Below are 46919 nucleotides of genomic sequence, written 5' to 3'. Positions count from 1 at the left end.
TCTTCTTTCTTCTTCGACCAGCCCGACGAAAAAGAAGAAAGAAGACCCTCACCCAAACCCTCTCCCGCTAGCGGGAGAGGGCTAAGAAGTATTTCCCCCCTTCCCTACCGCCCCGGCATGAAAGATGAAGCGTGCCATGCGCTTCTTCTCCGACAACGCCGCCCCGGCCTGCCCCGCGGTGATCGATGCGATCACTGCCGCCAATATCCTCGACACCGCCTATGACGGCGACCGCTGGTCGAAACAGCTCAACGGGCGCTTTTCCGACCTGTTCGGCACCCAAGTCGAGGTGCTGTGGACACCATCGGGCACGTCGGCCAATTGCCTGGCACTGGCGGCGCTGTGCCAGCCGCACGGCGCGGTGATCTGCCACCGTGAGGCGCACATCAACAATGACGAAGCGGGAGCGCCGGGCTTCTACCTCCACGGCGCCAAATTGCTGCTCGCCGAGGGGCCGGGCGCGAAAGTGACCCCGGATGCGGTGGCGGGCGTGCTCGCCGGCATCCGCAACGACGTGCATCAGGTCCAGGCGCATGCGCTGTCGATCACCAACGCGACCGAATATGGCCTGAGCTACGCGCCCGACGAGGTCGCGGCGCTGGGCGACCTGGCCAAGGCGCGCGGGCTCGGCTTCCACATGGACGGCGCGCGCTTCGCCAATGCGGTGGTGCATGCGGGCGCCGATCTCGCCGATCTAACCTGGCGCGCCGGAGTCGATGCGCTGAGCTTCGGCTTCATCAAGAATGGCGGGATGACCGCCGACGCGTTAGTGCTCTTCAAGCCCGAACTGGCCGCGGCCAGCCATTATCGCCGCAAGCGCGCGGGGTTGCTCGCATCGAAGGGGCGCTATCTGGCGGCGCAGATCCTGGCAATGCTCGACAATGACGTGTGGCTCAGGAATGCTCGTGCCGCCAATGCCGGCGCGGCGCTGTTGGCGCGCGCGGCGGGCGACCGGCTGGTCTATCCGGTCGAGGCGAACGAGGTATTCCTGCGCGCGACGCCGGCGGAAGCGGCGAGTTTACGTGCCTTGGGCTTCGACTTCTACGATTGGGCGCCGGGCGAGGTACGGCTGGTCACCTGCTGGGACCAGGCCGAGGACGCGATCCGGCCGCTGGCGGATGCGATTGCGGCGCTTGGATAAATTCCCTCTCCCGCTTGCGGGAGAGGGCTAAAAAGCGGTCGTCCATAGGTTCACCTTGTCACCGTACAAGCAGAAGCCGGGTTGTTGCGCCCACGCACCGCGGTAGAGCGGAATCGTGCTCCAGCCGCCCCAAGCCAAGCCCCGCTCGACCACGCTCAGCGTGCTGGTGCCGTTCGGCATCGTCACCCTGATCTGGGGATCGACCTGGCTGGTGATCCGCGGTCAATTGGGCGTGGTGCCGCCGAGCTGGTCGGTGACCTATCGCTTCCTGATCGCCGGCATCTGCATGGTCGGCTGGGCGCTGTGGAAGCGCGAGAGCTGGCGACTGGGGGCGCGTGGATACGGCTTCGCGATATTGCTCGGGCTCTTCCAGTTCTGCGGCAATTTCAATTTCGTCTATCGCGCCGAACAACATGTCACCTCGGGCCTGGTGTCGGTCGTGTTCGCGATGCTGCTGATTCCTAATGCGCTGTTCGGCCGCGTCTTCCTCGGCCAGAAGCTCGGCCGCCAGTTGATGGTCGGATCGGCGATCGCGATGGCCGGCGTCATCCTGCTGTTCGTGCGCGAAGCGCGAGTCGATCCGCATGGGCCTGGCCAGGTGCTGGCCGGCATAGGGTTCACTTTGTGCGCGATCCTCTGTGCCTCGACCGCCAACGTCATGCAGGCGACGCCGACCGCGGCGCGCTATCCGATGGGCACCACCGTCGCGATTGCGATGCTCGCGGGCGCGGCGATCGACGCGATATTCGCTTATGCAACCACCGGCGCCCCGGTGATCGAGCATCGCGCTATCTATTGGGTCGGCACGCTCTATCTCGGCGTCTTTGCCTCGGCGCTCGCTTTCCCGCTCTATTTCGGGGTGATTCGCGCGATCGGCCCGGCCAAGGCGGCCTATTCGAGCGTGATCGTGCCGGTGATCGCGATGATGCTGTCGACCCTGTTCGAGGGCTATCGCTGGTCCGGCCTGGCGATCGGCGGCGCGGCGCTGGCCGCATTCGGGCTGGTGATCGCCCTCAGGGCCAGAAGGCCCAATCGCTAAACCAGAGCGCGCAGGCCCAACCGATAGTCGGCATAGACCGGCCGCCAGCCCAGCACGCGCTTCGCTTTCAGGTTCGATACCCGCCGGTTCTCGGCGTGGAAAGCGCGCGCTTCGGGCGTTAGCGCGTCGAGCGGGACGACCGCTGGCGGATCGATGCCGAGCAAATTCGCGGCGAACTCGATCACCGCGTCCTGGCTCTCCGGCATGTCGTCGGACAGATTATAGGCACCAGGCGGTGCGTCGAACCCCGCGATCACGCCGGCGGCGAGATCGTCGACATGGATGCGGCTGAACACTTGCCCAGCGATCCCGGTCCGGTGCGCCCGTCCGCTGCGCACGCGATCGAGCGGTGAACGGCCGGGGCCGTAGATCCCAGGCAGGCGGAAGACACGCGCGCCAAGCGACAGCCAATCGGCGTCGGCGCGGTTACGCGCTTGTCGCCGCCCCACGATCGGCGCGCCTTCGTCGACCCAGGCCCCTCCGGCATCGCCATAGACGCCGGTCGAGGAGAGATAGCCGAGCCACTTGCCGCCATCCGCCAGCGCCGCGCCGTAGCGCGCGAGGACGGGATCGACCTCGTCGGGCGGCACCGAGGACAGGATATGTGTCGCGCGATCGATCGCCGATATCACCCCCTCACGATCGTCGAAATCGAGACTGCCGGCGCTGCCGGTCGCGGCAATCTCCCACCCGTCCAAACCGGCGGCGATGACGGTCGCCGCATAGCCCAGCCCGAAGATCAGGAGGTTATTTCGCACCGTAACCGCCGAAATACGTCCCGAAATAGTCGCCCTTGTTCCAGCGCGGCCGCTCGTCGTTATCGGCGATTTCGCGCGCGATCGTGTAATTGACCGTCACGAAGCGCACCCCTTGCGCCCAGTCGAGCAGCTGCGAGAGGTCGTCCGACGGTTGGTGATAATGATTGGCCATGAAGTCGTCCCAGGCCGCCTTGCCCGCGCCCTTCTCGCCCGGCCACAGGAAGACCGAGGGAATGCCTTTTTGCACGAAGCGGAAATGGTCGGAGCGCACGAAAATGCCTTGCTCCGGCATCGGGTCGGGCGACATCGACACGCCGACCGATCCCGCCGCGCGCTCGACGATCGGGCCCAGCGTCGAGCGCTGCGCCCCGAACACCACCATGTCCTCGAACGGATAGGTGATCAGTGGCATGTCGAGATTGACGTCCGCGACGATCGACTTGAGCGGCACGGTCGGATTGTTGGCGAAATAGTCGGAGCCGATCAGCCCCTTTTCCTCGGCAGTCACCGCCAGGAACATGATCGTTCGCCGCGGCGGCTTGCCCGACGAGACGAACCGCTTCGCCTCCTCGATCAGGCTGGCGATGCCGATGGCATTGTCCTCGGCACCGTTGTTGATCGTGTCGCCGGTCTTGTCCGGGGCACCGACGCCGATATGATCGAGATGCGCCGACAGGATGACGACGTCATCTTTCAGCTTGGGGTCGCTCCCCGGGAGGAGGCCGATCACGTTCGACGACGGCATCGGCCGCGTCTCGGTCCTGATCGCGACCGACAAAATGCCGTTGAGCGCGACCGGCTTGAACGCAGCGTCATCACTATCCGCTGCCTTGCCTATCTGATCCCAGCCGATCCTGGCGCCGGCGAACATCTTCGCCGCGATCCCCGGCGACAGCGTTCCCAGCATCGGCACGCCGTCCGCCCCGCCGGTGGCCTTGCCGTTCGACCAGGTCACCCGCTCACGATCCCAGGTCCGTGCCAGTGCCGCGACCGGAAAATTGCCGCGCGCGCCACGCGGGCTTTGGATCTGAACCGCGCCGATCGCACCATGCTCGGCGGCGATACGCGCCTTGGTCGCCGGGCTCGAGAAGAAGGCTCTTTCTTCGCCCTCATATCTGCTCGGCGCGCCGGCGACGAAGGCGACGATCTTTCCCTTCACGTCGGCGCCGCGATAATCGTCGCGTTGGTAATCGGGCGCGACGATACCATAGCCAACGAAGACGATTGACGCATGCAGGCTGGTTTCCGGCTTGGCGGGGTTGGACGAGGGCGCGAAATCCTGCCCGAAGACGAGTGTCTGTGGTTGCCCGCCAGGCGGCGTCCAGACGAAATTGCCCTTGTCGGCGAGCTTGACGCCGATCAGCGGCACTTTCTGCAGGTAGCCGCCATCATCGCCTCCCGGCCGCAACCCGGCGGCATAGAATTGCGCCGCGACATATTGCGCGGCAATGTCGAATTCCGGGCTGCCCGCCTCCCGCCCGCGCATCGCATCGGACGCGAGGAACATGACATGGGCTTTCATCGCGGCCTGATCGGCAGGAAGCGGCGCATTGACCCGCTCGTTGATCGAGCGCGGGCTTTCCTTTTGAGAGGCGGACGGCGCCGAGGGTGCCTTGCCAGTCTGCGCAAGCGCGGTGCCGGCGACGAGCGTCAATGCGGCCGCGCCGATCAGTCTCAACATGGCTTTCCTCTTGGCTGTCTCTGTTGTGGCGCGTAGCACGCGGAGAACGGTTGGCAATCGCATCCGGTGCGAATGATACAGCCATGAAGCAGGACCGCACGAAAACACATGATCGACGTTCAATCCGCCCTAGCCGACCCGATTGTCACACGCCGCGAGGATTACAGCGCGCCCGATTGGCTGGTCCCGGATATCGCGCTCGATTTCGATCTCGATCCGGCAACGACGCGAATCAAGGCGGCGCTCGACGTGACGCGCAACGGCGATCACGATCGCCCGCTCCGGCTCGACGGCGACGGCCAAGTGCCGCTATCGGTCAGCGTCGACGGCAATCTGCACAATGACTGGCGGATGGAGGGGTCGGACCTGGTCATCGACCTTCCCGCCGGCAAGCACCGCATCGAGACCGAGGTCGAAGTCCATCCCGACCGCAATACTCAATTGATGGGACTCTACGCGTCCGGCGGCAATCTGTGCACGCAATGCGAGGCGGAAGGGTTTCGCCGCATCACCTTCTTCCCCGATCGACCCGACGTGCTCGCGCGCTATTCGGTCAGGATGACGGCGGACAAGAAGCGCTTCCCGATCCTGCTCGCCAATGGCGACCCGATCGCGTCGGGCGATCTCGATGACGGCCGCCATTGGGCCGAATGGCGCGATCCTTATCCCAAGCCGAGCTATCTGTTCGCGATGGTCGCGGGCAACCTTGCCGCTAATCGCGCGACCTTCACCACCATGTCGGGGCGCAAGGTAGAGCTCGGCATCTGGGTGCGCGAACGCGATCTGGCCAAGACCGAGCATGCGCTCGACGCGCTGCAACTGGCGATGGCGTGGGACGAGAAAGTCTATGGCCGCGAATATGATCTCGACGTGTTCAACATTGTCGCGGTCGACGATTTCAATTTCGGCGCGATGGAGAATAAAGGGCTGAACATCTTCAACAGCCGCTACATCCTGGCCGATCCCGACACCGCAACCGATTACGATTACGACGCGATCGCCGCGGTTGTGGCGCACGAATATTTCCACAATTGGTCGGGCAATCGCGTGACCTGCCGCGACTGGTTCCAGCTCAGCCTGAAGGAAGGCTTCACCGTCTTCCGCGACCAGAGCTTCTCGGCCGATCAGGGATCGGCGGCGGTCAAAAGGATCGAAGATGTGCGCGGCCTGCGCGCCAGCCAGTTCCCCGAGGATAACGGCCCGCTGGCACATCCGGTACGGCCCGAAAGCTATATCGAAATCTCCAACTTCTACACCGCGACGATCTACAACAAGGGCGCCGAGCTGATCCGGATGATGGCGACGATCCTAGGCAAGGATCGCTTCCGCCGTGCTACCGACCTCTATTTCGACCGTTTCGATGGGACCGCCGCGACCTGCGAGGATTTCGTCCGCTGCATGGAAGAAGGCGGCGAGATCGACCTGACCCAGTTCCGTCTGTGGTATTCGCAGGCCGGGACGCCGCGCGTCTCCGCGGCGCTCGATCACGATGCAGAGTCCGGCCGCGCAACCTTGCGCCTCGCGCAGCGCACGCCGCCGACGCCCGGCCAATCTGTCAAAGAGCCCATGGTCTTGCCGCTCAAGCTCAAGCTGTTCGGCAGCGCGAGCGGTGCGGCGCTGGGCGAGGAGCAGCTCCATCTGCTCGACCAGCCGAGCAGCGAGATGGTGTTCGAGGGGGTGAGCGAGGCGCCGGTGCTGTCGATCAACCGCGGCTTTTCCGCGCCCGTCATCATCGAAAGCGACCGCTCGGCGCAGGATCTCGCTTTTCTCTCGGCGCATGACGACGATCCGTTCGCGCGTTACGAAGCGATGCAACAGCTGATGCTCGATACGCTGGTGACCGCGACCCAGCTCGGCCGCGCCGATCACGGCCCGGTGATCGAGGCGGTGCGCCGCACGCTGGAGGATGGAGCGCTCGATCACGCCTTTGTCGCCGAAGCCGTACTGCTACCGTCGGACAGCTTCATCGGCGATCAGCTCGACCGGGTCGATCCCGAGGCGGTGTTCCGCGCCCGCGAGGCGCTGCGCCGCGACCTCGGCAAGACGCTCGCGGCGCTGTGGCGTCAAGCCTATGCCAATAGCTCGACCGGCGCGCCGTTCGTCTATTCGCCGGCGGCCAAGGCCGACCGCCGGATGCGCACCGTCGCGCTCGGCTATATCGCTGCCTCGGGTGCCGACGATGCCGCCGATCTTGCGTTCGCGCAGTTCGAGACGGCGGATAACATGACCGACCGCCAGGGCGCGCTGACGGCGCTGGCGAACGGCACGTCGGACAAACGGATCGCTGCGCTCGACATCTTCTACAATCGCTATTCGACCGACGCGCTGGTGCTCGACAAATGGTTCCAGACCCAGGCGCTGTCGTCGCGCGACGATACGCCGGCGACGGTCGATGACCTCGCGCGGCACCCCGACTTCACGCTCGCAAATCCCAACCGCGCCCGATCGCTGGTCGGGGCGTTCAGCGTCAACCAGCGCGCGTTCCACGCCGCTGGCGGCGCGGGCTATCGCTTCCTGGCGGACAATCTGATCGCGCTCGACCGGCTCAATCCGCAAACGGCCGCGAAACTGCTGCCGCCGCTCGGCCGCTGGCGGCGGTTCGACGAGACGCGGGCGGCGCTGATGAAGGCGGAACTCGAGCGCATTCTCGCGACGCCCGGCCTGTCGAAGGATCTGTTCGAGCAGGCGTCGAAGAGTTTGGAGGGGTAGCGCCAAATAAACCCTCTCCCCTTGTGGGAGAGGGATACGAAGACTTGGGGCCGTCAGGCCCCTAGTCGAAGTTGGGTGAGGGGAAGCGGTCGCGCAGCGATCGCGCGGAGCTTCGCTCCGCTTCCCCTCACCAAGCTACGCTAGCGAGCAAGCTCGCAAGCTTCGCTATCCTCTCCCACAAGGGGAGAGGAGTGATGGCTAAACCAGCCCACGCATCTCCAGTGCGTTCAACATCGCCGCGCCGGTCATCGTATTGTCGAAGATCGTCCAGCTCTCCACACCGGCGTCAGTCGCCGCCTGCGCATGCCGCGCGACCATCTTCGCGTCATAAGCCGAGCGATACATTTCTGGCGATCCGTGCAGCCGGGTATACCGCAACCGCGCCCAGCCGCCGGGCTCCCCTGCCCCCGCAACCGGCGCGGGATTGGCGGCGACACGCACCACACGATATCGGACGAGCAGGGTATTCGCCTCTGCCGTGAACCAGCTTTGGTGGCGCGGCTCGCACACCAGATCGTTCGCCGTGCGATCGCGCAGCAACGCGAAGAAATCCCCTGCGATCGAAGCGTCGAAGGCGAGGCTGGGCGGTAACTGGATCAGGATCGGGCCGCGTTTCGCTCCCAATCCGTCGGTCTCTTCGAGAAATCTGTCCGACAGCGCCGCGACGCCAACAAGCCGCGCCTCGTGCGTGACCGCCTTGGGCAGCTTCACCGCGAAAGCGAAACCGTCGGGCACGCTCGCCGCCCAGCGTTCATAGGTCACGCGCCGGTGCGGACGATAGAAGCTCGAATTGATCTCGACCGCGTTGAGCATAGCGGCGTAGCGTGCGAGCTGACTTCCGTCCGCGGGAAAGGCATCCGCCGCGACACGCGGGATCGACCAGCCGGCGGTGCCGATCCGGATCGTCAGAACAGCCTGCCGCCATTGGGCACCGGCTCGCTCGGCGCGATCAGCACGACCTTGCCGTCGACGTCGGGAAAACCGAGCGTCAGCACTTCGGAGCGCATCGGCCCGATCTGGCGTGGCGGGAAATTGACCACGGCGGCGACCTGGCGCCCGATCAGATCCTCCAGCGTGTAATGTTCGGTGATCTGCGCCGACGAGCGCTTGGTGCCGATTGGATCGCCGAAATCGATCGACAGCTTGAACGCCGGTTTGCGCGCTTCGGGGAAGGGCTCGGCGGCAATGATCGTGCCGACGCGGATATCGACCTTGAGGAAATCGTCAAAGGCGATTGTCTCGGCGGCCGGCGCGGCGCTGTCGTGAGTTACGTGCATCAGAAATTCACGTCATGATAATGCGGCGAGGCCGGGATGCCCTCCATCCGCTCGCTCAGCAGCGGGCGGAAACTCGGGCGGCTCTTCATGCCGCCATACCAGCGCGCGGTCTGTTCGTGGTTCTTCCAGTCGATTCCGCCGAGATAATCGGCGACCGAAATCTGTGCCGCCGCCGCCAGATCGGCGAGGCTGAGCGTCGCACCGCCCATCCAATTATGCCGATCGAGCAAATAGTCGGTGTAATCGAGATATTCGACCGCCGACTTCATCGCCTCGCGCAGCACGCGCGCGTCGGGGCTCGCCTTGGTGACGATCCGCTTGAGCATGCGCTCGCCCAACAACCGCTCGGTCACGTCGCGGAAGAAGAAGGTGTCAAACCAGGTCGCCAGCCGGCGGATCTCGGCGCGCTGGATTGCGGTGCCGTTGATCATCTGCGCCTTGTCGACCGTCTCCTCGAAATATTCGCAGATGACCAGCGAATCGATCAGCCGGATGTCACGCTGGGCATCGGTGATCACTGGCGTCTGCCCCGCCGGGTTCATGTCGATGAACTCGTCGCGCCGCTCCCACGGATTTTCGCGCACCAAGGTATAACCGACCCCCTTTTCCCCCAGCAGCAGCCGGACCTTGCGCGAGAAGGGACAGAGCGGGAATTGGAGGAGTTGCCACATTCCTTGCTGTTAGAAGCTGGCGGCGAGCGGGGGAAGATGGCTTTGGCAGACTATTCGTCGATGACCGGCTCGAGACGGTCGCCATCACCGGGAGTCCGCCCCAAGCGACCCTGGCGTCTGGATTCTATCCTGATCGACTGGAACGCGCAGCCGCGCTCCATGCGGAAACGTCTGGCCGATGCACCCCTCAGTGCGATTCGGTCGTTCCCAACACCCGGCGAATGCGCTCGGTCGTCGCCTTGAGCTCATCCGACATCGCCACTGCGGCGCCCGCGGTCCGGCCAGCCGCGACTACCGTCTGCCTGGCGGTGCGGTGGATCTCGTTGCGGTAATCGGGGTTCCGCCGCGCCGCCATGCTGTCGAGCGTGTCGTTGGGGCGAATGCTCGAATCGGGCGCGATCGCCGCCATCGGCCCGACGCGCGTCTCCATCACCGCGTCGGTCAGCGCGTCGATCAATCCGACGACGCCATTCTGCACCATCGGGTTGTTGAGCGCATTGGCGGCAGCGCGCGCGTTCATCTGCGGCGCCGGCCCGGGCGGTGGCGCATCGCGATCTTGCGCGAGCGCCGGTGTCGCGGCGAAAGCGAGGACGGGAAGCAGCATATAGTTACGCATGGCACAGCATCCGAGAAACGATCGGTGAGTCGCCTTATAGCACCGATCGTGTCCCCAACGCTACTCCGCGGCCTGTAGTTCCTCGCTGTCGTCGAGCGGGTGCGGCGACCGCTCGAGCATTTCCTTGGGAATGACTTGCCAGAACTTGGTGCGCGCGCGATCCCAATCGTCGAGAATCCCTTGCGACCAATTGCTGTCGGTCGCCGCGGCATGCGCGCGGACCAGGTTCTTGAGCACCGCTTCCCAATGCGCCGACGCCAGCCGTTGCCAGACGATCGAGTCGCCATTGGCGCGCCGATCGAAGCTGGCACCGGAATCATAGACGAACGCCATCCCGCCGGTCATGCCCGCGCCGAAATTGGCCCCGACCGCGCCGAGCACGACAGCGATGCCGCCGGTCATATATTCGCAGCCATTGGCGCCACAGCCCTCGACGACGACAGTCGCGCCCGAATTGCGCACCGCGAAGCGCTCGCCGGCCTGCCCCGCGGCGAACAACCGCCCGCTGGTCGCGCCATAGAGCACGGTATTGCCGATGATCGTATTCTCCTGGCTCGCCAGCGGCGACGAAACGACCGGGCGGACGACGATCGTGCCCCCCGACAGACCCTTGCCGACATAATCATTGGCGTCGCCGAACACTTCCAGCGTGATGCCCTTGCACAGGAACGCGCCCAGGCTCTGCCCGGCCGAGCCGCGCAACCGCACGGTGACGTGGCCGTCGGCGAGCTTGTCCATGCCGAAGGTGCGGGTAATCTCGCTCGACAGGCGCGTGCCGACGGCGCGGTGCGTGTTGCGGACCGAATAGGTCAGCTGCATCTTCTCGCCGCGCGAGAAGACATGCGCCGCATCCTTGATCATCTGCGCGTCGAGGCTGTCGGGCACTTCGTTGCGCCACGTCTGCAGGCTGAACCGGCGCTGGTCCTCGTCGGCATCGACCTTGGCCAGGATCGGGTTGAGGTCGAGGTCGTCGAGATGCTCGGCGCCGCGGCTGACCTGACGCAGCAATTCCGTGCGGCCGATGATTTCGTCGAGGCTGCGCACGCCGAGCCGCGCCAAGATGTCGCGCACTTCCTCGGCGATGAAGGTCATCAGGTTGATGACCTTTTCCGGGCTGCCGGTGAACTTGTCGCGCAGCTTGGCATCCTGGGTGCAGACGCCGACCGGGCACGTGTTGGAATGGCATTGCCGCACCATGATACAGCCCATCGCGACCAGGCTGAGCGTACCGATGCCGAATTCCTCGGCGCCCAGGATCGCGGCGATGACGATGTCGCGTCCGGTCTTGAGCCCCCCATCGGTGCGCAGCTTCACCCGGCCACGCAAGCCGTTGAGCGTCAGCGTCTGGTTGACTTCCGACAGCCCCATTTCCCACGGCGTGCCGGCATATTTAATCGAGGTCTGCGGCGAAGCGCCAGTGCCGCCGACATGGCCGGAGACCAGGATGACGTCGGCATGCGCCTTGGCGACGCCCGCCGCGACCGTGCCGATCCCGGCCGAGCTGACCAGTTTCACGCACACCCTGGCGCGCGGATTGATTTGCTTCAAATCGTAGATCAGCTGCGCCAGATCCTCGATCGAATAGATGTCGTGATGTGGCGGCGGGCTGATCAACGTCACGCCGGGCGTGGCGTGACGCAATTTGGCGATGAACTCGGTGACCTTGAAGCCGGGCAACTGCCCGCCCTCGCCCGGCTTGGCGCCCTGCGCGACCTTGATCTCGATCTCGTCGCAAGCGTTGAGATATTCGGCCGTCACGCCGAACCGGCCCGAGGCGATCTGCTTGACTCCCGAATTGGCGTTGTCGCCATTTTCATAGGGCTGGTAGCGGAGCTTGTCCTCGCCGCCCTCACCCGACACCGCCTTGGCGCCGATCCGGTTCATCGCGATCGCCAGCGTCTCATGCGCTTCGGGCGATAGCGCGCCCAGGCTCATGCCCGGGGTGACGAAGCGCTTGCGGATCTCGGTGATCGGCTCGACCTGGTCGACCGCGATCCCCTCGTCGGGGAAATTGAACTGGAGCAGGTCGCGCAGATAGACCGGCGGCAGGTCCGCGACCCCGCGCGAGAATTTCTGGTAAGTCGAATAGCTGTCGGTCCCCACCGCGGTCTGCAGCAAGTGCATTAGCTGCGCCGAATAAGCGTGCGTCTCGCCGCCATAGCGCTGGCGGTAGAAGCCGCCGATCGGCAAGGTCACGACGGCCCCGCCACTGGCAAAGCTGTCGAACGCCGCTTGATGGCGCAGTTCGGCGTTGAGGTGGAGCGAGGCATAGCCTTCGCCGGAAATCTTGGCCGGCATGCCGGGAAACAGGTCGGCGACCAGGCTGCGCGACAACCCGACGGCTTCGAAATTATAGCCGCCGCGATAGCTGGAGATCACGGCGATCCCCATCTTCGACATGATCTTGAGCAGCCCTTCGTCGACTGCCTTGCGGTGATTGGCCAGGCATTTCTCGAGGCTGAGATCGTCGGCAAACAGCCCGCGCGCATGGCGATCGGCGATCGCCGCTTCGGACAGATAGGCATAAACCGTAGTCGCGCCGACCCCGATCAGCACCGCATAATAATGCGTGTCGAGGCATTCGGCGGTCTCGATATTTACCGAGCAATAGGAGCGCAGGCCGCGCCGTACGAGGTGCGTGTGCACCGCCGCCGCCGCCAGCACGCCGGCGATCGCGACCTTGTCGGGGTCGATGTTGCGGTCGGACAGGAAGATTTCGCTCTTGCCCTCGCGCACCGCTTGCTCCGCCTGGTTGCGGATGCGCTGGATCGCGGTCCTGAGCGCATCGGGCCCGCCGCCCGACGGGAACGTGCAGTCGATCTCGGCGGTCTGGCTGCCGAAATGCGCTTTGAGCTTGGCCCATTCCAAACCGGTCAGCACCGGGCTTTCCAGCACCAGCACGCGATCCTGCCGGACCCCGGTGTCGAGGATATTGGCGAGATTGCCGAAGCGCGTCTTGAGCGACATGACGTGGCGTTCGCGCAAACTGTCGATCGGCGGGTTGGTGACCTGCGAGAAATTCTGGCGGAAGAACTGGCTGATCAGCCGCGGTTTGTCCGAAATGACCGCGAGCGGCGTGTCGTCGCCCATCGATCCGATCGCTTCCTTGGCACTCTCGACCATCGGCGACAGGATCAGCTCCATGTCCTCGAGCGTCTGGCCGGCGGCGACTTGACGGCGCAGCAGCTCGGCACGGTCGAAGCGCGTGACCGTTTCGCCTTTCGGCGCCTTGAGTTCCTCGATTGTCACGAAGTCGCCGATCATTTTGCCATAATCATGCTCGTCGGCGATGCGGTCCTTGACCTCGCGATCGTGGAGCAGGCGGCCTTCGTCGAGGTCGACCGCGATCATCTGGCCCGGCCCGAGACGGCCCTTTTCCACGATCATCGTCTCGGGCACGACGACCATGCCGGCTTCCGACCCGACGATCAGCAGCCCGTCCGAGGTCTGGGTATAGCGCAGCGGCCTGAGCGCGTTGCGGTCCATGCCGGCGACCGCCCAGCGGCCATCGGTCATCGCTAGTGCGGCGGGGCCATCCCACGGCTCCATCACCGAGCCGAGATATTTGAACATGTCGAGATGCTTCTTCGGCATCTCGCCCTTCGGCCCCCACGCCTCGGGCACCAGCATCAATTTGGCGGTCGGCGCGTCCCGGCCCGAGCGGCAGATCGCCTCGAACACCGCATCGAGCGCGGCGGTGTCCGATGCGCCCGCCGGGATCACCGGCTTGATGTCTTCCGATGCTTCACCGAACGCGTTCGCCGCCATCTTGATCTCGTGGCTGAGCATCCAGTTCTTGTTGCCGCGGATCGTGTTGATCTCACCATTATGCGCGAGACAGCGGAACGGCTGCGCCAGCCACCATTGCGGGAAGGTGTTGGTCGAATAGCGCTGGTGAAAGATCGCGACGCGGCTTTCGAACCGCGGATCCCGGAGATCGGGGTAGAAGACCGACAGGCTCTCGGCGAGGAACAGCCCCTTATAGACGATCGAGCGGCAGCTCAGCGAGCAGATGTAGAAGCCGTTGATCTGCGCGGCGATGACGCGCTTCTCGATGCGGCGACGGACCAGATACAGGTCCTTCTCGAACTCTTCGGCCGATTGCGTCCCGGGCAAGGGGCCGGCGATCATGATCTGCTCGATCTCGGGGCGCGTTTCCTGCGCCTTGCGGCCGATCACCGACACGTCGACCGGCACCTGGCGCCAGCCATAGATCGAATAGCCGGCCTCGATGATCACGCTTTCGACGATGGTGCGGCACGATTCCTGCGCGCCGAGATCGGTGCGCGGCAGGAAGATCATGCCGACCGCGAGCTGGTTGTCGGCGACCTTGTGCCCCGACGCCTGGATCGCCTCGTCGAAGAATTTGTGCGGCAGGTCGACATGGAGGCCGGCGCCATCGCCGGTCTTGCCATCGGCATCGACCGCGCCGCGGTGCCAGACCGCCTTGAGCGCATCGATCGCCGACTGCACGACGCGGCGCGATGGCTGGCCGTCTGTGGCGGCGACAAGGCCGACGCCACAGGCATCGGACTCGAATTCGGGACGGTACATCCCCTCAGCGGCGAGGCGGGCGCGTTGATCGGTCATGTCGTGCTCTTCGGGTCGGTTAGCTTGCTCTCATCGACGCCGAGAGCCTTTGCGATACGGGTCCGTTCGGCCGGCGTCAGATCCTTTAGCTTGCGTGGCGCCGGCAGGCTTGTCGTCGCTTTCTGCGCCGCGGCGATGAATTGCGGCATGCTCTTCATCATCTTGGGCATCATCGACTGCATCTCGGCTGCCATCGCCGGATCGGCCATGATGGTCATGTACTGGGTCGCGAACTTGTTGCCCGAGCCTGCCGAGAAAAAGCGCTCCAGATCCGTCAGCTCTGCCAGCGAAAAATGATTGGCATAGGCATGCGCCATCGCCTCACGAATGTCGGGTTCCTGCGTGGAGAAGAAGTCGCCCATCGCATCGAACATCGCGCGCGCCGATAGCTGCATGCGGTCGCGCCAGTGCGGATCGTAGATCGCCATGACTTCGTCGACCTTCACCTTATCGAGTTCAGCCGCTTCCTTCGGATTGAGACCGCCCATTTCGGCTATCTCGCGCAACGGAAGCGCCTTCATGGTGTCACCCATGTTACCCATGACCGAATCCATCATCGGGCCCATGATCTTCTTGTAGGTCCCTTGCGGCAGCAGATGCCCGACCACCAGCCGAGCCTCGGCCAGCGTCGCCGGATCGGCTGGCGTTGGCGCCGGCGCCGGTGCGACATCCGCCTTGACGAGTGGCGGCGCGGTCTGCGCGACAACGGGCGTCGCGATGAGCAGTGCCGTGGCGGTAATGAGCGACGCCTTGATCATGGATGGTCTCCGAACCGGAGCCCCGCGCTCCGTCATGCCGCCTTCCTTTCGTATTTCGCCTTCGCCCGCAAATACTTGTCCATATGTCCGGCGACGTCGCGACCATCGCGCACCGCCCACACCACCAGGCTGGCGCCGCGGACGATGTCGCCGGCGGCGAATACACCGTCGAGGCTGGTCATCAGCGTGGCATTGTCGACCAGCAACGTGCCCCAGCGCGTCACGCCGAGTTCGGGCGCGTCGAACAATCGCGGCAGGTCCTCGGCGTCGAAGCCGAGCGCCTTGATGACCAGATCGGCGCGCCGCACTTCGCTCTCGCCGCCATCGGGTTCGGGCGCGCGGCGGCCGCTGGCGTCGGGGGCGCCGAGGCGCATCCGCGCGATCGACACGCTGTCGACCGTGTCGCCGCCACCGAAGGCCTCGGGCGCCGACAGCCAGACGAACTCGACGCCTTCCTCCTCGGCATTGCCGACTTCGCGCTGCGACCCCGGCATGTTGGCGCGGTCGCGGCGATAAAGGCAGGCGACCGAGGTCGCGCCCTGGCGCACCGCGGTCCGGACGCAGTCCATCGCAGTGTCGCCGCCGCCGACCACGATCACGTTCTTGCCCGCCGCGTCGAGCGCGCCGCTGTCGAAATCGGGCACGGCATCGCCGAACCCCTTGCGGTTCGACGCGGTGAGATAGTCGAGCGCCTCGACCACGCCGCTCGCGCCGACACCCGGCGCCGCCAATGCGCGCGCCTTGTACACGCCGGTCGCGACCAGAATGGCGTCGTGACGCGTCCGCAATTCCTCGAGCCCGGCCTCGCGCCCGACCTCGAAGCCCTCGTGAAAGACGATGCCGCCCGCCTTTAGCCGGTCGACGCGGCGCATCACTACCGGCTTTTCGAGCTTGAAGCCGGGAATGCCATAGGTCAGCAACCCGCCCGCGCGATCGTGGCGATCGTAGATATGGACGTCGTACCCGGCGACGCGCAGCAGCTCCGCCGCAGTCAGACCGGCCGGGCCCGCACCAATGATGCCGACCGACTGGCCGCGCGCCGGCCCCGGGACGATCGGTTCGATCCAGCCATTCTCCCAAGCGGTGTCGGTGATGAATTTCTCGACCGAGCCGATCGTCACCGCGCCATGGCCGGAGAATTCGATCACGCAATTGCCTTCGCACAACCGGTCCTGCGGACAGATACGGCCGCAGATTTCGGGCATGGTCGAGGTCGCGTTGCTCAGCTCATAGGCCTCGCGCAGCCGCCCTTCCGCGGTCAGGCGCAGCCAATCGGGGATATGGTTGTGCAGCGGGCAGTGCACCGAACAATAGGGCACGCCGCATTGCGAGCAGCGCGCCGACTGCTCCTCGGCGTCGGGCACCCCGTAGCGATCAGCGATCTCGCGAAAATCTTCCGCGCGCTGCTGAGCGTCGCGCTTGGCCGGATAGGCCTGCGGTACACCCACGAATTTCAGCATATCACCGGCCATCGCCCGCTCCCTTCGGAACGGCCGCTAGCCTGTTTCCCTCCGCCCGTCACGCAAATTCGGTCAAATACGGCAGCTATATTGTCCCATTTTACGGTCGCTCTAGGTTATTCCGTCGCACGAGAGCGAGAAGTTCGTTCGTTTAGTTCCGATCCGGTCTTATTTGAGCAAAAACACTAGCGCCACGGCGCCGACAGCGATTCGATACCAGCCGAACGGGCTGAACCCGGTCCTCCCAACCAGCCCGACGAACCACCTGACAACGAGCAAGGCGACGACGAAGGCGACGACGAAGCCGACAGCGATCAGACCGAAGCCGACGCTGTTCGCCGCCATCAGTTCGTGCCGCTTGGTGACGAGTTCGAGCACGGTCGCGCCAAGCATGGTCGGGATCGCCAGAAAGAAGCTGAATTCGGCCGCGGTACGGCGCTCGACCCCAAGGCTCAGCGCGCCGAGAATCGTCGCGCCCGAGCGGCTGACGCCGGGGATCATCGCCAGGCATTGGATGAAACCGATGCCAATCACCTTGGGCAGCGGAATCTCGGCGACGCCCTTGATCCGGCCTTCCCTGACCGTGCGTTCGATGCCGATGATCGCGATGCCGCCGACGATCAGCGCAATCGCCACCGTCAGCGGCGATCCGAGCAGTTTCTCGATCTGCTTGTGCAAGACGAGCCCGATCACTGCGGCGGGCAGGAACGCGACGAGCAGGTTGCGGACGAAGCGGACCGAGGTCGGATCGAACCGCAACAGCCCCTGGAGCACGGCCCAGAAGGTCCGCCAATAGAGGACGACGATCGCCAGAATCGCGCCCAACTGGATGACGATGTTGAACAGCGCCCAATATTCGGAGTTATAGCCGAGCAGCGCGCTGGCCAGAATGAGGTGCCCGGTCGAGGAAACCGGCAGGAATTCGGTCACGCCCTCGACAATGCCGAGGATGATGGCGGTAATCACGTCGTTCACGGAGGATACTCCCTATACGCGGGCGCAGCCGCGAACGGATGTCTGTTGGAAGGTCAGGCCGCCTTGGCACGCAGGCCGAACCGGCCCGCCTTGCGATATTGCACCAGCCAGGACCCCGCGACCGCCTCCATCGGCGTCGGCGTGATGCCAAGCGATTCGAGCCCCGGAAGCGTGCCGCTGGCGACATTGTCGGTCTTGAGCATCTTCCACTGGTCGAGCTTGATCGGCGCGCCCGGCAGGAAGCCGGCGTAAGCGATCGCCTGGCCGGCAATGTCGGGCAATTCTATGAAGTCGGCCTCGCGCCCGATCGTCTCGGACAGCCAGCGCAGCAGGTCGCGCATCGTGATGACTTCGGGACCGGTCGCCTCGATCGTCCGGCCAGCCTGCGAATCGCTCTCTTCCAAAGCCCGCACGACCGCGCGCGCGACGTCGACGACATGGACCGGCTGGAATTTAGCGCCCGCGCGCAACACCGGCACCGCCGCGCGACCGAACACGCCCGGGGCACTGCTGATCATCCCGGCGAAGCGGTTGAGGAACTTGTCTTCAGGCCCGAACACAACCGAGGGACGGAGCACGATGGCATCCGGAAAAACCTCGCGCGCCGCGGCTTCGCCCGCTGCCTTGCTGGCATAATAACGCGACGGCGACTCGGCATCGGCACCGAGCGCCGAGAGATGGAGGAACGCCGCCGCGCCAGTATCGCGCGCCGCCTTCGCCGACGCGCGCACGCCCGCGACGTGGATGCCGTGGAAATCGGGACCCCAGGTTCCCACCAGATAGACCACGGCGTCCGAGCCGGCGACCGCACGCGCGATCGTGTCCGGCTTGGTCACGTCGGCGGCGACGAACTGCGTCTGACCGAGCCCGCCCAGCGGCTTCAGGAACCAGGCGCGGCGCGGATCGCGCTCGACCACGCGAATCCGCGCGCCCGCGGCGAGCAATTCCTGCGCGACGTAACGGCCGATGAATCCGCCTCCGCCGATCAGTGTTACCAGCTTGTCCTTCATGACGATCCTCGACACCATGCCTAGCCTCCCCATGCCGCGACCCGCGCCGTGCCGCAAGCGTCGCGGTCGCTGTTGACAACCAGCAGGTGCGCCAATAGAGCGCGCCCCCTACCCCGTGCCCAGATGGCGGAATTGGTAGACGCACCAGCTTCAGGTGCTGGCGCTCGCAAGGGCGTGGAGGTTCGAGTCCTCTTCTGGGCACCAGGGACCTTCCGGCATCGTCCGGAAAGGTCCACCAATCGGCTGGTTTACAGCATATTTTCATCAACAATTGCCGCCGCACACACCGATTGGGATGTTGTCGTCAATCTACGCGACTGAATGACGCGACTGCGAGAGCGAGCGTCGCAGGGCGACGGACAGCGACATCTCCCGGTCAGCAGGTTCGCACGTATGTCGGGCGCGACTAGCGAGCCGGACGGTTCGCGGCGACGAAGAAGTCTATGAACGCGCGAACCGCCGGGCGTACGTGACGACGACTGGCATGGTAGAGATAATAGCCGGGAAAAGGCGGGCAATTGTCGGGAAACAGTTCCACCAATTCCCCGCTGGCCAGGTAACCCGCGATCCGATGTTCGTGAAGGAAGGCGATCCCCATGCCATCGAGCACGGCCCGCACCATGAGCTGATCGTCATTGGTGGTGAAGGAGTCTCGTGCGGCGCCTAGCGTGATTTCCGCGCCGTCGCGGACCACTTCCCATTGATAGACGCCGCCGCCGGTGAAGCGGCGAACCAGACACCGATGCCGTGCCAGATCCTCTAGCGTCAGGGGAGCGCCGTGGCGGTCGATATAGGCTGGGGCAGCCACGATCGTGAAGCGTTGCGGTCCACCAATCCGTGTGGCGATCATGTCCGGCTGCAGGTTTTCGCCGAGGCGAAGCCCGACGTCGAAGCCGTCGGCGACGATATCGACAAAGCGATCCTCGACGACCAGGTCGATTGCGACCGACGGATAGGCCTCGGCAAAGGCGGCAAGATGCGGTCCGATCATCTGCAGCGTGGCGGAGCGCGGCGCGGTCACGCGCACTGGACCGGCGGGTGTGGTGTCGGTAGCGTGCGCATCGCGCATCGCTTCCTCGATCTCGCCCAATGCCGGACCGAGCCGGCCGAGCAGCCGCTGCCCGGCTTCTGTCAGCGCGAGGCTGCGCGTGGTGCGGTTGAGCAATCGCATGCCCAGTCGGGCCTCCAGCGCACCAACCGCGTGACTGACCGCCGATGGCGACATGCCGAGTTGGCGGGCGGCGGCGCGAAAGCCGCCGGTGCGGGCGACTTCGGCAAACAGGGCAAGCTGGGGCAGGCTGTCGCGGTCCATTGGTCGACCTCATCGAACAGGATGTGCGATATAGATGGCCTAATGCGGACAGTCGAGCACGCCATATCGCCGGCGGACTTTCTGATGGAGACGTGATCATGCGAACGCGAAAACTCGGACCTCTGGATGTTTCTGCCATCGGGCTCGGTTGCATGGGCTTCACCGCGGCCTATGGCGGTCAGGATGAGAGCGCGTCGATCGCGACGCTGCACCGCGCGGTCGAACTCGGCGTCACTCTGTTCGATACTGCCGAAGTGTACGGACCTTATGAAAATGAACCGATCGTCGGCCAGGGGCTGAGGGAGGTACGGGACAAAGTTCAGATAGCGACCAAATTCGGCTTCCGGATCGGCGACGAAGGCACCGGCTTTCAGCGGACCACCGGACTGGACGGATCGCCGGCCAATGCAAAGCGCGTCGCCGAGGCGTCGCTGAAGCGGTTGGGCACCGACGTGATCGATCTCTATTATCTCCATCGCCCCGACCCGGCGACTCCGATCGAGGACTCGGTCGGCGCAATGGCGGACCTGGTGCGAGAAGGAAAGGTGCGCGCGATCGGCCTGTCAGAGGTTACCGCCGATCAGTTGCGACGCGCCCACGCGGTCCATCCGATCGCCGCCTTGCAGAGCGAATATTCGCTGTGGCAGCGCGACGTAGAGGCAAGCATCCTGCCGGCCTGTCGCGAACTCGGCATCGGGTTCGTACCCTATAGCCCGCTCGGACGCGGATTCCTGTCGGGTCATATTCGCAGCAGGGAGGATCTCGAGCAGAATGATTTCCGCTCGACCCTGCCTCGCTTTGCCGAGGGCAATCTGGAGGCGAACCTGTCGCTGGTCGACACCCTCTCGGCAATGGCGGGCGAGCGGGGCGTCACGGCGGCCCAATTGGCGCTCGCCTGGGTGCTGGCGCAGGGCAATGACGTGGTGCCGATCCCCGGCGCGCGCAAAATCCCGCATCTGGAAGACAATGTCGTCGCCGCCGACATCGCATTGTCGGATGATGACATCGCCCGTATCGGCAGCGTCATGGCTGACGTGCGAGGCGAGCGCTATGGCCAGCGCGAGGCGGCGCTGGTCGACCGAAAGTGATCTCGTCGGCTGCAATCAGGGCCAAAGCAAAAACGGCGCTGAAAGTTGCGTGGTCCTCGCTCGATGGCGGAGACCACGCGGCCAGAATCAGTTCGCTCGCCGCTAGGTTGAAACGGTTAGCGGGATCGCGGATCGGGTGGTGAGCAATCGTTGCAACCCTGTGGAGATGCTGGCTGGTTTGTTGCTAGGGCATCCGCATGCTCGTGAAATCGCCGCGCAAGGTCGCCATCTTTTTGGGTCTGATCGTCCTCGCGGCGGCGGGGAGCGTGGTTTGGCTGCTGATGACGCTCGGCTGGTTCACGCCTCCGCCGACGCGGTTCGGTTGGCCGGTGGCCATGACCAATGTTGCCGGCGGTGGAGTGCGGGGACAGGCCGACGGCGGACCGACAAAGGCGCGATTCGGTGATCCCTTCGCGGTCGTCCTGGATGCTCGCGGTACTTTATTCGTGGCGGACGCCGGCGACACCGGCCGCATCCGCAAGATCGATCTCGACGGGATTGTGAGCACTTTGCCGGGATCGTTCATTACGCCATCCGGCCTTGCGCTGGACGCCACCGGTAACCTCTTCGTCGCGGACACTGGCGCCAATTCGATCCGCAAGATCGGTCCCGATGGCGGGGTGACGACGCTCGCCGGAAACGGAGCGGCGGGGTATCGCGATGGCCCCGCCGCGACCGCGCGCTTCAATGGGCCGATCGGCGTGGCGGCCGATGACAAAGGCAATGTCTATGTCGCGGACAGCTATAACGACCGTATCCGCGTCATCACACCCGACGGCCAAGTGCGGACGCTGGCGGGACAGGGCGCTCCGGGCTTTGCCGATGGACAAAGCGCGGCCGCGGCGTTCGACACGCCGACCGGGATCGCGCTCGATCGGCACGGCGCGCTGCTCGTCGCGGACTCGGCCAACAACGCGATCCGCAAAGTCGAGAAAGACGGGCGGGTTTCGACGCTCGCCCGTACCGATCCGAATGACGGCGCCGGCCTGTTGCAGGGGATCGTCGGACTGGCACCAACCTGGGACGGGTTCGTCTATGTCGCTTGCTATCGCCGCGGGCGGATCGTCGAGATGTCGCCCGCGGGATCGTTGCGCGTGCTCGCGGGGCCGGGGTCGACGATCGACGGGAATGCCGCGCTGCCGCTGACGGGGCCGGCGGGGCTCGCGATCGATGGCGCAGGCGGCCTCTATATTGCCGACGCCTCGGCCTATGCCATTCGCAGGCTCAGCCCGCGTCGTGCCGATGCCGCCCCGATGCCGACAGCCATTCCCGAACCAATTGTCCCTGCGCTGGTCAGCAAGCCAGTCTTCCCCTGGCCGGTCGGTCCGCAATTTGGCTGGCATGAAGTGGTCGGCGACATGGGCGAAGTGCGCGGCAATTATAACGGCGAAAGCCGCGATCATCTCCATGCCGGTCTGGATATCAGCGCGCCAGTCGGAGGGACGGTGCTCGCCTCGGCGGACGAGACGGTGCGGGATCCGCTTCCCAATTGGGATGTCGAGGGCCTGAGCGAAGGCCTACGCGTCGACCAGATGACCTATATCCATATGCGCGTCGGCCGCACTGCGACCGGCACGCCGCTGGACGCGGGCCGTTTCCAGATCATCCGCGACAGCGAAGGCCATGTCGTCCGGGTGCGCGTGAAGCGCGGCACCCGTTTCCGGGTCGGCGATCCGCTCGGCACAATCAACCGCATGGCGCACGTCCATCTCGAACTCGGAGCCCCGCGCGCCAAGGTCAACGCGCTGTTGCTGCGTTTCCCCAACTTCGGCGATCACGTCGCGCCGCATATCGACGACATCTATGTGCTCGATGCTAATGGTCAGCGGCTGAGCGAAATGCAGAAAGGACGGCTGGTCGTTCCCGCCGCCGGCGGCGCGGTCGGGATCGTCGCCGAGGCCTGGGACCAGGTCGACGACAATGCCGCGCGTCGCCGTCTTGGCCTCTATGCGGCAGGCTTCCAGATCCTGAAGCAGGACGGCACGCCGGTGGCCGGGTTCGAACGGCCGCGTATCACGATCGAGTTCGATCGCATGCCCACGGCGGCCTTTGCGGCGAAAGTCGCTTACGCACCCGACAGCGGCGACACGGTTCATAGCGACCAGCGGACGCGGTTTCTCTACGTCGTCACCAATGTCGTGCGTCATGGCCGCATGAGTCCGGGCGGCTGGAACCCGGCGGGTGTCGCGCCCGGCAATTACAAGATCCGCATTTATGCCGCCGACCGCTGCGGAAACGTCGCATCGGCCGGACGGGATCTACCGATCATCATCCTCTGAGCCGGAGCGCAGGAGGCTCAGGCCAGCGTCGGCAACCGGGCGAGGTGTTTCTCGAGCGTGATCGGGTAGTCGCGGACGCGGACGCCGGTGGCGTTGTAGATAGCGTTGGCGACCGCGGCACCGACCCCGCACAGGCCGAGCTCGCCGACACCCTTCGCCTTCATCGGGTTGGCCTTGTCGTCAGCCTCATCGAGGAAGACGACGTCCTGATGGGGGATGTCGGCATGGACCGGCACTTCGTAGCCGGCGAGATCGTGGTTGACGAAAAAGCCGAAACGCTTGTCGACCGCCAGCTCCTCCATCAGCGCTGAGCCGACTCCCATGGTCATCGCCCCGATCACCTGGCTGCGCGCCGACTTGGGATTGATGATGCGCCCCGCCGCGCACACCGCCAGCATCCGCCGCACGCGGGTGACGCCGGTATAAGCGTCGACGCCGACCTCGACGAAATGTGACCCGAAGGTCGACAGCTGATGCGTCTTGCCGAGATCGCCGAACTCGATCTTGTCCTCCGCGACCAGATCCCCGCCGGCGGCGGCTTGCGCCAGCGGGGCGGAGCGGTTGCCGCTGCGCACTTTGCCCGCCTCGAATACGGCATCAGTCGAGTTGAACCCGAGCCGCCCTGCGACCTCTTCTCGCAACTTTACGCAGGCGGCATAGACGCCCGCGGTCGAGTTGGCCGCGCCGAATTGTCCGCCCGAGCCCGCGGCGACGGGGAAATCGGAACTACCGAGCTTCACCGTCACTGCCTCTATCGGCACGCCCATCATCTCCGCCGCGGTCTGGGCGATGATCGTGTAGCTGCCGGTGCCGATGTCGGTCATGTCGGTCTCGACCATTACGCGTCCATCGCCACTCAGGCGAACGCGGGCGCCCGACGGGAAATTGATATGGTTGCGGAACGCCGCCGCCATGCCCATCCCGATCAGCCAGCGGCCGTCGCGAACCTGGCCGGGCCGGGCCTTGCGCTGCGACCAGCCGAACCGATCCGCGCCTTCACGCAGGCAACGAATTAGCTGGCGTTCGGAAAAGCGGCGCGCGGGCTTTTCAGGATCGACCTGAGTATCGTTCCTGACCCGAAAATCGACCGGATCCATGCCGAGCTTTTCGGCCATCTCGTCCATCGCGATTTCCAGCGCCATCAGCCCGGGCGCCTCGCCCGGCGCGCGCATGGCATTGCCTTCGGGCAAATCGAGCACCGCCAGCCGCATCGCGGTCAGGCGATTGGCGCCGGCGTAGAGCAGTTTGGTCTGATTGACCGCCGTTTCGGGCTCGCCATTGGGCTGGTCGCCCGACCCGCTTTCATGCGCGATGGCGGTGATCGTCCCGTCGCGCTCGGCGCCGATCCGGATGCGCTGCCGCGTGGCCGGCCGATGGGTGGTATTGTTGGCCACGAACGGACGCGGCAAAGCCAGTTTGACCGGCCGCCCCGCCGCCTTCGCGCCTAGTGCTGCGAGAACGGCATCGGTACGCAGGAACAGCTTCCCGCCGAAGCCGCCGCCGATGAAGGGCGAGAGGAAGCGGATCTTCTCCTTGGGAATGCCGAGCGTCTTGGCGAGGTCGGATCGCCCCCAATTGATCATCTGACTCGATGTCCACAGCGTGAGCTGATCGCCGTTCCAGGCAGCGATCGAGGCATGCGGCTCCATCATCGCATGGCTATGGTCGGGCGTGGAATAGAGCGCGTCGAGCGTGACCGGCGCACGGGCGAACGCCTCCTCGAACGAGCCTGTTCGATCGGCCTTCGGCGCACCGCCCTGGTTGCTGTCGCCGCCGGTCAGCGGCGCGGTCTTGAGCGCCTCGTCGAGATCGAACCGGCCTTGCCCACGGTCATAGTCCACGCGCACCAACGCCGCCGCGGCGCGCGCCTGCTCGAAAGTCTCCGCGACGACGACGGCGATGGCCTGATGATAATGGTCGATCTCGGGGCCGCCGAACAGCTTGACCGTGTTGAAATCGCCCTTGCCGAGTTTGCCGGTATCGGTCGCCGCGACGATCGCGAGCACGCCCGGCGCGACTTTGGCCGCGTCGAGCTTGATCGACCGGATCCGCCCCTTGGCGATCGCCGAACCGACAACATAACCGTAAGCGGGATTGCCGACGTGGCGATGATGCTCATAGGCATAAGGCGCTTGCCCTGTGGTCTTGAACGGACCGTCGATACGGTCATGCGCACAACCGACCACTTTTGCGCGATCGATCGGGTTTTGGCCCGCAGGCGTGTCGAACTTCATGCCGCTTTCCCCTGATCGATCGCTGCCGCCAGCGTCCGTTCGGCCAGCGGGATCTTGAACGCATTGTCCGGCATCGGACGGGCGCCGGCGAGAAGCCGGCCGGCGACGTCCTTGGCGCCGCGGGGCATCGCTGCCTCGGCCGCCTCGACTCGCCACGGCTTGTGCGCGACGCCGCCCAGCGCCACGCGCCCGCTGCCGTCCTTGTGGATCACCGCCGCGACCGAGACGAGCGCAAAGGCGTAGGAGGCGCGGTCGCGGACCTTCTCGTAGTGATGGAAGCCGCCGATCGGCTTGGGCAAGGTCACGCCGGTGATGAGCTCGCCGGGCGTCAGCACCGTCTCGATATGCGGCGTGTCGCCGGGGAGAGGGTGAAACTCGGCGATTGGGATGGCGCGGGTGCTGCCGTCGGGCTTCACCGTCTCCACTGTCGCGTCGAGGACGCGCAACCCCACCGCCATGTCCGACGGGTTGGTCGCGATACAATGATCGCTCGATCCGATCACTGCCAATTGCCGGCTAAAACCGCCGATCGCGGAGCAGCCCGAGCCGGGCTTGCGCTTGTTGCACGGCATGTTCGTGTCGTAAAAATAGGGGCAACGCGTGCGTTGGAGCAGATTGCCTGCGGTGGTCGCCTTGTTGCGAAGCTGCCCGGACGCGCCGGCGACGATCGCCCGGCTCAGCACGCCATAATCGCGCCGGACGCGCCTATCGCTAGCCAGATCGGTGTTGGTCACCAGCGCGCCGATCCTGAGCCCGCCGTCCGCGGTCGGCTCGATCTTGTCGAGCCCGATATCCTGGACATCGACCAAGTGAACGGGTGTCTCGATCTGCAGCTTCATCAGATCGAGCAAGTTGGTGCCGCCGGCCAGGAACTTGGCGCCGGACTGGCTGGCGACTGCGCGCGCCGCGCCGACCGGGTCCTTGGCGCGCTCATAGGTGAAGGCTTTCATGCCCCTGCTCCCGCGACTTCGGTGATCGCCTCCGCGATGTTGGAATAGGCACCGCAGCGGCAGATATTACCGCTCATCCGCTCGCGCAGCTCCGCATTGGTGAGGCTGGGCCGTGCCGTCACGTCCGACTGGACATGGCTGGGCACGCCGCGTTTGATCTCGTCGAGCATGGCGACGGCCGAGCAGATCTGCCCCGGCGTGCAATAGCCGCATTGGTAGCCGTCATGCTTCACGAACGCGGCCTGCATCGGGTGCAAGCGATCGGGCGTGCCGAGCCCCTCGATCGTGGTGACCTCGTCCCCCTCATGCTGCAGCGCCAGGCTGAGACAGCTGTTGATGCGGGTGCCGTTGACCAGCACCGTGCAGGCCCCGCACTGGCCGTGATCGCAGCCCTTCTTGGTGCCGGTCAGGTGCAGATGCTCGCGCAGCGCGTCGAGCAACGTCGTACGGGTATCGACCGTCAGCGCATGCGCTTCGCCATTGACCTTGAACGACACAGCCATAGTGGGCGGCGCGGCGCGCCCGGGGTCGGCCGTGGCCGCCGCGCCGGGAGCGGCCGCAATCACGGCAGTCGCCGCGCCGCTGGCGAGGACGCCCCGTCTCGAGATGCCAAGGTCGTTGGTGTCCGACATGTCGCTTCCCTCAATTCCGGCAATGATGATCCAATGTCGTTCTGCCCCATGCCGCCAGCACTTGGCGAGCCACCTCGCTCCAATCTCGGGCGCGGCCGGCGTGGCCGGCGCCTCTCCTCAGCGCATCGGAAGAGCGCGGGTTCCATCAGCTTTGTCCGCCCCGATACCTTGAGTGCTTCGCGATCGAAACGCCGAACGCGATGTTGATGGCAGCGCGCTCGGTCGTTGGCGAAGTCGGCGAGATACTCCCCGTTGGTCACCCTCTCCATTGCGCGTGATGTCCATATCGGTGTCCTTTTCGGGATCAGGGCAAATGTCTGAAAGAGCCAGCGCAGGCGGAAGGTCCTCAGCTTGGCTATTGAGCCGCGACATTGTCCGGCTCCCGGGCATCCAGGGCGGCCAACAGCGCGCCGGCCGCGAGCAGGGCGGCGCTCGCCAGGAAGGTCGCCCGGTATCCGGCGGCATCGAACAGGAGGCCGCCGCCCGCCGCGCCGAGGGTGATCGCCAGTTGGACGATGGCGACGAGCAACCCGCCCCCGGCTTCGGCATCCTTGGGGAAGCGCCGCGCCACCCAGGTCCGCCAGGCGACCGGTGCGCCGGTGCCAATGGCGCCCCAAAGGAACAGGAGGCCTGCAGTCGGCACGGCAAACGGTCCGACCGCGACCAGGGTACAAGCGATCACGGCGAGCCCCACGGGCGCCAGGATCAGCGTCACCGACGGGAAGCGTGCGACCAGACGTCCGAAGATCCAGGTCCCGACCAGGCCGCCCAGCCCCATCAACAGCAGCACCAGCGACAGCGCGGAAGCGGATAGCTGCGTCACCCCTTCGAGAAAGGGGCGGATATAGATGAAGAGCGCGAATTGCCCGGCGAACAACATTGCGACCGCCGCGGCGCCAAAGCGGGCGGCGGGACGACGCAGCAAGCCAAGAGCGCTGGCACCGCCCGCCAATCGATCGGAAGGCATGGCCGGCAGCGTCAGCCACTGCCAGGCGAAGGTTATCGCCGCCAACGGCACGACCAGGAAGAACGCGGCGCGCCAGCCGATATACTGGCCGAGAAAGCTGCCGAGCGGTGCCGCCACAATGGTGGCCAGCGCGTTGCCGCCGTTGAGCAGCGAAAGCGCGCGCGGCACCTGATCCTCCGGCACCAGCCGCATCACCGTCGCGGCGGACATCGACCAGAGGCCGCCGATGACGACGCCGATCATGGCGCGCCCGGCCATGAACAAGAAAAAATTGGGAGCGAAGGCGACCGTCATCCCGGATGCCAGTATGAGCAGGGTGAGGCCGAGCAGCAGAAGCCGCCGGTCCAATCCGCGCGTGACGGTCGCCAGCGATAGGCTGGTCAATACCGCGAACAGCCCGGAGATCGAGATCGCCTGGCCCGCCGCGCCTTGCGTCAGGTGCAGATCGGACGCGATCGGGCTGAGGATGCTGACCGGCATGAATTCGGACGCGATCAGGGTCGACACGCAGAGTGTCAGCGCGAGGATCGCGCTCCAACCCGATCGCCAGTTCCGCTTCTCGGGTGCGGACGTAAATCGTGCAAGAACGGCTGACTGCGCCACGCATCTGCTCCGCCGATGGGCAATCGCCAAGGGTCGGCCCGGCGATCAGGCGGGCTATTTAGGCGTCAGCGCCGCCCTGGATTAGCAATAGTCTCTGCAATGAAGCAGTGAGCGCCGCTCATCGATCGCTCAAGCTAGAGACCGAGCGGCTGGAGCTCGCGGATGAGATCGATCAACAGTCTCAGCCCCGCCGGCAGTTGCCGCCGGCTCGGATAATAAATGTGGAAACCGGAACCCATCGGCGCCCAGTCGGAAAGCACTGGGCGGAGGAGCCCTCGCTCGACCAAGGGTGAGACCGTCGGTTCGGGAAGATAAGCGAGCCCGGTTCCCGCCAGCGCGAGGCCGAGCACCAACTGGCTTTGGTCGAGGCTGATCGCGCCGGGCACCTCCATCGCGATGACATCGTCGCCCTTCTCGAACTCCCAATGATAGATGCTCTCGTCGCCGAGCCGAATGCGTAGGCAGCGATGGTTCGATAGCTGGCGTGGATGCGAAGGCGTGCCGCGCCGCTCCAGATAGGCGGGCGAGCCCGCGACGACCCGGCGAATGTCGCTCGACAGGCGTTGAGCGATCATGTCCTCGGGCACGGTACCGCCAAAGCGGATCCCGGCATCGGCGCCTTGCGCCACGACATCGACGAACCGGTTGGTCACGGTGATGTCGATGGCGATCCCTGGATAACGGTCGACGAAGACGGGCAGAACGGGCGACAATAACAGCGAACTGGCGAGTTCCATCACGTTGACCGTGGGTTCGTCGCGATGGCGATTCAGGCCCTCGACGGCCGTGTCGATCGCGTCGAACGGCGCAGTGAGCGCGGCGTATAGGTCCTCGCCGGCGGCAGTGAGCGTCACGCTGCGGCTGGTCCGGTTGATCAGCCGTACGCCGATCCGCGCCTCGAGACCCTTCAGCGAATGGCTCAGGGCGGAGGAAGTGACGCCCAATTCCAGCCCGGCGCGGCGGAAGCTGCAATGCTTCGCCAAGGCAAGGAAATAGGCAAAGTCCGCCAAATCGGCGCGGCTGATGCGCATCCCGGCTTTGTGATGACGAGTTCGCGGGAAGGCAACAATGCTGAACCGAGTTCAACGATCCAGAATCAGGCGGCTGCCCAATCGGGCCGGCCCGGATGTGGTGCATGGCGCCCCCGCGCTCCGCGGCGGAAGCAGACTCAGCCGGTCGAAACAGCCGCTGGTCTTTCGAAGCGCGACGGGAGCACGCGAAGGCGACAGAGTGCGTAGAAACGGTCCGGATGGCGGGGCGGTTGATCCAACAGGTTGTCGACAAAGATAAATCCAGGAATCTCAAACGGCAATTTGACCCGCCAGGGATCGCCTTTATTAGGGCGCGTCCGAAACACGCGGCCGTATCGCCGCCCTGATGAATTGAGCTCATGTCTCCGCTAATCATCTGCCCGCGCCGCTTTGAAGACTCCCGCGGCTGGTTTAGTGAAACCTGGAATGACGCTCGGCTCAAGGCGGCAGGTGTCGATGTACAATTCCGCCAAGACAACCAATCGCTGTCCCGTGCGCCAGGCACTGTGCGAGGCCTGCATTTTCAAGCAGTGCCGCATGCGCAAGCCAAACTCGTGCGCAGCATTCGCGGTCGCGTTTTTGATGTCGCGGTTGATATCCGACGCCAATCGCCGACCTTCGGGCAATGGGCGGGGGTGGAGCTGTCCGCCGACAACGGGAAGCAATTGCTCATTCCGACGGGTTACGCCCACGGCTTCATGACGCTCGAGCCGAATTGCGAGATCGCCTATAAAGTAGACGATTATTACGCGGCCGATTGCGAAGGAGGAATTGCGTGGGATGACCCGGCCATTGGGATCGATTGGCCCGTTATCGATTCGGCGCCAGTCCTGTCGGACAAGGACGCAATATTGCGGCCGCTGTCCAGCCTGACGGTGGAGTTTCCCTATGACGGCAACCCACTTGGTCCGTTGCGGGAGATTGCGATCTGAACATGGATTGCTCCATTTTCTTTTGCCTGTCCGACTAATCCGGAGATGTCTCGACAATGAAGATCTTAGTTACCGGGGGGGCGGGGTTCATCGGCTCGGCCTTGGCGCGTCATCTGATCCAGGACAGTGCGCATGAGGTGCTGGTTCTCGACAAGCTGACCTATGCTGGCGTACTCGAATCGCTCGACCCGGTCGCAAACAGTCCGCGCTATCGCTTTGTTCAGGGCGATATTTGCGACGCTGTCTTGCTCGCTAGCCTGTTTACCGAATTTCAGCCCGATGTGATCGCTCACCTGGCCGCTGAAAGCCATGTCGACCGCTCGATCGACGGACCAGCTGAGTTCATCCAGACCAACGTGGTTGGCACGTTCACCATGCTCCAGCAGGCGCTGGGTTATTGGCGCGGCCTGCCGGCCGGGCAGAGAGCTTCGTTCCGTTTCCATCATATCTCGACTGACGAGGTCTTCGGGTCGCTTGGGGACCAAGGGTTCTTCGTCGAGACCACGCCCTACGACCCGCGTTCGCCCTATTCGGCTTCGAAGGCCTCGTCGGACCATCTCGTTCGAGCCTGGGGGCATACGTACGGCCTGCCAGTGCTCGTCACTAATTGTTCGAACAATTATGGGCCCTACCATTTCCCCGAGAAGCTGATCCCGCTGATCGTCATTCGCGCGCTCGCGGGCGAACCGTTGCCGGTCTATGGCGACGGCGCCAACGTGCGCGACTGGCTGTTCGTTGAGGACCATGCCCGCGCGTTGCGCGCCGTGTTTGAACGCGGAAACCCAGGCGAAACCTACAATGTCGGCGGCAATGCAGAGCGCCGCAATATTGAGGTGGTGCGGGCGATCTGCGCCGAACTCGATCATTGCCATCCGCGTCCGGATGGCAAGGGTTATGCCGAGCAGATCATGTTCGTTGCTGACCGCCCGGGACACGATCAGCGTTATGCGATCGACGCTGGGAAGATTCGCACGGACCTTGGCTGGGAGCCTGAGGTCTCGTTCGAAGAGGGCATCGCCGCTACCGTGCGCTGGTATCTCGATCATCGCGCGTGGTGGGAGCCGATCCTGGCGAGGCACGGCGCCACAAAGCGGCTCGGGCTCAAGGCCTAAACCGGGCCATGCGATGGCGTGACAGGTTAAGAGCTAGCGTTGCGTTGACGCTTGCTCGGCTTCGCCTGCCTTCGCAGATGCGCCCCTTGCAAAAGCGGATAGACCCCTATGCTGCATGGCGTGCGGCGAACCGGCTGACTCCGGCAACGCGAGCGGACCTTGTGGCTGCGCTTGCTAACCGCTCTAGCGAACTCGGCCGTATTTCAGTGGTCATGCCGGTTTATCGCCCAGCGCTGGACCTGCTCGCCGAAGCCATCGGGTCGGTCCAAGCCCAGATCCATGAACGTTGGCAGCTTTGCATTGCCGATGACGGTAGCAATGATCCAGAGCTTGCAGCGATGCTCGCTGACCTAACTCACGATCGCCGTATCGTCGTCACGCATGCAGCGAAGAATCGGGGCATCGCCGCTGCGACCAATGCCGCCGCCATGCTTGCGAGCGGCGATATTCTGGTCTTCCTCGATCAGGATGATCTCCTGACGCCAGACGCCCTTGCGGAAATCGCGCTTGCCTTTGCCGAGGATCCGGACTGCGACCTCGTCTATAGTGACAATGACAAGATCGAGATCGACGGCCTGCTATCGGCGCCTGCGTTCAAACCGGCTTGGTCGCCCGTATTGCTGCTGTCCTATATGTATCTAGGCCATGCGATGGCGGTACGCCGGACGTTGTTCAAAAGCCTTGGCGGCATGCGCCCAGCATTCGATGGAAGCCAGGACTACGACTTTGCGTTGCGAGCGTCCGAGCTAGCCCGCAACATCAGGCATGTGGCGAAAGTCCTCTATCACTGGCGGGTGCTGCCGGGGTCGACCGCGATGGGCGGGGGTGAGAAGCCACAAAGCTTCGCGGCAGGCGAAGCTGCGGTGCAAGAGGCACTGGCTCGGCGCTCCATCCCGGCGACCGCCGGTCGGCCGGACTGGGCTCATGAGAAGCGTATCGGGCTTCATGCCCTGACCTTTCGTAGCGACCCAGGCACAATCTCGATCGTCACCGCGACGCGGAGTGGACGCCCGACCGATCTCGATGCGATCGCTTCGCTTGCCGGTCTCTGCCCGGCAGGGGCCGAGTTGCTCGTCATCGATTCCGGCGCGGGCCCGAGCCCGGCAATCGAGGCGGCGTCCATACGCGCCGGGTTGCATCTGCGCTGGGTTGCCTGTGCCGCCAATGCGACGCTGTCGGCGCGTCTAGATGCTGCCGTCCGCGAAGCCACCGGCGATACGCTGATCTTCGTCTCGCCCGGTTCGCGGCCGATCGGGTCGGACTGGAGCGGTCAGCTGGCCGGTTATGCCGGGCTGGACGGTGTCGGCGCGGCGGGTGCGCGGCTCGTTGACCGCGAAGGGTATATCGTCGAGGCGGGGCTGGTGAGTCCGTTGCGCACGGCGTCACTGACGCCGGCCTTTGCCGGGCGTCCAGGCCACGCCACCGGTTATCTTTATCTCGGCCGGGTTGCCCATGAGACGTCGGCGATATCCGGCCATTGTTTCGCGGTGCGTCGCACATACCTTCTCGACTCGCATGCCTTCAACGAGGTGGTTGAGGATTGGTACAGTATCGGTGTCGCCTGCTCGGAGGCGATGCACCGCATCGGTCGGTCGGTCGTCGCGGTTGCTGGCGCGGATGCCGAGGTTGAGGCGTTTTCGGGCAGGCCCATCGTCGGCGATGCGCATGACGCCTTATACAATCGAAACCTCGCAGGCGGGGAAAGGCTCTTTCGCCCAGCGCCGCGCCGCTACCCAAGAGTTACCGGTACGCCGATGCGGGTCGTCTTCTTCTCGCATCGCCTTGATCACGAAGGCGCACCGGCCACCTTGTTTGATCTTGTCGGTGGCCTTTGCGCACGCGGCGACATCGTCGCGACGATCCTCTCGCCGCAAGATGGGCCGCTTGCCGATGCGTATCGGGCAAAAGGGATAGCGGTCGAACAGTTCGAGCCGCTTTCGCGCAAGGCCGGAGCCAAAAAATTCACTATCCACGTCACCAATCTTGCCGCGCGTCTCAAGAGACTGGGCGCCGATGCGGTCTTCGCCAATACGACCGAGATGTTCCCAGCAGTCCTGGCGGCCCGGGAAGCCGGGATCGGCGCGGTCTGGTGGCAGCATGAAGGAGGGGGATGGAACGAGGTATTCAAGCGTTATGCGCCTGTGCAGCGAGCGCACGCGCGCGCGGCTTTTGCTTATGCCTATGTGGTCGCATTCGTGGCCGAGGCGACCCGACGGGAATTCGCACCGCTCTTTTTGCGAGGCAATGATGCCATCGTCCGTTACGCGATACCACCCGAGCGGATTGCAAGCGACCGGCAGCGCTGGGCGCGCGCGGACGCGCGCAGGATGCTGGGGATCGGCGATGATGAAATCTGCATTCTATCGCTTGGCAGTTATTGCATGCGCAAGGCACAGCGCGATCTCATACGCGCCGCTGCAGGGCTTGATGGCGCGCTGCAGGCGAAGGTGCGGATTCTGATCGTCGGCGCGCCGGTCGAGGCGAACTATGCGCGCGCTCTCGCCGTGGCGCGCGATGCGTTGCCGAGCGGCCTCGCGGCCCGAGTGGTGCTGACCGGTGCGGTCGACGACACTGCGCTTTATTACGCGGCGGCCGATATCTTCGCCTGTACCTCGTTGCGTGAGAGCGCGCCACGCGTTCTGATGGAAGCGATGTGGTTCGGCCTCCCTGTCGTCGCGTCGAGGGTCGATGGTGTTCCGGAACTGGTGGCAGAGGGGCGGTCGGCGCTGCTCTATCCGGCTGGCGAAACCGCCACACTGGCATCACTGCTGTCGACATTGGCACAGGATGCCGATTTGCGTCATCGGCTCGGCCGGGATGGCACGGCGCATGTTGCCCAGATCGCGGATTATGACGCCATGCTATCATCATGGAATGAGGTCATCCGGGAATGCGCATGCCTGACATCAGAGTGAAGTCCGCTGGACGTTATGTGGCGCGCCAACTCCGCAAGGTGGGGCGACAGATCGGCGGATTGCTGAGTCCCGCTGCCACGCCGGCTTGCGACGTTCTTTTCCTGATCGGATGCTGGGAAGGCGAATCCAAGCGCTACCGGGTCTACAACCTGATCGAGGGGCTCGAGGAATGGGGTTATTCCGCACAGGCGCTCCTGATCGGGGATGGCCGCAAAATCATCGCCCGCAAGATGCGCCCGCGCGTTATCGTTTTCTTTCGCGTGCGTTACGATCCTAAGGCGCACATCACCGAACTGCTCAAATACTGCCGCGCGAACGGCATCAGGACGATCTTCGACGTCGACGACTATGTGTTCGAACCGTCGATCATCGGTGACATCGCCGGCGTGGCCGAGCTCGATGAAGGCGGGAAGGCCGATTATGGGAAGGGCGTCCTGGAGCACCGCAGTTTGCTGCTCGCGTGCGACCGGGCGACCACCCCCACCGAATTCCTGCGCGACAGGATGACAGCGCTCGGCCGCGACGCCTTCGTCGTGCGCAATACCGTAAATCGGGCGCAGCGTACCTTGGCCGGCGATCTGGTCACGGGCCGTGTGCGTGATGGGACAGTGGTTCGTATCTGCTATTTCTCGGGCTCAAGGACTCACGCACGGGATTTCATGCAATGCGCACCAGCGCTGCAGGCGGTCATGCGCCGCCATCCGACCGTCCGCTTCCGTCTCGTCGGCCTGCTTGACCTTGATGAAAGCTGGGCACCGTTCGCCGACCGGATCGAACGTGCCGATTTCATGCCGATGCTCGACATGCTGCGCAGCCTGTCGGAGTGCGATATCAATCTGGCCCCGCTCGAAGAGGGCAACCTGTTCTCCGAAGGCAAAAGCGAGCTCAAATTCTTCGAGGCGGCGACCGTCGAAGTCCCGACGGTCGCCAGCCGTACGGCGCCCTTCGCCGCGGCGATCCAGGATGGCACGACCGGGTTTCTCGCATCCACCTGGCAGGAATGGGAGGACAAGCTCGACCGGTTGATAGAATCACCAGCGGTGCGCGAAGCGATCGGCCGCGCAGCCGCCGCTGTGGCCGTCGAGCATTTCTCCACTGCGGTTGCGGCGCGCAGTGCGCTCGCGGCTTATGGGCTGGATGAGCCGATGGCCGCGCGTGTCCAGTCGGAAGGCGGGCGCCTCCGGATCGGCTGGATCCTGCCCGGGGTGATCATCGGCGGCGGCGGGCACCGCAATATCCTGCGCGCCGCTTATTACCTGGAAAAATTCGGGCATGACGTGCGACTCTATTTTTCGGACACGCCGATGTCGAAATCCGAACTGCGTCGGACTGTGCGCGAACATTTCTTTCCATTCGAGGGCCCAGTGAACCGGTTTGCCGGAAACGTCGACGACGAAGACGTGTTGATGGCAACGCACTGGTCGACTGTCGCGCTGGCCGAGTCGGTCAAATCGCAGGTGGGTGAGATCATCTATTTTGTGCAGGATTTCGAACCTGCATTCTATCCGATGGGGTCCGAATATATCCTGGCGGAGAATACATATCGCAGGGATCTCTACGCGATAACGTCCGGCCCCTGGTGCGTGGACATCCTGAAGCGCGACTATGGCATGGAAGCGGATTCGTTCCAGTTCCCGATCGACCGTACTGTGTATGTCCCGGAAGCGGCCGGTAAAACACAGCGGGGCAAGAGGATATTGTTCTTTGCCAAGCCCGAAATGGCGCGCCGTTGTTTCCTTATCGGTACGATGGCATTGCGCGAGTTCCATCGCCTGAGGCCTGATTACGAGATCATGTTCTTCGGCTCGAACAATGCCCGAAAGCATCCGCAGGACTATCCGGTCACTTATCTCGACGAGGTGCCGACGCTGGAAGATCTGGCGCGCCTGTATGCGAGTTCCGCCGCCGGGCTGGTATTCTCGACGACCAACCCCAGCCTCGTTCCCTATGAGATGATGGCATGCGGCCTGCCGGTGGTCGATCTCGATCGCCCGGGTAATGAAGTAAATTATGGCTGGCGCAGGGATGTCGCCTTGCTGGCCGATGCCGATCCGGTCCGAATGGCGTGCGATATGGCCGCGTTGCTGGACGATGCCGGGAAATGTGCCCTACGGAGCCGCGCGGGGCTGGAATTTGTCGCTTCTTTTCCGAGCGAAGAGGCTATGGCAAGGCGCGTCGAATCGTTGATCCTGGAACGGATCGGGAAAAGAGAGAATTCGCCATCGCAACGTGACATGGCGCTCGATAGGCGCAACTCCCCCGCTGTTATGGCGGATAGTTTTCACCAAGTCTGAAACGAGGTCCATACGTGTCCCTTCATCTGATCGCAGGCGGCGCAGGCTTTGTCGGCGTCAACCTTGCCGCGGCTCTGCTAGAACTGGGCCATGAGGTTGTTGTCGTCGACGACCTTTCGCGCGGTACTTTGTCGGCGATGGCGCCGTTGCGCGCGCATGCCGGCTTTTCTTTTCGGGAGGCCGATTGTTCCGACCCCGAGGCGCTCGATCAGGCGGTGGGCGAGCTTGAGGTGGACGAGATCTGGCACCTGGCGGCCAATTCCGACATCCCGGCGGGCGTCGCCGACTATCGGGTCGATCTGCGGCAGACCTTCCTCACGACCGCGTCCATCCTCGACGTGATGAAGCGTCGGTCCATCCCCGTTCTGCATTTTGCGTCGAGTTCGGCGATCTATGGCGATCATGGCGACGATCTGATCCACGAGAATATCGGGCCGCTTCAACCGATCTCGAATTACGGTGCGATGAAGCTGGCGTCCGAAGCTCAGATCCGCGCCGCGCATGAAGCTTACCTCGGCAAGGCAAGTATTTGCCGCTTTCCGAACGTCATTGGTACCCCGGCGACTCACGGCGTGATCCTCGACTTTGTCGGCAAGCTCAAACGGACGCCCGAACGGCTCGAGGTGCTGGGCGATGGATCGCAGCAAAAGGCTTATCTGCACGTGGACGATCTGGTCCGGGCAATGCTGCACATCCGTGACCTTGGCGAGAGATTCGCGGTATTTAACGTCGGCCCGATCGACGACGGCATTACCGTGCGGGAGATTGCCGAGCGTGTCCGCGATCGCCAGTGCCCGGCGGCGGACATCCATTTCGGGGAAGGCAACCGGGGATGGGTCGGCGACGTGCCGCGCTTCCGCTATTCGGTCGAGCGCCTGCTTGGGACCGGCTGGTCCCCGTCGATGGGATCTCGTGAGGCCGTGCAGCGCGCCGTTGACGAAATCATCGCCCAAGAAGTCCGGGGATGACCCAGGCCGTCATCCTGGCGGGCGGGAAAGGTACCCGCCTGGTCAGCCGGCTTAACGGGAAACCGAAGCCGCTCGTCGACGTCGCGGGCGTCCCGCTGCTCAAGCGGCAGATCGAGGTCCTGGTACGGGGCGGCGTGGACGACATCGTCCTGTTGGTGAATCACGCTGCCGACCAGATCGAGGCGTTCATCGCCCGTGAGGATTTCCCTTGCCGCATCGAACTGATCGACGATGGATCGCCGCGCGGCACGGCCGGGGCGACGCTTGCCTGTCTGGATCGGCTCCGGGAACGGTTCGTCGTCGTCTATGGCGACACGCTGTTCGACATAAACCTGGCGCACATGCTGGATGCCCATGCCGCAGCCGGCGGCGCGGCAACGTTATTACTGCACCCCAATGATCACCCCGCGGATTCCGACCTGGTCCGGCTTTCCTCCGATGGGTGGATCGAAGGGTTCCATTCCTATCCACGCCCCCCGGGCGCGCATCTGCGCAATCTCGTCAACGCCGCATTCTATGTAGTGGAGCGCGCCGCGCTCGCGCCCTGGGTCGGGCGCATGGAGATCGGCGATTTCGCCAAGGACCTGTTTCCGGAGATGCTGGACGAGGGCGCGAAATTGCGCGGCTATGTCTCGTACGAATATATCAAGGATATCGGAACTCCTGCCCGGCTCGACAAAGCCGAACGTCACCTGACGTCGGGGGTGGTCGAGCGGGCACGGCGTGACCACAAGCAGAAGGCCGTCTTCGTCGATCGCGACGGCACGCTGAACGAACTGCACGGCCATATCGCCCGAGCTGCCGACCTCACACTCTTTCCCTTCGCAGGCGCTGCTCTGAAGCGGCTCAATGACGGCGAATATCGGGTGGTGCTGGTGACGAACCAGCCGGTGCTCGCGCGTGGCGAATGCGACGAGAATGGCCTGGCCGACATTCATGCAAAGCTAGAGGCAGAACTCGGTGAGGACAGCGCCTTTTTCGACGGGCTCTATTATTGTCCGCACCATCCGCATCGCGGCTATCCCGGGGAAGTTCCGGAACTGAAGCGGGACTGCGCTTGCCGCAAGCCGGGCACTGGGATGGTGGAACAGGCCGCTGCCGATCTCAACATCGACCTCTCCCAATCCTGGATGATCGGCGACAGCTCGGCGGACATTGCCATGGCCGAGCGTGCCGGACTACGGTCGATTCTGGTCCGCACGGGAGAAGGCGGAAGGGACGGGAAATGGCCGATGGCTCCGGACCATGTCACCGACTCGATCGCCGAGGCAGTCACCATCATCGTCGGTCCGAGCGTCTGACGGTCGCAACAATCCGGGAATTGCAACTTGATCATCAGCCAGACCCCCTTGCGCATGAGCTTTGTCGGCGGCGGCAGTGACCTGCCGTCATTCTACCGGCAGTTCGGTGGAGCCGTGTTGAGCACGGCGATCGACAAATATGTCTATGTGAGCGTCAATCGGAAGTTCGACGGCGGAATCCGCCTCGCCTACTCGAAGACCGAGGAGGTCGCTTGCCTCGACGAGATCGAGCACGAACTGGTCCGCGCCACGTTCGACATGCTCGGTGTGCGCGGCGGCGTCGAGATCACGACTACCGCTGACATTCCGTCGCGCGGAACCGGGCTGGGGTCGTCATCGACCTTCACGGTCGGACTGCTCAATGCCATGTCCGCTTATCTCGGCCGCCATGCCTCGGCCGGCGACCTGGGCGAGCGGAGCTGCGAGGTCGAGATCGAACGCTGTGGTCAGCCGATCGGCAAGCAAGACCAATATGCCGCTGCGTTCGGCGGCTTCAATCTTATCGAATTCCGGCAGGACGACAGCGTCAATGTAACGCCCGTGATCATGCCGCGCGACGTTCAGCAATTGCTCGAAGATCGCATCATCGTTTTCTATACGGGGATTACGCGTAGCGCCTCGGCGATCTTGGAAGGACAATCGGCGGAATCCGCGACGAACGTCGACAAGCAGGCGGCGCTGCGCCGGATGGTTGAGCTCGCTTATATCATGCGTGATGAACTCGGCCGTGGCCATATCGACGCATTCGGCGAGATCCTCCATGAGAATTGGGCGCTCAAGAAGACACTGGCCGCCGGCATATCGAATTCGGCGATCGACGGCTGGTACGACCGGGCCCGTGGCGCGGGGGCAATCGGCGGCAAGCTGCTCGGCGCCGGCCAAGGCGGCTTCATGATGTTCTACGCACCCAAGGAGCGTCACGAGGATATCGCGCAGGCGCTGGAGTTGCGGCAAGTGCGCTTTGGCTTCGAGCGGCTGGGCAGCCGCATTCTTTTCTACAATCCCCGCTAAACCCCAGGACGAGGCATGACTTATTTTCCCGACTATGTGATTCCGGATGCTGGCGATTATGCCAGCGAATATTTCGAGCGGCTCGGCAAGGCAGCTGCCACGGTGGATCGCGCTGCGATCAACAAGGCCAGTCGGCTGGTGCTCGAGACCACGCAGGCCGGCAAACGTATCTATTCGTGCGGCAATGGCGGATCGGCGGCGATCGCCAACCATCTCGTGTGTGACTGCCTCAAGGGCATTCGGAGCGACACGACCCTTCGTCCCAAGGTCCACAGTTTCTCGACCACCGTTGAACTGATCACGGCCATCGTGAACGACATCGGCAGCGAGGAGATGTTCGCCTTCCAGCTGGAGTCGATGGCCGAAGGCGGCGACCTGCTGATCGCGATCAGCTCCTCAGGCACCTCCCCCAATATCGTGCGGACGCTGGAACTCGCCCGTTCGATGGGGGTGCGCACGATCGCGATGACTGGCTTTACCGGTGGGCGCTCGCGCGAACTCGCGGACGCAAGCCTGCACGTGACGTGCGAGAATTACGGTATGATCGAAGATGTCCACCAGTCGCTGATGCACATCCTTGCCCAGCATGTCCGCCATTCCAATCTCGACGACCCGGCCAGGCTGGGGCAACTCAAATTCTGATGCGGTGAACAATTCTTCACCTTCGCCGTCCCTAGCTGTGGAGCCTCAACAGGTTGTTCATCGGCTGAGCGAGTCGGCTGATGGGCGGCATGGAGTGTAGGCTGCCGTGGGGTCGGTGCCAGTTATAGTTATGGAGCCAGGGTTCGAGCGCGGCTTTGCGGTGTTCTGAGCTGGGGTATGCGCGGGCATAGGCCCATTCGCGCAGGGAGGTCTGGACGAAGCGCTCGGCTTTGCCGTTGGTTTTGGGGGTATAGGGTCTGGTGCGGATGTGCCTGAGGCCGAGTGCTTTGCAGGCGTCGCGGAAGGCGAAGCTTTTGTAGCATGATCCGTTGTCGGTCATGACGCGGGTGACGGTGATGCCGAGGCTCTGGTAGTAGGCGACGGCGGCGTGGAGGAAGGGGACGGCGCTTGCGGCCTTCTCGTCGGCGAGCAGTTGGCTGAACGCGATGCGTGAGGCGTCGTCGATGCAGACATGGACGAACTCCCAGCCTGCGCCATAACGTCCGCCATCGCGATAGCCGCGTGAGTTGCTTTGTCGTGTCCGGTCGCCGGTGATGCGGTGGCCGACGCGCTCGAAGCGGCCGAGTTTCTTAATGTCGATGTGGATCAGCTCGCCGGGGTGTTCGCGCTGGTAGCGGCGCAGGGGTTCGGGCGGATCAAGGTCGCGTGCGCGGCTGAGGCGGGCCTTGCGCAGGATGCGGCTGACGGTCGCCGGCGAGAGCGCCAGCGCCGCCGCGATCTGCTTGCCGACGAGGCGCTGACGACGCAGCGCGATGACCTGCTCGACTACATCGGCAGCCGTGGCGCGGGGCATCCGGCGTGGTCGTGAGCTGCGGTCGACAAGTTCGACTGGATCTTCCAAACGATAGCGCGCCAGCCACTTGCCGACGGTTCGTGGCGAGACACCCATGGCGCTCGCGACCGCCATGGGCGTCTCGCCGAGCATGGTCACCCGCCGGACGATCTCGGCTCGACTGTAGGGTGTCGTTCGGGCATTCTTGTGGATGTTCATCCGGGCGTTCCTCGCAAGCTGACGTGTCGCAACATCAGTCTTGCCCGGTCACACCGGATGAACAAACCCCTGAAAGCTCACACCTAGAGCCGGAAAGAACGCTCGCTGAAGACATCGGACGCCGTTTTGACTCTGGTGCGCCGGATTCCGGCGGTTCGCAGGCTGGTCGCTCGCGTGGCGGCGATCGAACACACGTCGTTGCTCCACGACGCGAAGGGCGCCGGCGACTTTGCCTGCACCGTCTGCCGGGAAGAGGTCGCGCTGACGCCGTTCGAGCGGCGCACTGACGATCACGGGCAGGTTTACGACCTCTGGATGTGTCTGCGCTGCCACGCGATTCTGAACGCAACGCACTTGCGCAAGGTGCGAGCCGGTGACGATTTCCTGTCGCTGCAGGCGGATTCCTCCAACGATTTCTACGCGGTGGATAGCGCGTATCTCAGTACCGTTGCCGATCAGATCGATGCCTGTGGTTTCTTCGATTATCTATTCAAGGTCTATCCAGGGCAGCGCCGCGGCGTGTTGATCGATTTTGGTGCTGGACGCGGAATCGTCGCAGGCTGCGGCGCGAAATATTTCGAGAAAGTCTATGCAGCCGAACTCAGCTTGAACGTGCTGCGTCAGGTCCAGGCGGTCATGCCGAACCGCGACCGGGTCATCGTCACCGATGATTATAAGAGCATTCCGGCCACGTTCGATTGTATTGCGTCGATGCACGTCCTTGAGCACCTTCCGAACCTGAGGGACATCCTGGATGCCCTTGTCGCGCGCCTTAACCCTGAGGGGACGCTATTCTTCCAGGTGCCGATGCTGCTGCGCGCCCATCTGGTGAGCGTTCACTATACATTCTTCAACGAAGTGTCGGCGCGCTCGCTTTGCCGGCAACTCGGGCTCGACGTGATCAGCATTTCCTACGACAACGATCTCGACTTCCTGAACTGTATCTCCAGGAAGCCGAGCTTAAATGATCAGGCGCGTCCGAAATAACTCAAGCATTGCCGGCACCGGACAGCTGCAACCCTCAGCTTCGGAAGGATCGCGACAGGAAGCGAAACGGCTTGGTGAGGCGCCATGACATGGACTTGCGGATGGACAGGAGCTGGGCGTGCCAGTCCTCCGCGAAGCTTTCTGCGCGTTCCGCACGCTCGCGTTGTTCCAGAATCTCCGCCGACAGGCGCTGAGCCTCAGCCGACAGGTGAGCAATCCGCTCGACCAGCGGGTCGCGGGCCATATGATGCGTCGCCATTGCCCCCAGGAATAGCCGCTCCATGGATTCGACGATGTCGCGGTGGCGAGGGTCATATTGTGCCTGACCGGTGTCGACGGGGGTGTCGAGAGCCGCGGCGATGTCGCGTTTCAGCGTTGCCAGCTCCCGCCGCACGCCGTGCGCTGCATCGCTCGAGACTCTCGCAAAGTCATACGCCTCGAGCCGTCTGGCTTCAGCATCGCTCGCCCGCACCGTGAGCGCGTCGATGATTCCGCGGACATCATCGTGTTCCGATTCAAGGCCGGCATATTTCATGTGCAAATCCCTAAAACGCGCGGAAACAATTTGTCGACGGGCCAATACCTGCTCGCACTCGCCCGTCAATCGCTCGATTCTGGCGTCCCTTGTGGCCGGCACCTCAGCGCGTCCGCTACCCCATCAAGAACGCTTCGGCTTGGACGAGAAGATTTTGGCGATCCTCCGCAAGCTGAAACTGTCCGCCCGCTCGCGTTCCTTCTCGAGCTCCGCCGCAAGCAGACTGACCCGCTCGACCAGCGGGTTTCGGGCGATGTCGTGTGTCGCGGCGGTCCCGAGGAAAAGCCGCTCCATGGATTCGACGATGAAGCGGTGGCGCGGATCATACCGTACCTGACCGGGCTTGCGAGGATTCTCGATAGCTTCGGCGATATCTCGCTTTAGCACTTCCAACTCCAGTCGGGCGCCGCGCGCTGCGTCGCTCGAAACGCGCGCATATTCATAGACTTCGAGCCGTTTCGCTTCTGCGTCGTTCGCGCGAACCGAGAGTGCTTCGATAATTGCCCGAAGACTGTCGCGCTCCGCTTCATGCCCGGCATATCTCGCCCGCAACTCCTCGATGCGCGTGGAGGCATCCGCGACCTGGGACGATAGCATTTGCCGCTCGCCGGCCAATCGCTCGATTTCCGCATCCCTGGCCGCCAGCGCTTCGAGGCTTCTCCGCCTTTCCTCGCCAAGCTCCGCGGAAATGCTCTCCGCTTTAGCGAGCAGGTCGTTGCAATCCGTCGTCAGGCGTTCGATTTCGGTGTTCTTGAAAGATGTCACCAGGGCATGGTGCCCTTCGAAATCGTTCAGCGACTGCTGAAGGTAATGCGCCTTTGTACGAAGCGCTTCCATCTCGGCATTCAGTTGATTCGCACGCCATAGCTCGCTCGAAAGCTCTTCCGCCCGAGCGAACAGAGTGTTGTACTCCCCCGTGATCCGCTGGATCTCTCCGTCTTTGAAAGCGATCGCCTCGATCTGCTGCGCTTCCACGTCTGCAAGGACTGTCTTCAGCTCCTCTGCCTTGCCGCGAAAGAAATTCGCCTGCGCGCTGTTCTCCTCCGATTTTGAGAGGCGTTCGGATAGATCGTTCGATTGAGAGAAGAGAAGGTTGTATTCGCCGGTGATCCTTTCGATCTCCCGATCCTTGAATGCCAGCGCTTCACTGCTGCTCTTTTCCAGATAGGTAGTCTTCTCCCTGAGGTCGTCTTCCGCCTTGTGGAGAATCTCCACATCGCGTTCCAGCATGCGCACATACGCATCGTCGTCGATCGAAAGGGCCGGTTCCATCACGGGCAATGGCATGGTCGGTGACGGTGTGGCGACGACGATGAAGACATCTGCGACCTCCGCGTCGAACTGATCCTTGAGGCAGATCACCCGGTCGAGGACGGAGGGGCGGCCTTGAGTCACCAGCGAGGAGAAATGGTTGTTCTCGACGTAGAACTCGGTCGTGGAAAAATTTCGCTTGAGCAGTGCCTCGAATTCATCGAGCCCGAATTCGTGCGTATGAAAGTGCGTACGCTTCTTCTCGAGCGCGCGTGGTGTAGAGATCACCAATATGCCGTCGGGTTTGAGCGCCCGCCTGATATTCTCCAGCACCTTTTCGGGGTGGTTCACATGCTCGATCAGTTCGAAACAGGTCGCGACGTCGAATTGGACATCGAAGTCGAATGCTTCAGCATTGCCCACATCGAACTGAACGTTGGGATGACTGTAATGTTTTCGGGCGTGGCGAATGGCGGCATCAGACAAATCGAATGCCCGGACCGAGGCTGCGCCAAGTTCCGCAAGGCGTAGTGACCCGTAACCCACACCGCATCCAATATCGATGACGGATTTTTCTTCGATGATTTGTGCAGCGAAAAGATAACGGACAATATGTTCCTGAAACATGCGGGATGCGAAGTTCGGTTCGCAATTGTCCGCGCCGGGAACGATCCTTTCCCCAGTGAAATCCAGCACTTTTTTACTTGCCATGGTGTTCGCACGCCTTCGGAGCTAGGGATTGCCCTATCTTACCAAACCGGTTTTGGCACAAGATCGTCCCGCTGCAAACGAATCCCGCAGATCCAGCGGCTTGTGGGCTCCTGCGATTGGATTTTCCCGAGGTTGTGGTGGCAATGTGCAAGCAGGGCGGCTAGAGCCGCGAGCGTGTATGGGCGAGGCTGGTCGGCGCGGCGTTGCGGCAGTTTTCCGGGCGGAGTTGGTTTGGTTTGAACGTCGATTATCTCGTCACCGGCGGCGCCGGATTCATCGGGTGCGGGCTCGCGGCTGAACTGATGGACCGGCTGCCGGGTGCGCATATCGTCGCGGTGGATTCCCTTCATCCGCAGATCCATCCGGAGTCCACCCGCCCGACGTCCCTGCCGGACCCGGTCGACCTGCGGATTATGGACATATGCGACGGGGCGGCATGGCGCGGGCTGCTGCGCGACGTGCGTCCGAAGACGATCATCCATCTCGCAGCGGAGACCGGCACGGGTCAGTCGCTCGACCTTCCGACGCGGCATACCCATGTCAACGTGACGGGAACGGCCGTCATGCTGGAGGCCCTGGACGAGTCAGGTTCACTCCCGGACCATATCCTGCTGGCGTCCAGCCGAGCGGTCTATGGCGAGGGGCAATGGCTCGACCCCGCGGATGGGTGCCCGTTTCTGCCCGATCAGCGCACGCCCGATCAGCAGCGGCGAGGGGAGTTCGACGTCGTCGCGCCATCGGGCGAGATCGCTACGCCGCTGATGCAGGATCATCGCGATACCCCGTCCCGCCCGACCAGTGTCTATGGAGCGACGAAACTCGCGCAGGAACACGTACTTGCCGCGTGGTGCACCGCCCGAAGCATCCCGCTGTCGGTGCTCAGGCTCCAGAATGTTTATGGTGTCGGACAGTCGCCGCACAATTCCTACACGGGCATCATCGGCCTCTTCCATCGGGTCGCGGCGAGCGGCGAACCGATCGAGGTTTACGAAGATGGCCAGATTGGCCGAGACTTCATCTATATCGACGATGTCGCGCGGAGTGTCGCCGCAGCAGTGATTGATCGCCCCGCCCACTCCCGAACGATCGATATCGGTACTGGCCGCGCGACGACGATCCTGGAGGCCGCGCGGCTGATCGCTGATCTGTACAAGGCTCCTGCTCCCCTGATCACGGGCGCTTTTCGGTCCGGCGATATTCGCTGGGCGGTCTGTTCTGCAGAAGGCCTCGAGAAACAGCTGGAGGTCGCACCGCTTATCGATTTTGCCGAAGGAAATCGCCGCCTTTCGACCTGGTTGCGCGACATCAAAATCATCGGCTAGGGCTGGAAGAATGTGATGCTTTCGATCAATTTTCCTTTGTCGGCCAGTGCATTGGTTTCGATGTCATTGGGCAGAGGTCGGCCCACTGGCCGAACGTTAGCGGCGGTCGACAAGGAGCGGGGTTTGGAAAGCGATGACTAAGGTC

The 46919-nt window shown here is 63.9% G+C and carries 36 protein-coding genes and 1 tRNA gene (1 of these 37 only partly in view); 17 read left to right on the top strand and 20 right to left on the bottom strand.

Annotated elements, in window-relative coordinates; genetic code table 11:
- Positions 1-136 precede the first annotated feature (136 nt).
- Positions 137-1141, top strand: coding sequence for a threonine aldolase family protein (locus SAS01S_RS02125; RefSeq protein WP_066804087.1), 1005 nt, complete (start codon positions 137-139; stop codon positions 1139-1141).
- 115 nt (positions 1142-1256) lie between these two features.
- A complete protein-coding gene (locus tag SAS01S_RS02120) occupies positions 1257-2180 on the top strand; it encodes a DMT family transporter (protein WP_066804044.1) in 924 nt (307 codons plus the stop codon).
- Here SAS01S_RS02120 and SAS01S_RS02115 read toward each other — a convergent pair.
- Positions 2177-2938, bottom strand: a complete 762-nt coding sequence (locus SAS01S_RS02115) for a Rossmann-fold NAD(P)-binding domain-containing protein (protein ID WP_066804041.1) — start codon at positions 2936-2938, stop codon at positions 2177-2179. The genes SAS01S_RS02120 and SAS01S_RS02115 overlap by 4 nt on opposite strands.
- Positions 2928-4619 (bottom strand): M28 family peptidase, encoded by a 1692-nt coding sequence (locus SAS01S_RS02110; RefSeq protein ID WP_066804038.1) that lies wholly within the window; start codon positions 4617-4619, stop codon positions 2928-2930. Before SAS01S_RS02110 ends, SAS01S_RS02115 begins: the two co-directional genes overlap by 11 nt.
- Positions 4620-4727: 108 nt before the next feature.
- Between SAS01S_RS02110 and pepN the strand changes: the two genes are divergently transcribed.
- Complete coding sequence (gene pepN / locus SAS01S_RS02105) at positions 4728-7328, top strand: aminopeptidase N (protein WP_066804035.1); 2601 nt, start codon at positions 4728-4730, stop codon at positions 7326-7328.
- A 198-nt stretch (positions 7329-7526) separates the two neighbouring features.
- On the opposite strand, the gene SAS01S_RS02100 is transcribed toward pepN, so the two are convergent.
- The 9 genes from SAS01S_RS02100 to SAS01S_RS02060 all read right to left on the bottom strand — a co-directional run bounded on the left by SAS01S_RS02100 (position 7527) and on the right by SAS01S_RS02060 (position 18685).
- Complete coding sequence (locus tag SAS01S_RS02100; RefSeq protein ID WP_500799071.1) at positions 7527-8225, bottom strand: DUF72 domain-containing protein; 699 nt, start codon at positions 8223-8225, stop codon at positions 7527-7529.
- Positions 8226-8233: 8 nt separating this feature from the next.
- Positions 8234-8605 carry a tRNA-binding protein gene (locus tag SAS01S_RS02095; protein WP_066804029.1) on the bottom strand — a complete coding sequence of 124 codons (372 nt, stop codon included), beginning with the start codon at positions 8603-8605 and terminating at the stop codon, positions 8234-8236.
- Positions 8605-9276: a glutathione S-transferase family protein gene (locus SAS01S_RS02090; RefSeq protein ID WP_066804026.1), complete on the bottom strand. Its 672-nt coding sequence runs from the start codon at positions 9274-9276 to the stop codon at positions 8605-8607. The genes SAS01S_RS02095 and SAS01S_RS02090 overlap by 1 nt, the downstream gene beginning before the upstream one ends.
- Before the next feature lie 187 nt (positions 9277-9463).
- Positions 9464-9892, bottom strand: coding sequence for a hypothetical protein (locus tag SAS01S_RS02085; RefSeq protein WP_066804024.1), 429 nt, complete (start codon positions 9890-9892; stop codon positions 9464-9466).
- A 60-nt stretch (positions 9893-9952) separates the two neighbouring features.
- Entirely contained in the window at positions 9953-14482 is a 4530-nt protein-coding gene (gene gltB, locus SAS01S_RS02080) for a glutamate synthase large subunit (protein WP_066804021.1), read from the bottom strand.
- Entirely contained in the window at positions 14479-15240 is a 762-nt protein-coding gene (locus SAS01S_RS02075; protein ID WP_066804018.1) for a DUF2059 domain-containing protein, read from the bottom strand. The genes gltB and SAS01S_RS02075 overlap by 4 nt, the downstream gene beginning before the upstream one ends.
- Positions 15241-15272: 32 nt before the next feature.
- Positions 15273-16712 carry an NAD(P)-dependent oxidoreductase gene (locus tag SAS01S_RS02070; RefSeq protein ID WP_066804016.1) on the bottom strand — a complete coding sequence of 480 codons (1440 nt, stop codon included), beginning with the start codon at positions 16710-16712 and terminating at the stop codon, positions 15273-15275.
- Positions 16713-16868: 156 nt separating this feature from the next.
- Positions 16869-17675 (bottom strand): undecaprenyl-diphosphate phosphatase, encoded by an 807-nt coding sequence (locus SAS01S_RS02065; protein WP_066804014.1) that lies wholly within the window; start codon positions 17673-17675, stop codon positions 16869-16871.
- A 53-nt stretch (positions 17676-17728) separates the two neighbouring features.
- A complete protein-coding gene (locus tag SAS01S_RS02060; RefSeq protein WP_066804085.1) occupies positions 17729-18685 on the bottom strand; it encodes a complex I NDUFA9 subunit family protein in 957 nt (318 codons plus the stop codon).
- 117 nt (positions 18686-18802) lie between these two features.
- Here SAS01S_RS02060 and SAS01S_RS02055 point away from each other — a divergent pair.
- Positions 18803-18889, top strand: a tRNA-Leu gene (locus tag SAS01S_RS02055).
- Between the two features lie 202 nt (positions 18890-19091).
- Here the strand turns inward: SAS01S_RS02055 and SAS01S_RS02050 are convergent.
- Positions 19092-19997, bottom strand: coding sequence for a LysR family transcriptional regulator (locus SAS01S_RS02050; RefSeq protein ID WP_066804012.1), 906 nt, complete (start codon positions 19995-19997; stop codon positions 19092-19094).
- 98 nt (positions 19998-20095) lie between these two features.
- Here SAS01S_RS02050 and SAS01S_RS02045 point away from each other — a divergent pair, with 98 nt between their 5' ends.
- Together SAS01S_RS02045 and SAS01S_RS02040 are read left to right on the top strand one after the other, a co-directional pair.
- Positions 20096-21085, top strand: a complete 990-nt coding sequence (locus SAS01S_RS02045; protein ID WP_066804009.1) for an aldo/keto reductase — start codon at positions 20096-20098, stop codon at positions 21083-21085.
- A 197-nt stretch (positions 21086-21282) separates the two neighbouring features.
- Positions 21283-23364: an NHL repeat-containing protein gene (locus SAS01S_RS02040; RefSeq protein WP_066804006.1), complete on the top strand. Its 2082-nt coding sequence runs from the start codon at positions 21283-21285 to the stop codon at positions 23362-23364.
- Between the two features lie 17 nt (positions 23365-23381).
- On the opposite strand, the gene paoC is transcribed toward SAS01S_RS02040, so the two are convergent.
- The 5 genes from paoC to SAS01S_RS02015 form a co-directional block, all read right to left on the bottom strand.
- The gene (paoC, locus tag SAS01S_RS02035; RefSeq protein ID WP_066804003.1) at positions 23382-25598 is read right to left on the bottom strand and encodes an aldehyde oxidoreductase molybdenum-binding subunit PaoC; all 2217 of its coding nucleotides are present in this window, start codon (positions 25596-25598) and stop codon (positions 23382-23384) included.
- A complete protein-coding gene (locus SAS01S_RS02030) occupies positions 25595-26548 on the bottom strand; it encodes an FAD binding domain-containing protein (protein WP_066804001.1) in 954 nt (317 codons plus the stop codon). The genes paoC and SAS01S_RS02030 overlap by 4 nt, the downstream gene beginning before the upstream one ends.
- Entirely contained in the window at positions 26545-27180 is a 636-nt protein-coding gene (gene paoA / locus SAS01S_RS02025) for an aldehyde dehydrogenase iron-sulfur subunit PaoA (RefSeq protein ID WP_066803998.1), read from the bottom strand. The genes SAS01S_RS02030 and paoA overlap by 4 nt, the downstream gene beginning before the upstream one ends.
- A 355-nt stretch (positions 27181-27535) precedes the next feature.
- Positions 27536-28750 (bottom strand): MFS transporter, encoded by a 1215-nt coding sequence (locus SAS01S_RS02020; RefSeq protein ID WP_084238402.1) that lies wholly within the window; start codon positions 28748-28750, stop codon positions 27536-27538.
- Between the two features lie 134 nt (positions 28751-28884).
- A complete protein-coding gene (locus SAS01S_RS02015) occupies positions 28885-29781 on the bottom strand; it encodes a LysR family transcriptional regulator (protein WP_066803995.1) in 897 nt (298 codons plus the stop codon).
- Positions 29782-30140: 359 nt separating this feature from the next.
- On the opposite strand from SAS01S_RS02015, the gene rfbC reads away from it, so the two are divergent.
- From rfbC to SAS01S_RS01975, 8 genes are read left to right on the top strand one after another with little or no spacing between them, the layout of a single operon-like run.
- On the top strand, positions 30141-30713 hold the full coding sequence (gene rfbC / locus SAS01S_RS02010) for a dTDP-4-dehydrorhamnose 3,5-epimerase (protein ID WP_066803992.1): 573 nt from the start codon (positions 30141-30143) through the stop codon (positions 30711-30713).
- Positions 30714-30769: 56 nt separating this feature from the next.
- Positions 30770-31825 (top strand): dTDP-glucose 4,6-dehydratase, encoded by a 1056-nt coding sequence (gene rfbB / locus SAS01S_RS02005; protein WP_066803989.1) that lies wholly within the window; start codon positions 30770-30772, stop codon positions 31823-31825.
- A 44-nt stretch (positions 31826-31869) separates the two neighbouring features.
- Entirely contained in the window at positions 31870-34740 is a 2871-nt protein-coding gene (locus SAS01S_RS02000) for a glycosyltransferase (RefSeq protein ID WP_169804884.1), read from the top strand.
- Entirely contained in the window at positions 34716-37034 is a 2319-nt protein-coding gene (locus tag SAS01S_RS01995; protein ID WP_084238399.1) for a rhamnosyltransferase WsaF family glycosyltransferase, read from the top strand. Before SAS01S_RS02000 ends, SAS01S_RS01995 begins: the two co-directional genes overlap by 25 nt.
- A 14-nt stretch (positions 37035-37048) precedes the next feature.
- A complete protein-coding gene (locus SAS01S_RS01990; RefSeq protein ID WP_066803980.1) occupies positions 37049-38002 on the top strand; it encodes an NAD-dependent epimerase/dehydratase family protein in 954 nt (317 codons plus the stop codon).
- The gene (locus SAS01S_RS01985; protein WP_066803977.1) at positions 37999-39303 is read left to right on the top strand and encodes an HAD-IIIA family hydrolase; all 1305 of its coding nucleotides are present in this window, start codon (positions 37999-38001) and stop codon (positions 39301-39303) included. The genes SAS01S_RS01990 and SAS01S_RS01985 overlap by 4 nt, the downstream gene beginning before the upstream one ends.
- A 27-nt stretch (positions 39304-39330) precedes the next feature.
- On the top strand, positions 39331-40314 hold the full coding sequence (locus SAS01S_RS01980; protein WP_066803968.1) for a GHMP family kinase ATP-binding protein: 984 nt from the start codon (positions 39331-39333) through the stop codon (positions 40312-40314).
- Positions 40315-40329: 15 nt separating this feature from the next.
- Positions 40330-40956, top strand: coding sequence for a D-sedoheptulose-7-phosphate isomerase (locus SAS01S_RS01975; RefSeq protein ID WP_066803966.1), 627 nt, complete (start codon positions 40330-40332; stop codon positions 40954-40956).
- A 31-nt stretch (positions 40957-40987) separates the two neighbouring features.
- Here SAS01S_RS01975 and SAS01S_RS01970 read toward each other — a convergent pair whose 3' ends face one another.
- Complete coding sequence (locus SAS01S_RS01970; RefSeq protein WP_066803963.1) at positions 40988-41968, bottom strand: IS481 family transposase; 981 nt, start codon at positions 41966-41968, stop codon at positions 40988-40990.
- 174 nt (positions 41969-42142) lie between these two features.
- Between SAS01S_RS01970 and SAS01S_RS01965 the strand changes: the two genes are divergently transcribed.
- Positions 42143-42955 (top strand): class I SAM-dependent methyltransferase, encoded by an 813-nt coding sequence (locus tag SAS01S_RS01965; RefSeq protein WP_157082624.1) that lies wholly within the window; start codon positions 42143-42145, stop codon positions 42953-42955.
- A gap of 34 nt (positions 42956-42989) precedes the next feature.
- Here the strand turns inward: SAS01S_RS01965 and SAS01S_RS01960 are convergent, their stop codons facing one another.
- Positions 42990-43490: a hypothetical protein gene (locus tag SAS01S_RS01960; protein WP_066803957.1), complete on the bottom strand. Its 501-nt coding sequence runs from the start codon at positions 43488-43490 to the stop codon at positions 42990-42992.
- 123 nt (positions 43491-43613) lie between these two features.
- A complete protein-coding gene (locus tag SAS01S_RS01955; RefSeq protein WP_084238397.1) occupies positions 43614-45452 on the bottom strand; it encodes a class I SAM-dependent methyltransferase in 1839 nt (612 codons plus the stop codon).
- Positions 45453-45688: 236 nt separating this feature from the next.
- On the opposite strand from SAS01S_RS01955, the gene SAS01S_RS01950 reads away from it, so the two are divergent.
- Positions 45689-46774 carry an NAD-dependent epimerase/dehydratase family protein gene (locus tag SAS01S_RS01950; protein WP_066803952.1) on the top strand — a complete coding sequence of 362 codons (1086 nt, stop codon included), beginning with the start codon at positions 45689-45691 and terminating at the stop codon, positions 46772-46774.
- Between the two features lie 133 nt (positions 46775-46907).
- Positions 46908-46919 carry the 5' end (the start) of an NAD-dependent epimerase/dehydratase family protein gene (locus tag SAS01S_RS01945; protein ID WP_066803950.1) on the top strand. 837 nt of this gene lie beyond the right edge of the window, so the window shows 12 of its 849 coding nt (coding positions 1-12); the start codon lies at positions 46908-46910; its stop codon lies off the right edge, out of view.

The organism is Sphingomonas asaccharolytica NBRC 15499, from assembly GCF_001598355.1.
In the GTDB taxonomy this organism is placed as follows: domain Bacteria; phylum Pseudomonadota; class Alphaproteobacteria; order Sphingomonadales; family Sphingomonadaceae; genus Sphingomonas; species Sphingomonas asaccharolytica.
Note: the sequence above shows the minus strand (reverse complement) of the source record. Positions and strands in the feature narration are given on the sequence as shown.

Bases quoted from the DNA above. Each gene is read 5' to 3' on its own strand.
- SAS01S_RS02125 (WP_066804087.1), top strand. From the start codon at position 137: ATGCGCTTCTTCTCCGACAACGCCGCCCCGGCCTGCCCCGCGGTGATC.
- SAS01S_RS02110 (WP_066804038.1), bottom strand. From the start codon at position 4,619: ATGTTGAGACTGATCGGCGCGGCCGCATTGACGCTCGTCGCCGGCACC.
- pepN (WP_066804035.1), top strand. From the start codon at position 4,728: ATGATCGACGTTCAATCCGCCCTAGCCGACCCGATTGTCACACGCCGC.
- SAS01S_RS02095 (WP_066804029.1), bottom strand. From the start codon at position 8,605: ATGCACGTAACTCACGACAGCGCCGCGCCGGCCGCCGAGACAATCGCC.
- SAS01S_RS02090 (WP_066804026.1), bottom strand. From the start codon at position 9,276: ATGTGGCAACTCCTCCAATTCCCGCTCTGTCCCTTCTCGCGCAAGGTC.
- SAS01S_RS02085 (WP_066804024.1), bottom strand. From the start codon at position 9,892: ATGCGTAACTATATGCTGCTTCCCGTCCTCGCTTTCGCCGCGACACCG.
- gltB (WP_066804021.1), bottom strand. From the start codon at position 14,482: ATGACCGATCAACGCGCCCGCCTCGCCGCTGAGGGGATGTACCGTCCC.
- SAS01S_RS02075 (WP_066804018.1), bottom strand. From the start codon at position 15,240: ATGATCAAGGCGTCGCTCATTACCGCCACGGCACTGCTCATCGCGACG.
- SAS01S_RS02070 (WP_066804016.1), bottom strand. From the start codon at position 16,712: ATGGCCGGTGATATGCTGAAATTCGTGGGTGTACCGCAGGCCTATCCG.
- SAS01S_RS02060 (WP_066804085.1), bottom strand. From the start codon at position 18,685: ATGAAGGACAAGCTGGTAACACTGATCGGCGGAGGCGGATTCATCGGC.
- SAS01S_RS02050 (WP_066804012.1), bottom strand. From the start codon at position 19,997: ATGGACCGCGACAGCCTGCCCCAGCTTGCCCTGTTTGCCGAAGTCGCC.
- SAS01S_RS02045 (WP_066804009.1), top strand. From the start codon at position 20,096: ATGCGAACGCGAAAACTCGGACCTCTGGATGTTTCTGCCATCGGGCTC.
- SAS01S_RS02040 (WP_066804006.1), top strand. From the start codon at position 21,283: ATGCTCGTGAAATCGCCGCGCAAGGTCGCCATCTTTTTGGGTCTGATC.
- paoC (WP_066804003.1), bottom strand. From the start codon at position 25,598: ATGAAGTTCGACACGCCTGCGGGCCAAAACCCGATCGATCGCGCAAAA.
- SAS01S_RS02030 (WP_066804001.1), bottom strand. From the start codon at position 26,548: ATGAAAGCCTTCACCTATGAGCGCGCCAAGGACCCGGTCGGCGCGGCG.
- paoA (WP_066803998.1), bottom strand. From the start codon at position 27,180: ATGTCGGACACCAACGACCTTGGCATCTCGAGACGGGGCGTCCTCGCC.
- SAS01S_RS02015 (WP_066803995.1), bottom strand. From the start codon at position 29,781: ATGCGCATCAGCCGCGCCGATTTGGCGGACTTTGCCTATTTCCTTGCC.
- rfbC (WP_066803992.1), top strand. From the start codon at position 30,141: ATGTCTCCGCTAATCATCTGCCCGCGCCGCTTTGAAGACTCCCGCGGC.
- rfbB (WP_066803989.1), top strand. From the start codon at position 30,770: ATGAAGATCTTAGTTACCGGGGGGGCGGGGTTCATCGGCTCGGCCTTG.
- SAS01S_RS01995 (WP_084238399.1), top strand. From the start codon at position 34,716: ATGCGCATGCCTGACATCAGAGTGAAGTCCGCTGGACGTTATGTGGCG.
- SAS01S_RS01985 (WP_066803977.1), top strand. From the start codon at position 37,999: ATGACCCAGGCCGTCATCCTGGCGGGCGGGAAAGGTACCCGCCTGGTC.
- SAS01S_RS01975 (WP_066803966.1), top strand. From the start codon at position 40,330: ATGACTTATTTTCCCGACTATGTGATTCCGGATGCTGGCGATTATGCC.
- SAS01S_RS01970 (WP_066803963.1), bottom strand. From the start codon at position 41,968: ATGAACATCCACAAGAATGCCCGAACGACACCCTACAGTCGAGCCGAG.
- SAS01S_RS01960 (WP_066803957.1), bottom strand. From the start codon at position 43,490: ATGAAATATGCCGGCCTTGAATCGGAACACGATGATGTCCGCGGAATC.
- SAS01S_RS01955 (WP_084238397.1), bottom strand. From the start codon at position 45,452: ATGGCAAGTAAAAAAGTGCTGGATTTCACTGGGGAAAGGATCGTTCCC.